The organism is Nocardioides sp. (assembly GCF_036405735.1).
Lineage (GTDB): Bacteria > Actinomycetota > Actinomycetes > Propionibacteriales > Nocardioidaceae > Nocardioides.
This window is the reverse complement of record NZ_DASWXC010000046.1, coordinates 1-50,191: the sequence shown is the minus strand read 5'-3', so window position 1 is coordinate 50,191 and position 50,191 is coordinate 1. Positions and strand designations below refer to the sequence as shown.

At 70.8% G+C, this 50,191-nt stretch carries 73 protein-coding genes; 7 read left to right on the top strand and 66 right to left on the bottom strand.

Features of this window, described 5'->3' with window-relative positions:
* Positions 1-271: 271 nt before the first annotated feature.
* The 24 genes from VGE38_RS07220 to VGE38_RS07105 all read right to left on the bottom strand — a co-directional run bounded on the left by VGE38_RS07220 (position 272) and on the right by VGE38_RS07105 (position 21,914).
* Positions 272-748, bottom strand: a complete 477-nt coding sequence (locus VGE38_RS07220) for a hypothetical protein (RefSeq protein ID WP_331141857.1) — start codon at positions 746-748, stop codon at positions 272-274.
* On the bottom strand, positions 741-1,190 hold the full coding sequence (locus VGE38_RS07215) for a hypothetical protein (protein WP_331141856.1): 450 nt from the start codon (positions 1,188-1,190) through the stop codon (positions 741-743). The genes VGE38_RS07220 and VGE38_RS07215 overlap by 8 nt, the downstream gene beginning before the upstream one ends.
* A 106-nt stretch (positions 1,191-1,296) precedes the next feature.
* Positions 1,297-2,334, bottom strand: a complete 1,038-nt coding sequence (locus tag VGE38_RS07210; RefSeq protein ID WP_331141855.1) for a hypothetical protein — start codon at positions 2,332-2,334, stop codon at positions 1,297-1,299.
* Positions 2,335-2,346: 12 nt separating this feature from the next.
* Positions 2,347-3,174, bottom strand: coding sequence for a hypothetical protein (locus VGE38_RS07205; RefSeq protein WP_331141854.1), 828 nt, complete (start codon positions 3,172-3,174; stop codon positions 2,347-2,349).
* Positions 3,174-4,283 carry a hypothetical protein gene (locus VGE38_RS07200; protein ID WP_331141853.1) on the bottom strand — a complete coding sequence of 370 codons (1,110 nt, stop codon included), beginning with the start codon at positions 4,281-4,283 and terminating at the stop codon, positions 3,174-3,176. The genes VGE38_RS07205 and VGE38_RS07200 overlap by 1 nt, the downstream gene beginning before the upstream one ends.
* 9 nt (positions 4,284-4,292) lie before the next feature.
* A complete protein-coding gene (locus VGE38_RS07195) occupies positions 4,293-5,147 on the bottom strand; it encodes a phage tail family protein (protein ID WP_331141852.1) in 855 nt (284 codons plus the stop codon).
* Positions 5,147-8,671, bottom strand: a complete 3,525-nt coding sequence (locus VGE38_RS07190; protein WP_331141851.1) for a phage tail tape measure protein — start codon at positions 8,669-8,671, stop codon at positions 5,147-5,149. The genes VGE38_RS07195 and VGE38_RS07190 overlap by 1 nt, the downstream gene beginning before the upstream one ends.
* A 12-nt stretch (positions 8,672-8,683) precedes the next feature.
* Entirely contained in the window at positions 8,684-9,166 is a 483-nt protein-coding gene (locus VGE38_RS07185) for a hypothetical protein (protein ID WP_331141850.1), read from the bottom strand.
* Positions 9,100-9,723, bottom strand: coding sequence for a hypothetical protein (locus VGE38_RS07180; protein ID WP_331141849.1), 624 nt, complete (start codon positions 9,721-9,723; stop codon positions 9,100-9,102). Before VGE38_RS07180 ends, VGE38_RS07185 begins: the two co-directional genes overlap by 67 nt.
* 107 nt (positions 9,724-9,830) lie before the next feature.
* Positions 9,831-10,337: a phage tail tube protein gene (locus VGE38_RS07175; RefSeq protein WP_331141848.1), complete on the bottom strand. Its 507-nt coding sequence runs from the start codon at positions 10,335-10,337 to the stop codon at positions 9,831-9,833.
* 1 nt (position 10,338) lies between these two features.
* Complete coding sequence (locus tag VGE38_RS07170) at positions 10,339-10,803, bottom strand: hypothetical protein (RefSeq protein ID WP_331141847.1); 465 nt, start codon at positions 10,801-10,803, stop codon at positions 10,339-10,341.
* Positions 10,803-11,129: a hypothetical protein gene (locus tag VGE38_RS07165; RefSeq protein ID WP_331141846.1), complete on the bottom strand. Its 327-nt coding sequence runs from the start codon at positions 11,127-11,129 to the stop codon at positions 10,803-10,805. Before VGE38_RS07165 ends, VGE38_RS07170 begins: the two co-directional genes overlap by 1 nt.
* 21 nt (positions 11,130-11,150) lie before the next feature.
* Positions 11,151-11,645 (bottom strand): hypothetical protein, encoded by a 495-nt coding sequence (locus VGE38_RS07160; protein WP_331141845.1) that lies wholly within the window; start codon positions 11,643-11,645, stop codon positions 11,151-11,153.
* A complete protein-coding gene (locus VGE38_RS07155; protein ID WP_331141844.1) occupies positions 11,645-12,025 on the bottom strand; it encodes an HK97-gp10 family putative phage morphogenesis protein in 381 nt (126 codons plus the stop codon). The genes VGE38_RS07160 and VGE38_RS07155 overlap by 1 nt, the downstream gene beginning before the upstream one ends.
* An 11-nt stretch (positions 12,026-12,036) precedes the next feature.
* Positions 12,037-12,477 carry a DUF6093 family protein gene (locus VGE38_RS07150; protein WP_331141843.1) on the bottom strand — a complete coding sequence of 147 codons (441 nt, stop codon included), beginning with the start codon at positions 12,475-12,477 and terminating at the stop codon, positions 12,037-12,039.
* Entirely contained in the window at positions 12,477-12,866 is a 390-nt protein-coding gene (locus tag VGE38_RS07145; RefSeq protein WP_331141842.1) for a hypothetical protein, read from the bottom strand. Before VGE38_RS07145 ends, VGE38_RS07150 begins: the two co-directional genes overlap by 1 nt.
* A gap of 97 nt (positions 12,867-12,963) precedes the next feature.
* Positions 12,964-14,124 (bottom strand): phage major capsid protein, encoded by a 1,161-nt coding sequence (locus VGE38_RS07140; protein ID WP_331141841.1) that lies wholly within the window; start codon positions 14,122-14,124, stop codon positions 12,964-12,966.
* A gap of 13 nt (positions 14,125-14,137) precedes the next feature.
* Positions 14,138-14,533 (bottom strand): DUF2190 family protein, encoded by a 396-nt coding sequence (locus tag VGE38_RS07135; protein WP_331141840.1) that lies wholly within the window; start codon positions 14,531-14,533, stop codon positions 14,138-14,140.
* 1 nt (position 14,534) lies between these two features.
* Positions 14,535-15,791, bottom strand: coding sequence for a hypothetical protein (locus tag VGE38_RS07130; protein ID WP_331141839.1), 1,257 nt, complete (start codon positions 15,789-15,791; stop codon positions 14,535-14,537).
* 163 nt (positions 15,792-15,954) lie between these two features.
* Positions 15,955-17,025, bottom strand: coding sequence for a phage minor head protein (locus VGE38_RS07125; RefSeq protein ID WP_331141838.1), 1,071 nt, complete (start codon positions 17,023-17,025; stop codon positions 15,955-15,957).
* Complete coding sequence (locus tag VGE38_RS07120) at positions 17,025-17,219, bottom strand: hypothetical protein (protein ID WP_331141837.1); 195 nt, start codon at positions 17,217-17,219, stop codon at positions 17,025-17,027. The genes VGE38_RS07125 and VGE38_RS07120 overlap by 1 nt, the downstream gene beginning before the upstream one ends.
* Complete coding sequence (locus VGE38_RS07115; RefSeq protein WP_331141836.1) at positions 17,219-18,832, bottom strand: hypothetical protein; 1,614 nt, start codon at positions 18,830-18,832, stop codon at positions 17,219-17,221. Before VGE38_RS07115 ends, VGE38_RS07120 begins: the two co-directional genes overlap by 1 nt.
* Before the next feature lie 49 nt (positions 18,833-18,881).
* Positions 18,882-20,405 carry a phage terminase large subunit gene (terL, locus tag VGE38_RS07110; RefSeq protein WP_331141835.1) on the bottom strand — a complete coding sequence of 508 codons (1,524 nt, stop codon included), beginning with the start codon at positions 20,403-20,405 and terminating at the stop codon, positions 18,882-18,884.
* A 120-nt stretch (positions 20,406-20,525) separates the two neighbouring features.
* Positions 20,526-21,914: a hypothetical protein gene (locus tag VGE38_RS07105; RefSeq protein ID WP_331141834.1), complete on the bottom strand. Its 1,389-nt coding sequence runs from the start codon at positions 21,912-21,914 to the stop codon at positions 20,526-20,528.
* 86 nt (positions 21,915-22,000) lie between these two features.
* On the opposite strand from VGE38_RS07105, the gene VGE38_RS07100 reads away from it, so the two are divergent.
* Positions 22,001-22,174 carry a hypothetical protein gene (locus VGE38_RS07100; RefSeq protein WP_331141833.1) on the top strand — a complete coding sequence of 58 codons (174 nt, stop codon included), beginning with the start codon at positions 22,001-22,003 and terminating at the stop codon, positions 22,172-22,174.
* A 50-nt stretch (positions 22,175-22,224) separates the two neighbouring features.
* Complete coding sequence (locus VGE38_RS07095) at positions 22,225-22,353, top strand: hypothetical protein (RefSeq protein WP_331141832.1); 129 nt, start codon at positions 22,225-22,227, stop codon at positions 22,351-22,353.
* Here VGE38_RS07095 and VGE38_RS07090 read toward each other — a convergent pair whose 3' ends face one another.
* From VGE38_RS07090 to VGE38_RS06955, 28 genes are all read right to left on the bottom strand, one after another.
* Positions 22,354-22,815 (bottom strand): ASCH domain-containing protein, encoded by a 462-nt coding sequence (locus VGE38_RS07090; protein ID WP_524538543.1) that lies wholly within the window; start codon positions 22,813-22,815, stop codon positions 22,354-22,356.
* An 11-nt stretch (positions 22,816-22,826) separates the two neighbouring features.
* Entirely contained in the window at positions 22,827-23,234 is a 408-nt protein-coding gene (locus tag VGE38_RS07085) for a hypothetical protein (protein ID WP_331141830.1), read from the bottom strand.
* A complete protein-coding gene (locus VGE38_RS07080; RefSeq protein WP_331141829.1) occupies positions 23,231-23,848 on the bottom strand; it encodes a hypothetical protein in 618 nt (205 codons plus the stop codon). The genes VGE38_RS07085 and VGE38_RS07080 overlap by 4 nt, the downstream gene beginning before the upstream one ends.
* The gene (locus tag VGE38_RS07075; RefSeq protein ID WP_331141828.1) at positions 23,845-24,054 is read right to left on the bottom strand and encodes a hypothetical protein; all 210 of its coding nucleotides are present in this window, start codon (positions 24,052-24,054) and stop codon (positions 23,845-23,847) included. The genes VGE38_RS07080 and VGE38_RS07075 overlap by 4 nt, the downstream gene beginning before the upstream one ends.
* Entirely contained in the window at positions 24,051-24,371 is a 321-nt protein-coding gene (locus tag VGE38_RS07070) for a hypothetical protein (RefSeq protein WP_331141827.1), read from the bottom strand. Before VGE38_RS07070 ends, VGE38_RS07075 begins: the two co-directional genes overlap by 4 nt.
* Positions 24,368-24,982, bottom strand: a complete 615-nt coding sequence (locus VGE38_RS07065) for an HGGxSTG domain-containing protein (protein ID WP_331141858.1) — start codon at positions 24,980-24,982, stop codon at positions 24,368-24,370. The genes VGE38_RS07070 and VGE38_RS07065 overlap by 4 nt, the downstream gene beginning before the upstream one ends.
* A 330-nt stretch (positions 24,983-25,312) precedes the next feature.
* Positions 25,313-26,893 (bottom strand): DnaB-like helicase N-terminal domain-containing protein, encoded by a 1,581-nt coding sequence (locus tag VGE38_RS07060; protein WP_331141826.1) that lies wholly within the window; start codon positions 26,891-26,893, stop codon positions 25,313-25,315.
* A gap of 163 nt (positions 26,894-27,056) precedes the next feature.
* Entirely contained in the window at positions 27,057-27,785 is a 729-nt protein-coding gene (locus VGE38_RS07055) for a hypothetical protein (RefSeq protein WP_331141825.1), read from the bottom strand.
* Positions 27,782-28,420, bottom strand: a complete 639-nt coding sequence (locus VGE38_RS07050; RefSeq protein WP_331141824.1) for a hypothetical protein — start codon at positions 28,418-28,420, stop codon at positions 27,782-27,784. Before VGE38_RS07050 ends, VGE38_RS07055 begins: the two co-directional genes overlap by 4 nt.
* Positions 28,417-29,484, bottom strand: coding sequence for a DUF6551 family protein (locus VGE38_RS07045; RefSeq protein ID WP_331141823.1), 1,068 nt, complete (start codon positions 29,482-29,484; stop codon positions 28,417-28,419). Before VGE38_RS07045 ends, VGE38_RS07050 begins: the two co-directional genes overlap by 4 nt.
* The gene (locus VGE38_RS07040) at positions 29,481-29,726 is read right to left on the bottom strand and encodes a WhiB family transcriptional regulator (RefSeq protein WP_331141822.1); all 246 of its coding nucleotides are present in this window, start codon (positions 29,724-29,726) and stop codon (positions 29,481-29,483) included. Before VGE38_RS07040 ends, VGE38_RS07045 begins: the two co-directional genes overlap by 4 nt.
* Positions 29,726-29,863: a hypothetical protein gene (locus VGE38_RS07035; protein WP_331141821.1), complete on the bottom strand. Its 138-nt coding sequence runs from the start codon at positions 29,861-29,863 to the stop codon at positions 29,726-29,728. Before VGE38_RS07035 ends, VGE38_RS07040 begins: the two co-directional genes overlap by 1 nt.
* Positions 29,860-30,387, bottom strand: a complete 528-nt coding sequence (locus VGE38_RS07030; RefSeq protein WP_331141820.1) for a RusA family crossover junction endodeoxyribonuclease — start codon at positions 30,385-30,387, stop codon at positions 29,860-29,862. The genes VGE38_RS07035 and VGE38_RS07030 overlap by 4 nt, the downstream gene beginning before the upstream one ends.
* Before the next feature lie 85 nt (positions 30,388-30,472).
* Positions 30,473-31,300 carry a hypothetical protein gene (locus tag VGE38_RS07025; protein ID WP_331141819.1) on the bottom strand — a complete coding sequence of 276 codons (828 nt, stop codon included), beginning with the start codon at positions 31,298-31,300 and terminating at the stop codon, positions 30,473-30,475.
* Positions 31,297-31,566 carry a hypothetical protein gene (locus VGE38_RS07020; protein ID WP_331141818.1) on the bottom strand — a complete coding sequence of 90 codons (270 nt, stop codon included), beginning with the start codon at positions 31,564-31,566 and terminating at the stop codon, positions 31,297-31,299. Before VGE38_RS07020 ends, VGE38_RS07025 begins: the two co-directional genes overlap by 4 nt.
* Positions 31,563-32,237, bottom strand: a complete 675-nt coding sequence (locus tag VGE38_RS07015) for a hypothetical protein (protein WP_331141817.1) — start codon at positions 32,235-32,237, stop codon at positions 31,563-31,565. The genes VGE38_RS07020 and VGE38_RS07015 overlap by 4 nt, the downstream gene beginning before the upstream one ends.
* On the bottom strand, positions 32,234-32,998 hold the full coding sequence (locus VGE38_RS07010; RefSeq protein WP_331141816.1) for an exonuclease domain-containing protein: 765 nt from the start codon (positions 32,996-32,998) through the stop codon (positions 32,234-32,236). The genes VGE38_RS07015 and VGE38_RS07010 overlap by 4 nt, the downstream gene beginning before the upstream one ends.
* Positions 32,995-33,576 carry a hypothetical protein gene (locus tag VGE38_RS07005; protein WP_331141815.1) on the bottom strand — a complete coding sequence of 194 codons (582 nt, stop codon included), beginning with the start codon at positions 33,574-33,576 and terminating at the stop codon, positions 32,995-32,997. Before VGE38_RS07005 ends, VGE38_RS07010 begins: the two co-directional genes overlap by 4 nt.
* A complete protein-coding gene (locus VGE38_RS07000) occupies positions 33,573-34,718 on the bottom strand; it encodes a recombination directionality factor (protein ID WP_331141814.1) in 1,146 nt (381 codons plus the stop codon). Before VGE38_RS07000 ends, VGE38_RS07005 begins: the two co-directional genes overlap by 4 nt.
* A 1-nt stretch (position 34,719) precedes the next feature.
* The gene (locus VGE38_RS06995; protein WP_331141813.1) at positions 34,720-34,983 is read right to left on the bottom strand and encodes a hypothetical protein; all 264 of its coding nucleotides are present in this window, start codon (positions 34,981-34,983) and stop codon (positions 34,720-34,722) included.
* Positions 34,980-35,921 (bottom strand): hypothetical protein, encoded by a 942-nt coding sequence (locus VGE38_RS06990; protein WP_331141812.1) that lies wholly within the window; start codon positions 35,919-35,921, stop codon positions 34,980-34,982. Before VGE38_RS06990 ends, VGE38_RS06995 begins: the two co-directional genes overlap by 4 nt.
* Positions 35,918-36,178, bottom strand: a complete 261-nt coding sequence (locus VGE38_RS06985) for a hypothetical protein (protein ID WP_331141811.1) — start codon at positions 36,176-36,178, stop codon at positions 35,918-35,920. The genes VGE38_RS06990 and VGE38_RS06985 overlap by 4 nt, the downstream gene beginning before the upstream one ends.
* The gene (locus tag VGE38_RS06980) at positions 36,175-36,375 is read right to left on the bottom strand and encodes a hypothetical protein (protein ID WP_331141810.1); all 201 of its coding nucleotides are present in this window, start codon (positions 36,373-36,375) and stop codon (positions 36,175-36,177) included. Before VGE38_RS06980 ends, VGE38_RS06985 begins: the two co-directional genes overlap by 4 nt.
* Positions 36,372-36,572: a hypothetical protein gene (locus VGE38_RS06975; protein WP_331141809.1), complete on the bottom strand. Its 201-nt coding sequence runs from the start codon at positions 36,570-36,572 to the stop codon at positions 36,372-36,374. Before VGE38_RS06975 ends, VGE38_RS06980 begins: the two co-directional genes overlap by 4 nt.
* Positions 36,569-36,892, bottom strand: coding sequence for a hypothetical protein (locus VGE38_RS06970; protein ID WP_331141808.1), 324 nt, complete (start codon positions 36,890-36,892; stop codon positions 36,569-36,571). Before VGE38_RS06970 ends, VGE38_RS06975 begins: the two co-directional genes overlap by 4 nt.
* Positions 36,889-37,347, bottom strand: coding sequence for an HNH endonuclease signature motif containing protein (locus tag VGE38_RS06965; RefSeq protein ID WP_331141807.1), 459 nt, complete (start codon positions 37,345-37,347; stop codon positions 36,889-36,891). The genes VGE38_RS06970 and VGE38_RS06965 overlap by 4 nt, the downstream gene beginning before the upstream one ends.
* A gap of 73 nt (positions 37,348-37,420) precedes the next feature.
* Positions 37,421-37,615 (bottom strand): hypothetical protein, encoded by a 195-nt coding sequence (locus VGE38_RS06960; protein WP_331141806.1) that lies wholly within the window; start codon positions 37,613-37,615, stop codon positions 37,421-37,423.
* Positions 37,615-37,884, bottom strand: a complete 270-nt coding sequence (locus VGE38_RS06955) for a helix-turn-helix domain-containing protein (RefSeq protein WP_331141805.1) — start codon at positions 37,882-37,884, stop codon at positions 37,615-37,617. Before VGE38_RS06955 ends, VGE38_RS06960 begins: the two co-directional genes overlap by 1 nt.
* Before the next feature lie 181 nt (positions 37,885-38,065).
* Here VGE38_RS06955 and VGE38_RS06950 point away from each other — a divergent pair, with 181 nt between their 5' ends.
* The 4 genes from VGE38_RS06950 to VGE38_RS06935 all read left to right on the top strand — a co-directional run bounded on the left by VGE38_RS06950 (position 38,066) and on the right by VGE38_RS06935 (position 40,776).
* On the top strand, positions 38,066-38,509 hold the full coding sequence (locus VGE38_RS06950) for a helix-turn-helix domain-containing protein (protein WP_331141804.1): 444 nt from the start codon (positions 38,066-38,068) through the stop codon (positions 38,507-38,509).
* Between the two features lie 103 nt (positions 38,510-38,612).
* A complete protein-coding gene (locus VGE38_RS06945) occupies positions 38,613-38,963 on the top strand; it encodes a hypothetical protein (protein ID WP_331141803.1) in 351 nt (116 codons plus the stop codon).
* Positions 38,960-39,280, top strand: a complete 321-nt coding sequence (locus VGE38_RS06940; RefSeq protein WP_331141802.1) for a hypothetical protein — start codon at positions 38,960-38,962, stop codon at positions 39,278-39,280. Before VGE38_RS06945 ends, VGE38_RS06940 begins: the two co-directional genes overlap by 4 nt.
* A complete protein-coding gene (locus tag VGE38_RS06935; protein WP_331141801.1) occupies positions 39,277-40,776 on the top strand; it encodes a recombinase family protein in 1,500 nt (499 codons plus the stop codon). Before VGE38_RS06940 ends, VGE38_RS06935 begins: the two co-directional genes overlap by 4 nt.
* A 68-nt stretch (positions 40,777-40,844) precedes the next feature.
* On the opposite strand, the gene VGE38_RS06930 is transcribed toward VGE38_RS06935, so the two are convergent.
* Both VGE38_RS06930 and VGE38_RS06925 read right to left on the bottom strand, forming a co-directional pair.
* The gene (locus VGE38_RS06930; protein WP_331141800.1) at positions 40,845-41,102 is read right to left on the bottom strand and encodes a DUF3263 domain-containing protein; all 258 of its coding nucleotides are present in this window, start codon (positions 41,100-41,102) and stop codon (positions 40,845-40,847) included.
* A gap of 30 nt (positions 41,103-41,132) precedes the next feature.
* Complete coding sequence (locus tag VGE38_RS06925; RefSeq protein WP_331141799.1) at positions 41,133-41,285, bottom strand: hypothetical protein; 153 nt, start codon at positions 41,283-41,285, stop codon at positions 41,133-41,135.
* 102 nt (positions 41,286-41,387) lie between these two features.
* Between VGE38_RS06925 and VGE38_RS06920 the strand changes: the two genes are divergently transcribed.
* Positions 41,388-42,467 (top strand): GDSL-type esterase/lipase family protein, encoded by a 1,080-nt coding sequence (locus VGE38_RS06920; protein ID WP_331141798.1) that lies wholly within the window; start codon positions 41,388-41,390, stop codon positions 42,465-42,467.
* An 82-nt stretch (positions 42,468-42,549) separates the two neighbouring features.
* Here the strand turns inward: VGE38_RS06920 and VGE38_RS06915 are convergent, their stop codons facing one another.
* From VGE38_RS06915 to VGE38_RS06860, 12 genes are all read right to left on the bottom strand, one after another.
* Complete coding sequence (locus VGE38_RS06915) at positions 42,550-43,458, bottom strand: tyrosine-type recombinase/integrase (protein ID WP_331141797.1); 909 nt, start codon at positions 43,456-43,458, stop codon at positions 42,550-42,552.
* A gap of 151 nt (positions 43,459-43,609) precedes the next feature.
* Positions 43,610-45,079, bottom strand: coding sequence for an SGNH/GDSL hydrolase family protein (locus VGE38_RS06910; RefSeq protein ID WP_331141796.1), 1,470 nt, complete (start codon positions 45,077-45,079; stop codon positions 43,610-43,612).
* Between the two features lie 42 nt (positions 45,080-45,121).
* Positions 45,122-45,409 carry a hypothetical protein gene (locus VGE38_RS06905; protein ID WP_331141795.1) on the bottom strand — a complete coding sequence of 96 codons (288 nt, stop codon included), beginning with the start codon at positions 45,407-45,409 and terminating at the stop codon, positions 45,122-45,124.
* Positions 45,406-47,295, bottom strand: a complete 1,890-nt coding sequence (locus VGE38_RS06900) for a hypothetical protein (RefSeq protein ID WP_331141794.1) — start codon at positions 47,293-47,295, stop codon at positions 45,406-45,408. The genes VGE38_RS06905 and VGE38_RS06900 overlap by 4 nt, the downstream gene beginning before the upstream one ends.
* 9 nt (positions 47,296-47,304) lie before the next feature.
* Entirely contained in the window at positions 47,305-47,757 is a 453-nt protein-coding gene (locus VGE38_RS06895) for a hypothetical protein (protein ID WP_331141793.1), read from the bottom strand.
* Positions 47,758-47,761: 4 nt separating this feature from the next.
* Positions 47,762-48,157 carry a hypothetical protein gene (locus tag VGE38_RS06890; RefSeq protein ID WP_331141792.1) on the bottom strand — a complete coding sequence of 132 codons (396 nt, stop codon included), beginning with the start codon at positions 48,155-48,157 and terminating at the stop codon, positions 47,762-47,764.
* 2 nt (positions 48,158-48,159) lie between these two features.
* Positions 48,160-48,456, bottom strand: coding sequence for a hypothetical protein (locus VGE38_RS06885; protein WP_331141791.1), 297 nt, complete (start codon positions 48,454-48,456; stop codon positions 48,160-48,162).
* A gap of 1 nt (position 48,457) precedes the next feature.
* Positions 48,458-48,766, bottom strand: coding sequence for a hypothetical protein (locus VGE38_RS06880; RefSeq protein ID WP_331141790.1), 309 nt, complete (start codon positions 48,764-48,766; stop codon positions 48,458-48,460).
* Between the two features lie 3 nt (positions 48,767-48,769).
* Positions 48,770-48,895, bottom strand: coding sequence for a hypothetical protein (locus VGE38_RS06875; protein ID WP_331141789.1), 126 nt, complete (start codon positions 48,893-48,895; stop codon positions 48,770-48,772).
* A 3-nt stretch (positions 48,896-48,898) separates the two neighbouring features.
* On the bottom strand, positions 48,899-49,570 hold the full coding sequence (locus VGE38_RS06870) for a hypothetical protein (RefSeq protein WP_331141788.1): 672 nt from the start codon (positions 49,568-49,570) through the stop codon (positions 48,899-48,901).
* Positions 49,567-49,902 (bottom strand): ubiquitination-like system serine protease family protein, encoded by a 336-nt coding sequence (locus tag VGE38_RS06865; protein ID WP_331141787.1) that lies wholly within the window; start codon positions 49,900-49,902, stop codon positions 49,567-49,569. Before VGE38_RS06865 ends, VGE38_RS06870 begins: the two co-directional genes overlap by 4 nt.
* Positions 49,899-50,191 (bottom strand): hypothetical protein (locus tag VGE38_RS06860; protein ID WP_331141786.1); only part of this gene is annotated, 293 nt, incomplete at its 5' end. The genes VGE38_RS06860 and VGE38_RS06865, both read right to left, overlap by 4 nt.

Below are 50,191 nucleotides of genomic sequence, written 5' to 3'. Positions count from 1 at the left end.
TGGGTGCCACCGGACGCCTTGACGCCGCCGGGGTTGTAGGAGCCCTGGACGACGGTGAGCTCGTAGCCGAGGCGATTCTCAACGCGCTTGAGCGCGGCGTCGGTGAGGGCGTCGACCTTCTGGCCGTCGCGCATGACGATGTCGAGTGGCTTGACCACGGGGGACCTCCGGGCATGAGGAGATGGCTTCACTCCGGACGGGTGAAGCGGAGGGATTCAGCGGCCCGAGAGCCGGGTGATGACACGAGCGAGGAAGCAGCGGCAGCGCAGGATCAAGTCGGCCGGTGCGGGTTGCCGCGGTCCTCGATCGCGTGGAGCGTGAGCAGCTCTTCGGGCGTCATCGGGACCGTCCCGCCGAGCCGGAGGACCTCGTCGCGCAACGCGGTGCCCCACTTCGCCAGGACACGCGCGACACGACGCCACTCGTCGAGCTCGCGGGTGAGGTTGCGGACCGTCTCGGCGTGCCGGTCGAGCTCGCGGCGGTGCTGCTCGCCGGCGGCCTCGCGTGCTGCGCGCTCGGCGTTGAGGTCTGTCTGCAGTTCGGTGATGCGCTGCTGCATCGGGTTGAGCATGGTCTCGACCATCGAGCGCCAGGCCTCGACGGCCTTGTCTTGCTGGGTGGTGTCGTTCTCCGCCGTGGCGACCTTGGATGCGTCGCGGCTGGTGCCGATCGCGCCCCTGTAGGCGAAGTACGCGACCACGATCGTGGGGATGGCCCCGAGGAGGACGAGCACGACCTTCTCAACCACGGCCGCTCCCATCGCCGAGATCGGGCAGTGGCGGCAGATCAGGGACGGGGATCGTTGGCGTCGACGGGTTGGCCCAGCTCGAGACGAGCCGGATCATCGCGACGATGATCGCGTAGAGCAGGGCGCTATACCAGCCGCGGTCGTAGCCCTCACGCGGGACGTCGAAGCCGAGCCAGCCGACGATACCGGTGACGTACCAGACGAGCACGGACGCGGCGAAGGAGGCGGTCCAGGCGGCGGGGACGAGGTAGAGCGCGACGTGGCCGCTGCTGTCGTCGCGGCCGGGTCCGCGGAGGCCGTGGCCGATGGCGTAGATGCCGGTGAGGGTCCACGCGGCGGCCTGCACCGGGTCGGGGAGCATCTGGTGGATAACGAAGGGACGGTCTTCGCTGGCGCCGCCGAGCATGATGCCGATCCCGAAGACACACCAGATGGAGCCCATGACGATGAGCCATAGACCCCGGTGTCCGTAGTGTCCTGCGAGTCGCAAGATCAAGGCGCGTTCTCCCCGGTGGCTGCTATTGGCGGTCATGGCTTCATCGATCGCATCAGGCGGCTTCGTACTCGACGTGTCCGCGGGTGAAGTCGTTGACGGCGAAGGTGAACGGGGCCGTCGCGCCGACGATGGTGGAAAGCGCTCCGACGGTGGTGACCGAGTGGAAGACGAGCTCGAACGTCGTTGAGGTGACCAGGCGGGGAAAGGCCATGTAGCCGATCCCGCCCACGTCTTCGACGTAGAACCACCCGCCGAGGGCAGCCGGCGCGGTGTACGAGGCGGCGGCAGGGACAGGGAGGCTCCAGCGGTAGCTGCCAGTTCCGAACGTGCTGGTAGAGCCGCCGCGGAAGTCGACGTAGGCAGTGATCTTCTTGTTGTCGTCGATGTAGCGGCCGGTCAGGGTGCCGTTGCCCAGAGATGGAGCGGTGCCGGTGGATGTCCAGGCGGGGGTGTAGGCGCCCCACTGGCCGTCGGCAACCCAGGTAGTCCCGTTCCAGGTGTGACCGCGGGCGGTGTCGAGCGCGACAGCGCGCTGGCCCTTCTGGTTGCCGGACCCGGGGAGTCGGGCGGAGGTCTCGACGAGCAGCGTGCCGCCGAGTCCCGTGGCGTACGCACGCCAACTGGAGTCGACGGTGACGGCACCTCCCCCGACCTGCGGGACGGTGACGCGGGCGAGCTCGATGTGCTGCGCTGGCAGCGCCGGGGCGGATGGGGACGAGCCTGGTGTGCCGTCGATGGTCTTCACGGTGGCGTTGGTGCCGGTGACCTGGATGACGACCAGGTCGATGCGCGGGTTCGTACCGTTCCGGGCCGTCAGCGCTACAGCCGAGGTGGCGGCCGACAGCGCGCCGCGGTAGACCCCGAGACCGGTCGCGGCCGGAATCGCGAACGCTCCGGGCTGGACGGTGACCTGGTCGGAGCCGTTGACGCTGACCGCGAGGGACGTGTCGCCGTGCCGCACGATCCCCCCGCGGACACCGTTGGCCGCGCCGTCGCCGAGGAACATCGCGGTGTCGGCGCGCCGGAGCTCGGCGGCGTCCATGGTGACGCCGGTGTCCCAGGTGGCGTCGACGGTAGTGATGGTGGGCATCGGCTCTCCTTGCTAGTAGGCGGCGCCGCTGGAGCCGGACGCGAAAGGAACGGCGGCGGTGAGGGTTCCGCTGCCGGCGGTGCGACGGACCTGCACCTCGAGGGAGATCAGGTCCCCGAAGGCACCCGGTGCGACGAGCGGGACCCCGCTGCCGGCCTGCAGGATCGTGTAGGCGGTGCTGCCGGCGGCCCGGACCCCGAGCCACTCGGCGGCGAGGAAAGGCCGCAGGGCGAGCCCGGTGGCGGTGTTGATGACCTGCACCTCGGCCGCAGTTGTGGTGTCGGAGGCCGCGACGGCGATGCGCATCCGCAGGTACTGGTTCTGGCGGAAGAACTGGGCGAGATGGGTCGTGACGAAGCTGCCGCTCGTGGTGGACACCTCGAGGCCGTGTGGTCCGGCGTTCACGGCGCCCGAGGTCGCGAGCCGCGGCTGGACGGGGATGGGGAACGCGGGGGCCGCGAAGCCGTCGCCGAGCTCTTCCTCGACGAGCATCTGCTTGCCGTTGCGGTCGTACACGCCGATGGACTGATCGGTCGACCCGGCGAACCGCTTGCGGACTGCGAGGGCTTCGGTGCCATCGATGCGCAGGAGCGACACGCCGCGGTCGCCGTGGATCTGCGGGCCGAGGCGGAACACGGTGGAGGAGTCCGTGTCGAGGAGGAGGAAGTCGCCGCCGTCGACGATGAGCGACCCACCGCCGGAGACTCGTAGGTCGCCGTCGGTGATCGTGGTCGCCGCCGCGCGGCGCTCGGACCGCAGTGCTTCGATCTGCCGCTGGAGCTGCTCGAGCTTGCGGTTGACCCAGCCGAGGTCTGTGTCGATGCCGCGGTTGTCGACCATCAGGCGGCCTCCTTGATGCGAGGCACGATCGTGCGGGCGTCGAGGTCGAGCTCCCACCCGACGGTGCGTAGCCGCCGGCTGTAGCCGGGGACCCAGAACCCGTCCGTGCCGACCTGGCGGGGGAAGCGGGGGCTGGTGATGTGGACGTCGATGTCGTCGCCGAGCCACCAGTCGCGGTTGACCTGCGGGGCCGCGTCGAGGTTCGCGGTGATCGTGAGCTGCGACAGCCCGAGGCGGGTGGCCGCGAGCTCGGCCTCCGCGTACTGGTCGAGCGTCGACGTGGATGTGATCGAGGTGGCCGGGGTGAACCGGCGCTCGAACCGGGCGTACGACGCGAGGAGCAGGGTGTCCTCGTAGCGGGTGGACCGCGGCTTCGACTCGCCCTCCCCGGACGACAGCGCGATGATGTCGTTTGCGCCGGTCTCGGTGCCGAAGTCCTCGATGAACGTGCCGCCGGTGACACAGCCGGGCATCGTCCACTGGGTGGCTGCCACCCCGCCGGGTGTGCCGAGCCGAGGTGAGATGCGTACGACGTACCGCATCTGAGTGTGGGCGGCGTCGGTCCACTCGAGGTCGACCGTCCACTCGATGCCCGTGGACAGGCCGGCGAGGTCGTCGAGGACGTCACCGACCCGCTTGTTGTCGGTGATGTCGTAGAAGCCGCGCACGATGGGGTGGCCGACCATCTTGGCGTCGACGACCAGCGGGGCGAGTCCGGTGACCTGGCCGAGTACGTCGACGGCAACCTGGGTGGGGTCGACGTCGTTCCACGTGAGCGGGGTGTTGATGTAGCGCCGCTGCAGGTATCGCTCGAGGGTGTCGGCCGAGCAGTCGACCCAGGCGTCGTTGACGTCGCTCGTGCGGCGGCGGACGAGGCCGCCCCAGATGATCTGGTCGCCGTCGGCGTCGACCGCGACCAGCATCATCCGGCCGGGCGTAGTCGCCTCGTCCCAGCCCGGGACCACGACGCCGTCGTGGGAGCAGCGCACGGAGACGGTGGTGTCGGTGGGCAGACCGATGATCCGCGCGAGTTTCCCGGAGGACTTCACGTTGACCTGGCTGATGCGGACGCCGGTCTTGAAGTCGACCGCCCACCACGAGATCTCCACGCCCAGCCTCTACTTCCACGCCGAGCGGTAGGAGATCGACAGGCTGGCCGCAGCGTCGTAGCCGTCGGCGGAGAACGCGATCTCGTTGGCGCCCGGGACGAGACCAACCGGGGTGCCGAGCAGCCGACGCGCCTGTCCACCGGTGGTCGCGGTGCCGTTGAGCTCGTCGATGACCAGCGTCTGCCCAGCGGGAACGGCGTCGAGGACGCGGCGGGCTTCGCCGGTGGTGAGGTTCGCGATCGTCGCCGGCGGGCACGGCCCGACGACCAGCATCACCGGGTAGGTCGTGGTCGTCCCGTCGTTGAGGAGCGTGGCCTGCGACATCGTCGTTGACCCGGTGACCGTGAACGGAGGCGTCAGCGGCGGCGCGATGCCACCGGAGAGCAGCGGCAGCACCAGCGACACCATCCGCGACGACGAGGCGTACCGGCGCGGATCCGGTGCGAGCAGCGACAGGGAGAAGTTCCCGTGGCCACCGATACGGGTCAGCACAGGCTTCTCGTGCTGGCGGACCAGCGCCGTGAGCTCGGGCTCGGTTCCCTCGCCGGTGGACACGCGGAGGGTGCCGAGCTGCCGGAACGGGACCTGGGCGAGGAGCCGGTTCCATGCGCGGGTGACGTCGTCCCACGAGGCGGCGTCGAGCGACCCGCCGAGGTGCACGATCCGCGGGCCGGCGTACTGAGGGGCGACCCACGCGCCGTCGGCCTGGGGGCGCTGATCGACGCTCGGGTTGTTGCCCTCCCAGCCGTCGTCCCAACCGTCGAGCTTGGTGAGCTTCCACCGCACGCCGTACGCGTCCGGGACGACGTTGGCGGTGTGGGCGGCCAGGAAGATGTCGCCGAGGGTGAGGCCGGTGGCGGGCATCAGAAGCCTCCCGTCGCTGCCTGCAGGCGGGCCATCTCAGCGGCCAGGGCGGCGGCGCTGACGGTCTCGGTGACGTTGATCGGGCGGGCTCCGGCGATGAGGGTGTTGAGCAGGTCGAGCTTCTGGTTCATCGCGGTGAACTGGGCGTTGGCGGCCGCCCACTCGCCGCCGTAGCCGGCCACGCCTGCCTGACCGCGAACCGCTCCGGTGAGGCGGGCGCGCTCGGCGAACAACGCCGCGTAGTCGTCGACCTCCCCGGCAGCGAGCATCTCCTGGATCTGCTGGTTGGACGCCTGCCCGAGGAGCGCCTCGAGTGCCTGCGGGGAGAGGCCGAGGGACGGGTTGGACAGGCTGGTGATGATCGAGGACCGCTCGCGCAGGCCGCTGATGTCGTTGGTCAGCGCGGCACGCCAGCCGCCGCCAGCCATCCCGCCGCCGGTCCACAGCCCAGACTGGCTCTTCGAGAACAGGGGGCTGTCGAACCCGGCCACCGCAGCGTCACCGAGGCGCTCCATGTTGGCCTTGACCGTGTCGACCATCTGCTGAGCGGCGTCGACCTGCGCCTTCGCGGCGTCCTTGGCCATGTCCCAGGCACGGGTCTGGCCCTCGAGCACCGCGTCGTCGTGCTCCTTCTGGCGCCGGGCCTCTTCGTCCGCAGCCTCCTGAGCGACCCGCGCAGCCATGTCGTCGCGATCCGCCTTCTCCTGCTGGAGCGCGAGCTGAGCCTCACGAATCTCAGACATCGGACGGCCCGCCTTGCGAGCAGACCGCAGACGGCGCCGTGCATCGAGGAGCTCGAGGCGCTGCTGCTCTTCCTCGTCGCGGAGGTCGGAAGCCAGGAGGTCCTTGGCACGCTGGGCGTCGAGACGACGCTGACGCTGCTCCTCCTCGCGACGCTCACGCTCTTCGCGGGCGCGACGGGCCGCGGCGTCACGCTGCTGTGCCTTGTCGACAGAGCCGCCGCCAGCGAGGCGCATCGCGTTGGCGTCGTCGAAGAACCCCACCCCGTAGTGGTCGACCGCGGCCGCCTTGATGACGTACTCCTTGTTGGAGAGCCATACCGGGATCGAGTCGGACGTCGTGGTGCCGGGGCCCAGGATCTGCCCGCCACCAGCCTTCCGCGGTGTGCGGTCGGGCAGTGCGTCCGAGGCCGAGCGGACCGTCTTGTACACCGTGGTGATGGAGAAGATCCGGTCCTTGGTGGCCTCGTCGAGCCGGTTCCGGAACGCGATCAGGTCCGCGATCGCGTCCATCGCCTTGAGGTTCAGCGTGGTCGACTTCTCGCCCGGCACCTTCACGACCGCGTCGACGTAGTCGTCGATCGCCTTCTGCCCGCGCGCCCACGCCTTGTTCGCGCGGGCGATCTCCTCGTCCGTGGCGTTGGCCAGCTGCTTCATCCGCAGCGCACCGGCCGTGCCGGCGTTCTCGAGCTCCTGGATCAGGCCCTCACGGAGCCCGTTCTTCGCGGCCTTTTTGGCGTTGGCCGTGAAGTTCTCGAGCGCGGCCGCGTTCTCGGCCATCTCGCTGATCCAGTCGCCCAGCGAGACCTTGGCGTCGTCGAGGGAGTCGCCGAGCCCCACGAAGTCCCGGGCCGTGTCGGAGGCTTGGTCGCGGGCATCCTTGAGGGCCTCAGCCTGGGCCTTCGTCATCGGCGCGGCGGCGCGCATCGCGGACCCGACTGCCGAGGTGGCGTCGGCCACGTCGTGCTGGGCGTTGGCGGCAAGCTCAGCGTCGTTGGCGACGCCCGCCATGGCCTCGTCGTACTGGGGCAGCAGCCCGAGCAGCGCGTCTGCCTGCGGATCGGAGAGAGTCGACAGCACCCGCTCGAGGGACGCCGCCGCGACCTCACTGTTGCCGCTGGACGCCAGCGACGCGAGCGCCGCGTCAAGCGCCTCGACCTCTTGCAGGGCCTCGCGGGAGCTCGAGTCGGCGTACTGCTTCCCGGGGAACAGCGCGTCGTTGACGGAGTTGGTCCAGTCGCTGAGCTTCTGCACGCGAGACGGGTCCGCGAGCCGGTCCAGCGAGGCCCCGAGGGAGTCGAACTCCGGTCCGAGACTGATCGAGAAGCCCTCGCCGGCGTTGGCGATGCCGATCAGGCGGCCCTCGAGTGCCTCCATGCCAGGCAGTGACTCGGCCGCGCTGTTGCTGAGCTCGGTCAGAGCGCCCGCGAGGATGAGCACCCCGCTGGCTACAGCTGATGCGGTGCCGATGCCCTTGATGACCTTGCCGGCCCGGCTGCCGCTGGTCTCCAGGCTGTCGAAGGCCTCACGGGTGCTCGCGATGCCCTGGACGAGCTTCGACCCAACCCAGATCGACCCGCCGACCGCGGCCGCGCCGGCCATGATCGCGCTGGTCGCGGACTGCGCGCTGGGCGGGAGCTCGGAGTACTTGTCGATGACGCTGGTCAGGCCCTGGGTGACCTGACGGAGGAAGCCCTGAGAACCCTCACCAGACCCGATGAGCGCGGTCTCGAAGGCGCCGCCGAGCTTCTCCAGGTCGCCCCGGAGGTTGTCCTGCTTGATCGAGGCGGTCTCGGCGGCGAACCCGGCGTCGTTGACCTTCGCGGTCCAGTTCGCGATGCCCTCGGCGCCGTTGTCGTAGATGATCGACGCGGCCCGGACGGCGTCGGAACCGAAGATCGTCTCGAGCGCCATCGCCCGCTGCTCGTCGGTCAGCCCGGACAGGCCGTCGCGCAGCTGGCCGGCGAGGGCCGTCATCCCGACGAAGTTGCCCTGGGCGTCGAACGCGTGGATGTTGTACTGGGCCATCGCGTCGGCGGCCGCTTCGCTGTTCGGGGTCAGCGAGGCGAGCATCGTCTTGAACGACGTACCGGCATCCGAGCCGAGCAGCGACTGCTCCGCCATCGCCGACAGCGCGCCGACGGTCTCCTCGAGCGACAGCCCGGTCTGGGCGGACACGGTGCCGGCCTGCTTGAGGGCCAGCACCATGTCGGAGACGTCGCCCTGAGCCTTCCCGGCACCGGCGGCGAGGAGGTCGGCCACGTGGGCGGCCTGGTCCCCGTCGAGCTTGAACTGGGCCAGCGCGCCGGCGGCAGCCTCGGCGGCATCCGCGACCTGCATCTCGCCAGCGGCCGCGAGGTCCAGGGCTCCCGTGAGGCCGCCGTCGAGGATCTCCTGCGTCTCCAGGCCGGCCTTGGCCAGCGCCTCGATCCCGCCGGCGGCTTCCGAGGCGGAGAACGCCGTGTCGGCGCCGGCGTCGAGGGCAGCCTGCCGGAGGTTCTGCATCCCCGACGTGGTCTCGTGGGTGGCGGCCTGGACCTTCGACATGGCCTGGTCGAAGTTCGCGGTCGCCGTGACCACGGCCCCGACCCCGACGGCGGCCGCGATCCCGACCTTGCCCGCCCCGTCCGCGAGTTTGTCCTGGGCCTGCGATGCCGACATGGTCGACTTCTCGACCTTCGACATCGCGTCCGCGGTGACCGTGCCAACCTTCTGGGCGTCACGGATGTACTGCGCGGCCTCCATCGAGAGACGGACGACAACGGACCGGGACTCTGCTGTCATCCGCCGTTCACCTCACGATCCGGTTGGCCCCTTGTCCGGGGTGGTGATGGTTCGGCCGGGCACGTACTCCGGCATGGGCAGGTCGGGGTTCCTGCTGCTGCGGAGCCGGGTCGTGTAGGCCACCTGCCGACCGGCGCGGGCCGAGCACGCATGGCAGACGACCTCGTCGACGTCGAAGAACCCGTCCATCTCCGAGTGCCAGGCCACCGAGATCGGGATCCCGCACCTGCACAGGGATCCCTCGTAGAACTCGAGGGCGAGCAGGAGCGCGCGGTCGTCTCGCGTGTAGGGCGGGGAGTGGATCTCGCCGGTGCGCCGCTCCGGGTGCTGCGGGTCGTCGTACAGGTACGTGACGCCAGGGAGGCGGATCTCGAGGTACAGCGTGGGCGCGACCTGCAGCGAGCGCGCGGTGGCGATCTGCTGGCGCGCTACTTCTGCGCCAGGTTGGCCCAGGAGCTGGGCGATTTTGGGACGTCGACCCCGCCCTGCTCGCACGCCTGGAACGCGGTGTCAGACAGCTTGTCGATCTGCCCCGACCCGAACTTCTTGCGGAGCGCGCGCACCTGGTCCTCGGTGATGGGCGGCTCGATCGCGCAGTCGGCGATGAGCTTGGTGCGGAAGTCCTTCAGGTCGACGTCCTTGCCCTTGGGCATGTGCTTCTTCTTGTACTCCGGCCACTCGTCGGAGTCGATGGCGCGGAAACGCACACGCCACAGGTTGGCCCGCATCTCGTCGAGTACCCGACGGTCCCGGTCGGCCAGCTCGCGGGCCCGAGCGGCGTTCGACTGGTCGCTGACGGCTGCCTCGTCGTCATCGGCGAGCAGCTCGCCGCCTGGCGTCACCAGCGTGGCCATCTCGGCCATGATCGCGTCGTGCTCGGCCGTGAGGTCGGCTCGGACGCAGATGGTGGCGGTGCGCTCGGGCAGACGCGCAGCAGCGAGCACGTCCTCGACGGACAGCAGCCCGCTGGAGAGGGGCCGGTGTGCGCCGGGGTCGTGCTCGCCGTGGTCGTGATCGTGGCCGTCGGGGTTGCCGAAGGGGTTGTCGCTCATGGTGGTGCTCCTGTCGAGGTTGTCGAGGTGTCGAGGTGCGTCGAGGAGGGGTGCTGCAGGTGCGGGTGGTGGGCGGCCTCGACGTCCACCCACCACCCGGTCTGGGGTCAGGCCACCGCGATGTTGGGGTACATCTGCTGCGGCTCGAGCGGGATCCGCTTCTTGATGTAGCCGCCGGCGTCGGTCTCCTGCGGCAGGTCGGTGATGACCAGGCCGCCGAGGGAGATCTCGTCGGCCGACGCCCAGGGCGCGGTCTCGAGCTTCCCGGTCTTGCGCTGGTAGATCCACAGCGAGGAGCCCTTGACCTTGGTGGCCGTGAAGAGCGAGTCCTCGACGGGGTCCGCGACACCGGTGCCGGCGTTGAAGTAGCGCCAGATCGTCATGCCGGCGGAGTAGTTCGACCCACCCAGCGCGTTGACGTTGTTGGCGTCCGAGACGGCCCGCTCGCTGATCTTGTCGGAGTCCGTCGGCGTCCAGAGCCAGTCGGAGAGCAGGATCCGGCTCGCGGCCTGGATGCCGTTGTTGAGCTCGAGCACGGTCGGGGCGGCCGGGTTCGACGGAGCCGTCGTGCAGATCGCGATCTTGATGTGGGCGTCGGCCAGCGACTTGGGCATGTCAGTTCTCCTCGTCCCCGGTCGGGGTCTCGTCGGCCGGCTGGTTGCCGTCCGGGTCCTGGTTGGTCAGCTCGACGGGGGCGTCGAGGACCTCGTTGATGCGCGTGACCATGTCGGCCTTCGAGCCCTTGGCGCCGGTCAGGTCGATGTCGGCGCCGTCGGCGAACGCCTCGATGCGCTTGGCGGTCCACTCCTCGTCGGGCCGCTCGGACTCGACGGGCGTCTCGACGGCGACGGAGTCGGCGGGCACGGTGGTCTCCGCCATCTCGGCGGCCGCCGCGGCTGCCTCAGCGGCCTCGTCGGCCGCGAGCTGCTCGGCCGCGGCGCGGGCGCCGTCGAGCTCGCGCTGCTCGGCGGTGAGGACGATGTTGCGGCCGAGGACCGGGTCGCCGATCCAGTGGCGGGGCACGCGGTTCGGGCGGCCGGAGGTGGTGTCGTAGACGTCGACAAACTCGCTCGCGGTCATCAGAACGCCACCACCCGGAGCTCGACCGACGCGGTGGCCGAGCAGATGATCTTGACGAGGCCGGTGATGGGGTCGGCCAGGTCGGGAGCGAAGGGCCCGAACTTCGCGACCGCGCCGGCGGCGACGGCGGTCACGATGTCCGGGCGGGCCTGCCCGTAGGTGTCGTTGCCGGGGGTCTCGATCGTGACGTTGATCGAGGCACCGGAGCCGTTGCGCACGATCACGTGGGAGCCGACGGGGACGAGGTCGCCGCCGGCACCGGCCGGGGTGGCCGGGGTGAGGGTCGTGCCCGTGACCTGACTGGTCTGGGCGGTGAGAGTTGCCATCTTGGGGCCTCCTAGGACCGGTCAGGTGGTGGCGGTGAGTTGGAGCGGGAGACGGATGTAGAGCCGGGCGGGCTTGAACTGGTCGTCGGTCAGGTACTGGCCGGGGACGTAGCCGAGGGGGAAACGGACGCGGTCGAACGCGACGCCGTCGATGGCGGGCCGCCAGGTGTCGAAGACGCCGAGGATCCGGTCGCACAGGGCGAGGAGGTCCTCGATGTCGCCGGCGGCCGCGGTTATGGGCAGCGGCATGACCAGGTCGGTGATCGTGTCGGCGACGGCGAGCTCGTCGCTGGGGCTGCCGGCGCCGGGGTAGAGGATGAAGTAGGGCTTGACGCGCATATCACCGTTCAGCGGGTCCTTCGGCTGCGGGTCGTCCGGGACCGTGCCGCCGTCGCTCACGAGCGCCTGGCCGGGCAGCGGGCGGCCGATCTGGCCGTAGTAGCCGGTCGCCTTGGCGACGCTGACGAGTCGGGTCGCGACGGAGTTGGCGATCGCGCGCCGGGACGGGGCGGTCATCAGAGGGTCTCGGACTCGGCGATCTTCGCTAGGGCCTGCGTGTAGGGCGGGACGCGGCGGTCCCAGGCGTCGCCGAGGAAGGGCCGGCCGGGCATCACGCTGGTGCCCTCGTGGACGTACAGGCCGTAGTCGACGGTGGGGCCGACCTCGCCGGTCATCGTGCCGGTGCGGCCGTCGCCGGTGATCGTGGAGGAGACGCTGTTCATCATGTCGCCGGTGTCGACGGCGTCGTACGCCTCGATGAGCATCTTGGCGTCGGCCTCGATGTCGAGGATGGTCTTGCGGAACGCCGCGGAGGCCTTGGCGCCGACTCGGCCGCCGGCGCCGGCGAGACGGGATCCGAGGGCGGCGACCTGGGAGACGTCGATGTTGATGCCCATCGTGGTCCTCCTCAGTCGGAGTGGGTGCAGTAGAGGTCGCGCTCGAAGCGCTCGGTGCCGCGGCCGACGTGGTCGACGCGGAGGGTGGTGCCGGTGAGGAGCGGGTCGGTCGAGGTCGTGACGGTGACCAGGTGGCCGGTGGCGACGTCGTCGCGGCCGGCGGGCACGGTGACGAGGAAGTCGACGACGATCTCGGTGTCCTCGCCGGTGCGGATGACCTTGGCCTCGCCGTTGAGTTCGAGGACCCGGGCGGGCACGTCGACGGCGTACGGCGCCCGCGGGACGGTCCGCATCTCCTGGTCCTCCTCGGACCAGACCTGCGTCGTACCGGGGATGCGGAGGCTAACGCGGCCGCGCATGGCTCGCTCGACGACGACGCGGTGGGCGGTCTCCCAGTCGGCCGGGATGACCGGCGTGCCCGGGCGGCCGGTGGCCTGCGTGGGGCGAGGCATCAGAGCCACCAGCGCGAGGGGCGCTCGGTGAGCTCGGGGTACGTGGTGGGGCCGACCATGTCGACCAGGCCGAAGTAGGAGCCCTCGTCGGAGGCGGCGTCGTCCTCGCCGGCCTCGGTGCGCAGCAGCGCGGCGTGCTTCCGCAGCGCGTCAGCGGCCTTCGCGCCGTCGGTGGCGAGGTCCTGGCTGCGAAGCACCTTCGAGGCGAGGACCTCGTTGGAGGCGTTGGCGTCGATCGCTAGGGCGGCGGCGCGCTTGGGGTTGGCGCCGCGGGCCATCTCGAGGAACGCGGCGATCTCGGCGTCGGAGAACACCCACGGCTCGCCGACGTCGTTGAGGAGGAGCCGCACGCGGCCGATGGGCCGGGTGACGTCGTATGAGTACGTCATGGCGTCCTCCTCCTCTGTGGGCTTGCGGGTGGTGCTGGTCCGGTGGGGCGAGGGGCTCAGACCGTCCTCGCCCCACCGGGGGTCACGCAGCTGTAGGTCAGGCGCCGCGGCTGACGTAGGTGAACAGCGGGTCGCCCTGCTGGTTGCCCACGATGTGGCGGCCGCGGTACTGGATGTCGTCGATCTCGAACGACCCCTCCAGCGCGGAGATCTGGCCGCCGCCGATGCGGTTGCCGGTGTCGGCCTTGACCCGCAGGTCGGGCTGCTCGTGCCCGGCGAGCTTCGCGACCCACATGGCGGGACGCGTCGAGCGCGGCTTGGGCAGGACGAACCAGGTGGTGGCCGCCGCGGCGTGGGTGTTGACGAAGTCGAGCATGGGCTCGACGACGTAGGAGAGGTTGGCGAACTCGTTGCTCTCCTCGGTCTGCACGACCGGGTTGGTGCCGGTCTGCTTGCGCACGATCGTGGGCTTGATGATCGCGAGCATGGTGGCCTCGAGCGCCTTCGGGATCACCACGACCATCTCCGGGCGGGCGATGACCCGCTTGGAGTTGGGGTCCTTCTTCGTGGCCATGCCGTCCAGGACCGCCTTGAGGTTGTCCCGGGTCAGCGGCAGCGCGGTCGGCGCGTTGTTGTTGCCGGCCTTGAAGAACGCCGTGTTGACGTCGGAGGCCGTGTTGGTGGCCGGGTCGACGAGCAGCAGGTTGGACACCGCGGCGATCATCTCGGTCTCGCGGGCCTGGCGGGCCAGCTCGGCCGGGAGGTCCTCGAGCTCGCCGATGGCCTCGTTGTTGAGCCAGGCCTCCCACGAGATCGCGAACCGGCGACCGTACTTGGCCACCTGGATCGCGTACTCCGTGGCACCGCGGCGGTCGTCCGCCGGGTACTCGGTGAGCTCCGGCACGCGGGCCATGCCGATCGTGGAGCGCCACCGCGACTGCAGCCGCTTGGGGCGGAAGTCGCGCACCGTGGTGGTGTCGGTGTACTGGTCCCACGTCGAGGGCAGCTCGTCGTACTGCGCGAGCATCTCGGCGTCGAGCTCCTTAGCGGCCGCCAGCTTGAAGTCGCTGGTGGAGAAGGCCTCCGCGAGCTTGACGTCCGCGCCCCACTGGTTGCTGAACGCGGCGGAGAGCTTGGACGTGGCCTCGAGGGCCAGGGCCTCGGTCACGCCGTAGAACCGCGGGTTGACGGTCCCGGAGAAGTCCGAGTCCGATGCGGCCTCGACCGCGGCGGATCCGGAGAGCAGCTCGATGGTCATCTGGTGTCTCCGATCAGTTCGCGATGCGAACGGTCAGGGGCCCGCTGGGCGCGCCCTTCGTGGTCAGGGCGTGGCCGAACAGGTTGTTGCCCGAGGCCGTGCCGGTCAGCGCGGAGCCGTCGGCGAGGATGTAGACCGGGTCGCCGACGTTGGCCACGGCGAAGGCGACGGTGAACTCGTGGGCGCCGTCGAGCCACACCGAGGCGTTGCCCGTGACGTTGCCGCCGCCGTAGTTGTACGACGTGTTGACCGTGCCGTCGGCGTTGGTCGGCGCGACGTCGACCTTCGCGCGGTCGGTGGCGCAGACGCCGTTCAGCGAGCCGACGCGGACGGGGTCGCCGGACTTCTTGCCGGCGATGACCGGGAGGGAGACCTTGTCGCCGGGGCGGAACTTCTCGTTGGTCGCCATCTCAGGCTCCCTTCTCGCTCAGGGACCGGCCCCAGGCGGACTTGGCCGGCGCGGCCGCCGACTCGGTGGTGGTCTTGGTGGTGTCGGTGGTCTGGCCGAAGCCGGTGACCGTGCCGGCGCCCTTGGCCTGGGCGGCCGCGGCGGCGTGCTCGGCGAGCTGCGTGCCGAACGCCTCCTCGTCGAGCACGCCCTCCTTGACGGGCAGCTCGGCGACGAGGCCCTTCGCCTCGAGCGGGGTGAAGGCGTGCTCGTGCTCGCGGATGAGGTCCATCGCGCGCGCCCGGCGCTGGTCCGCGGCGCGGCCCTCCTCGAGCGCTGCCTTCTCGGCCTTGAGGGTGGCGTTCTCGGACTCGAGAGCGTCCACCCGACCGGCCTTCTCGGTGAGCCGGGTGTGCTCCGACTCCTCGATCTGGATCTTGCCCATGGTGTCCTCCTGGGACTCCTCGGTGGTGGGGGTGTTGCTGTCCGGTCGGGTGACCGGGACGTAGGTGGTCTGCACGCGCACCTCGGTGCGGTCGCCAGACAGCTCGGTGCCGTCGGCCGAGTAGGCCTGGGCGTAGATGCCGTTGTCGTCGCCCTCGCCTTCGACCTCGAACCAGACGGTGGAGTCGTCGAAGTCGCGGACCCACACGTAGGTCTTGTCGCCGGCGTAGGCGTCGCGGAGGGTGGTCTGCAGGGCCTCGCGGGTGTCGTTGACGGTGGCCTCCTCGAGGCCGTGGCCGACCGCGCGGTGGTTGACCCGCGACGGGCGCGCCGACTCGAGGAGCGAGAACGCGCCGCCACGGCCAGCGCGCGTCACGAAGTCGACGGAGTCGATCGCGTGGAGGCCCTCGACGATGCGGCCGCGGCTCCCGTCCGGGCGTTCGCCCTCGACGATGTCGGTCGCGGATCCGCGGAGGGAGACCCCGATGGCGCCCTGGATGACCTCCATGGTCTCGACCCACGCGGGCACGACCTGCGCCTCGGCGACCAGAGAGCCGGCCTCACCGCGGTCAGGGTCCCAGCGGGCCGGCTCGGTGAATACCGCGGCGATGTCCTTGACCGACCGGATGGGGCGCTCCATCTCCTCGGCGTCGGTCGGGTGGTCGATGAACATCTGGGTGCCGACCGTGACCAGGCCGGCGGCGGCCTCGCAGACCTCGGGGGAGTAGTAGCCGGAGGACCCGACGCCGGGGGTGACGATGTCGACGAGGATGCGGCCGGTCTTCTTGTCGACCGACTCGACGAGCGTGGCCTGCTCGGCGATGCGCTTGGGCATGGTCAGACCTCCGTGGGTCGGGGTAGCGTTCGCGGGTGGGAATGGACGACGACGCCGACTGCGTCGAGCACGTCTGGGTGCTGGCCGAGCTACGTCCCAGCAGCCGCGGCATGGACCGCGTGATGCGCTGCGAGCGATGCCCAGCAGTCGCACCAGTCCCGGGTCAGGCGGCCTTGCGGGACCGGCGGCCGCCCCTCGAGGCGCCAGGCGCCGGCGCGACCCCGTAGGAGTCACGCCACCCGTCGGTCGTACGACGCACCGACCAGGCGTTCATCAGGAACTCGCCGCGCACCCACGCGGCGTACCGGGCCGGCCCGAGGATCTGCTTCTGCTCGGCCGGGGAGAGGGTCGCGAACTGGTGCGCCGCATCGGGGAGCAGCGACGGCGGCTCCTCGATGTCGATGCCGAGGTCCTTCCACGACTTCGTGGTCGGCACCGCGGTGCACCGGCCCTGCTGGTGGTCCTGCGGACCGAGCTCGTCGACGTCGTGCAGCGACCCGTGCTGCGCCCAGCACGACGGGCAGGTGCGCGCGTCGAGCTTCGCCAGCCAGGTCCAACCGCCGAGGACGTCCGCGTGCGCGAGGCGGCCGAGGCGGGCGGCCGCACGGTGGGCGTCGAGAGTCTCGGTGCGGGAGATCACCAGCGCGCGGGTGAGGCCGCCGTTGAACCGGCCCTCGGTGCGGCGCATGATCCGGGCGGCGGTGGCGCGTGGGTTGGATCCGGCCGCCATCCCGCGGATGAGCTCGCGGCGCAGGATCGCGTACTGCTCGGCCGGGATCGGGCGGGCCAGCGAGGTGATCTGCTCGGTCGTGCGGGTGACGATCGCGGCGACCTGGTCGGCGTCGACGCGGGACCAGGCGTCGAGGTCGACGAGCTGGTCGGCGTTCGGGGGCAGCTGGGAGTCGATGACGGAGGCCTGTGCGGCGCCGGCGGTGTCGATGACGTCCTGCAGGTCGGCGACGATGCGCACGCCGGCGTCGGTGGCGAGGGTCTCGAGCTGGGCCTTGATGACCTGCAGGGCCTTGCGGAGGCGGGTGGAGCGGAGCAGCTGGGCGCGGGTGATGGTTTCGCCGGCGACGAGCTGCTCGAGGAGGGCTGCGGTGAGGTCGGGGGAGACCTCGTCCCAGGCGTCGGCCCAGGCGGCGACGAGGTCGCGGGTCTGGTTGTCGACGATGCGGTCGAGGTTGGCGCGGATCTCGGCCTGCAGGCGGAGGGTCTCGGTGGTGACGGCCATCAGGACTCCACGACGACGCCGCGGGAGCCCTCGTGCTCGTAGCACCAGAGGCGGTCTTGGAGGTGCATCCCGGAGCGGCTGATGACGGCGACGGTGAACCGCATCCCGGTGGAGAGCATGCAGGTGTTGCACCACAGGCCGTGCTCGTGCTCGAGGTGCTCGATCCGCACGGACACGACGCGGGCGTGGTCCATCACAGCACCTCGGCCGGGTCTTCGCCGCGGCGGAACCGTTGCACCGCCGCGTCGCCGGCGGACGCTTCGGGGTCGAGCCAGTTGCCCTCTTCGTCGGTGACGTCGTCGAGGACCTCGTCGACGTCCTTCACACCCAGGGCGTTCAGCAGGAGCCGCAGCAACACCAGCGGCACTGCGCCGCCGATCTTGGTGTCGGACGCGGACACGATCGCGTTGACCAGCTGCACGGGGTCGACGTCGACGAGCGGCGGCCAGTCCCAGTCCAGCGTCTTCTCGACGTCCCCGGTCAGCGTCACCTGCAGCTGGCCCCACTCGTCGCGGGCGAGGGTGCCGCGCAGCGGGCCGCGCGGTGCGAGGACGGCCTGGTCGATGACGTACTCGATGATCTCGGTGAACGCGGCCTGCCACAGCAGCCGCCGCATCCCCATCTCGAGGATGGTCGGCAGGTCGAGGGTCTCGGCCACCGCGCGGGCGCCGGTGACACCGGGGTCGGCGAGGAGCATCGTGACCGGGAGGCCGAGGCCGGCGGCCGCCATGCCGGCGAGCGGCTTGCCGGAGTTCGCGTCGATGGTCGCGCCGGACTTCGACACGGCCTCGAGCTTCACGTCCGGGGTGCCGACTGCAGCCTGGCCGGCGGGGCCCGACCCGAGGGGCGGGATGCCGCCCACGCCGGGGCCGTTGCCGCCGTTGGCCTTCTTGACCTCCTGGGCGATCTTCTGCGCCTTTGACGCCGTGCCGCCGGTGGCCTGCCAGGCGATCAGGGACAGCGAGTGGGTGAGCTGCGCCCAGTCGACGAGGAAGTCCTTGTACGCCCGCGCCCAGGCGAGGGATGCGTAGATGTCGGGCACGCCGTACCGCCAGCCGGCGACGGGGTTGACCTTCACGTGCTTGATCGGGGCGTCCCAGCGGATCGGGATCCCGTCGATCGACTTGGGCCGCTGCTGCGGTCGGTAGCCGAGCGCGGGATGGGCGATGCGGGCGACCTGGTTGCGGGTGCGGGTCTGGCCGGGCTGGTAGGCCTTCTCGACGATCTTCTGCGGTACCTCGAGGATGTAGAACCACGGCTCGTCGCGGTCCTCAGGGTTGCAGATGATGTCGACGATCTCGTCGGCCAGCGCGGTGCGGACGCGGACGTCGCCGGTCATGGGGCTGGTGAAGCACGCGATGTAGACGTTGCCCTCGGTCGCGACGCCGCGCTCGAGCTTGTCGTGGGCCTCGTCGCCGGACAGGGCGGTCGAATTGGCGTCCCAGAAGCTCTGCACCACGGTGTTGACGTCTTGGGCCTGCTCTTCGCCGGCGGCCCGGGCGCGGACCTGGACGCCCTGGCCCCAGATGTAGCCGATCCGGACGAGCATGCCGCGCTTGAGGAGCGGGTTGGCGATCGCCATGGTGCGGCACAGGCTGCTCAGGGCTTTGCGGGCCTCGGGGGAGAAGTCGCGCTGCACCGACGAGGCGATGTCGACCCAGCCCTTGTCCTCGAGGGCGAGGGTGAGGTCGGCCATGGACTCGCGGAGGAGGAGGTTCGTTTCCTGCTCGGCGCGGAGCTCGGACTGGAGCTGCTCGACGACGGGGGCGGCGGCGACGCTGGGGCTGTCGGGGATGAGTCCGGCCATCAGTCGCTCACCTCCTCATTCGTGATCGAGAAATGCGCAACGGCGCAGGTCAGGGGATGTAGGAGCCGAAGCCGGCGAGCTGCGCGTACACGTCTTCCGCGTGCACGACGCCGCTGCCGTCGCCGAGGTCCTGCCCAGCGAGGAGCGGCATCACGATGAGCCGCTTCAACGCCTGGGAGAGAGCGTCGACGTCGTCGTCGTGGGCCGCGGTGGGGAACCCGGCGCACTCGTCGATGACCTCACCGACCCACGGGCACAGCTCGGGGGCCGGCAGCCACACGTTCTTGGCCTCCACCAGCGGCGACACGGCGGCCGCGCGGGCGGTCTTCCCGCCGTCCGGTTCGTCCGGGACCAGGCCGGGGACCTGGTGGCGCAGCATCGAGATGACCGCGGGACCGTTGGCCTTGTCCTCGACGACGTGGAGCAGAGCCTGGGGCCACTTCGCGGCGAGCTGGCGTACGGCGCGGCAGGTCGCCACGAAGTCCATGCGGCCGTGGACCCGGTCGAGGAGGTAGACGTTGACGCCGATGCGGCCCCACACCTGCCCGGACACGTAGTCGGTGCCGGCGGTGTCCTTGAACGTCATGTCCCACGACACGAGGAGGTCGTCGAACCCGGTGACGATCCGGGTGCCGTCCTCGCGCTCAAGCCACAGCGGCCGCTCGTACTCCTGCCACCACTCGCGCTTGAAGAACGTGCCCTGCTCCGGCGACGGCGACCCCTGGTACTGAGCCGACCAGGCGCGGGAGCCGACCTCACGCCGGCGCTGCTCCCAGTCGGCGGCCGAGCGGCCTCGAGCAGAGATCAGCCACTCGCCCGGCTGGCGGCCGAGGGGGTCGGCCTCGCCCTTCTCCGGGTCGTGGTCGGCCTGCGCGGGGATCCGGACGGTGCGCCACAGGTCGGGCTGGTCCTTGGCGAGCCAGCCGGCCAGGTCGTCGTCGCGCCACCGGGTCTGCACCAGCACGACCGGTGCGCCGGGGGCGAGGCGGGCGAGCGCGGTCTCGGTCCAGAACTCCCGGACCGTCTTCGCCCAGGCCTTAGAGTCCGCGTCGCCGGCGTTCTTGTACGGGTCGTCGATGATCAGCAGGTCGATCGGGCGGGACGTGAGGTCGCCGTCGATGCCGACACAGACCACGCCGCCGTCGTACCCGAGGAGCTCGAACTCGTCCTGGCGCTGCGAGGACTGGGAGAGCGTGAGGCCGAGCTCGGGGTGGGCGCGGAGGTCGTCGCGGATGCGGCGGCCGAACCGGCGGGCGACGTTCTTGCCGAACGACACGATGCCGATGCGCAGGTTGGGGTTGCGTTGCAGCACCCACAGCGGGAAGCGGCGGCTGATGCGCTCGCTCTTGCCCTCTTGCGGGCCGATGTTCACGATCAGGCGCTGGGTGCGGCCTTCGGCGACGTCGACGAGCTCACGGTCGATGACGTCGAGCGCCGGGGTCTGGACGGTGCGGCGGTCGAAGTCCTTGGCCATCTCGCCCGGGGTGGCCCACCGCTTCGTGCGGACCTCGGGTGCGAGCCGGGTCGCGACCATGTCCTTCCAGAGGTCCGGGTCGGCCAGCATGGTGCTCATCGGCCGCACCTCCTCGGGACATGCGACGACCCCGCGGCCGTGTTTCGGGTACGCGAGGTCTGGGACGAAAGATGACACAGATCCGAGTGGAAGGCAACACCGGGCCCCACGACGGCGCGGTCAGTTCGCGTGCCGCAGCCGCTCACCACGCGCCTCCTGACGGGCCTCGGCCTCCCACTCGTCGAGGAACTTCGCGACCCGCGCCGGGTGGATCCCGAGACGCTTCCCGGCCTCGGCCGGCTCCTCGCCCTGGTCGATCGCTGTCCGCAGCTGCTGGCGCTGCGCGTCGACGTGGCGGCGCTCCAGCTCGAGCTCCTTCGCACGCCGGATCGACTCGTCCGCGCGATCGCGGACGTCGGTCCACTGCACCAGCCGCAGCCCGTTCTGCACGCTCACCAGCACCCCACCGCGGCGCTCGGCACGCCACCGGCACACCGCCGCGACCTGCATCCGGTCCATCCACCGGCGGACCCGGTCGGGCCCGAACGTCACCCCGGTCATCATGGTCACCGCCTCCGCGGCCATCGCGATGTGCGTCCACCCGTCGTGGTCCGGCCCGCCGGTGAGGAGGTCACGTCGTACGGCGGTGGCGTACTCGCCCGGGTCGTAGTCCTTCCGGCAGCCGGGGCACTCCCACGACTGGCCGGCGGACGGGTCCTCGATGCCGCCCTGGTCGCAGAGGCCGCACGGCTGGTAGGCGGCACGGATGTCGGCGGCGGTGAGGGCTTCGGGGTAGCCGAGGCTGGCCCACCGGTGGAGCTCGGCCCGGGCGGGCGTCGGGTGGGTGCAGGGCGCGGCGCGGCGCCACCGTCGCACGAGGGTCTCACCGCACTCGAAGCACTCGACGCCCCGCTCGGGGTCGCGGCCGTCGTGGAGGGCGTGCTCCAGCTGGGCGCGCAGGGTCCGGATCTGTGCGGTGAAGGCCTGCCAGTCGGGGCCGTCGGTCCGCTGGGCGAGGTACGGCAACTGGCGGCGCAGGTAGGCGACCGCGCCCGACACGGTGGCGGTAGAGGCGGGGGAGTGGCCGAGCCAGGTGCGGTAGGCGTCCTCCAGCACGGCGAGCACCGCGAGGGGCGGGATCGGGTCGGTGGGCTGGCCGGTGCGGTCGGAGATCGGGTGGTCGCGGTGGTAACTCTCGGGTGTCCAGCCGCGGTAGGTGCGGATCCCGATCGCCGTAGGGCCGCGGAGGACCTGCGCGTCGCCGCCAGGGATCGGTGCGGCGGCGACGAGCCGGCCGTCGCCGCCGCCGTCGATCGCCTCGAGGGCGAGGGCGTCGTAGGCCTGCTCGAGCTCGACGAGGTCCTGGTCGACCTTGCCCTGGCAGGACGGGCAGGTGACAGGGTGGTCGTTGGTGGCGTGGGTGCTGCCGCACACGACGCAGTGGGGTGCGGTGCAGGGCTTGCAGCCGCGGTGCCCGATCGGCTCGGTGCAGTCGTCGCGGTGTTCGGTGGTGACCCGCTCCCCGAGGCGACGGTCGTAGTGGCAGGCGGGTGGGCGGTGCTCGGTCACGCGTTCTCCAGGCGATGTGGGTGGGAGTGCGTACGGTCTGGGTGAGCCGGGGGCGCAGGGCACCCGGGTACGAAGGGAGACCAGTCATGGCCAGTCAGAGCGAGGCCCGCGAGGCCATCTACGACGCCGTCGCGACGATGACGAAGAAGGCGGTCGAGCACGGGGGCCCGAGTGGAGCCGCGATGCTGCGAGACGCGGCGATCGCGTGGCGTGCTGCGGCGGGCGGGCAGCAGCCTGGTTCCTCGGTCGTGCAGAAGTAGCAGTCCCCAGGCCCGTTGCGTCCGGATCGTCATGGCCGCACCATGGTTGGGTGAGCCAGCCGCAGCCCGAGCGCGAGCCGACGACGGTCGAGGACGTCGAGGCGTGGCGGGATCTGCAGGACGTGCTCGAGGAGCGGGATCGCGAGTGGTGGGCCGGCGACCCGGACAACGAGTACTGATCACGCCGGCACCTGCTCTCGGATCTGGGCGAGCAGCGCGTCCTCAGGCGTCCACAGCCCGAGCCGGCCGCGCGCGGGGATCGGCTCGGCGAGCGGCCGCGGGTTCTCGAGCACCAGGTGGACGACGTCTCGGCGGGTGCGGCCGCCGTGCTCGACGTACTCCACCTCGCCCCACGGCTTGCAGCAGCCGACGTCTTCGGGGTCGCCGTAGCACCAGTGCGCGTCGACCATGTCGACCACGCCGATGATCGCGCCAAGCGCCTCGCAACCGCGGATGTCGGAGAGCGGCACCTCGTGCGGGCGGCGGTGGAACGCGGCGTCGATGAGCGGGCTCTCGACGCCGCGCTGGCTGATGCGCGAACCCGCGTGGATGGCGAGCGGGCCGCGGTACGACCACGCCTGGGTGCGGTTCTCGACGTCCTTCCCGCCGTGCACGATGGCCCACGCCCACGGCTGCTGCACCGTCAACGCCCTCACAGTGCGGCCTCGCTGGTGCCGCTGCGCTTCTCGAGGTCGTAGAGCACCGACCACACGCGGTTGTTGCCAATCGCTCGGACGTCGTGGTCGAGGTCGGAGTACTGCAGGCTGGCCAAGTCGCGCAGGTCCTTCGGTGTCGTGTGCGTGGTGTAGAGCGCGAGGTCGAGCACGGTGAGGCGGTCCTCGGCCTTGCGTCGCCAGGTCACGTTCGACAGGCAGGGGCCGTGGTAGTGCTTGCCGTCGCGGTTGCCGTTCGCGTGGCGGGGATCCATGGACCAGCGGAACCGGTGGCCGCACTCGGCGCAGCGGTCGACGCGGTAGCCGTTGGCCTTGAACCGACGCCACCACGGCGCGATCCGGCCGAGGCGCAGCAGCCGACGGACCCGCGCACGCAGGCGCCTCATCGTGCACGCTCCCAGCCGGCGTCGGTCAGCAGCCGCGCCATCACGGCCTCGCTCACGGTCACGAGCCCGTCCGCGGTCACCTCGACGTGCGTCTCGCCGGCGTGCGGGTCACCCGGGTTGATCCACGTCTCCGAGGTCTGGTGGTAGTGCTCGCCCTCGTTCTGGCAGTCGACCCACGAGCAGGGACCCTGGCGGCACCGGTCGCCGTGCCGGTTCTTCACGCAGCGGCCCGCGACGTGGATGTGCTGGAGGTACGCATACGCGATCGCGCTCGGCTCCTCGGCGAACTCGACGGGTGAGGTGTCGGCCTCGGATCCGGCCCAGACGGTCATCGAGTGCATGACCATCCGCGGCGTGTACTGGATGAGCTCGATGAACCCGCCGGCGGCGAGGACCTCGAGCTGGTCGAGGGTGGGGCGCCAGTAGTCAGCGAAGAGAGGGTAGCCGTCCTGGAAGCCGGCAAGTGCCTCGACGGTGCCGCAGTCTTGGTCGGAGATACCGGGAGGCGGGCCGATGCGCAGAGCCTGGAGGTGCGGCCGGGTGGCCGCGGCTTCGGGTGGGACCGGGACGGGGCTCATCGCGTGGGTGCTGGTGGTTGGGGTCTGGTCGGTCATCGGTTCTCCTGGGTGTCGAGGTGGGTCAGCAGGTCGTCGGTGTCGTCGGGCTGGGCGGTGTCGTCGGGGCGCTCGAGGTAGCGGTCGACCTCCCGGGCCAGCGCCCGGAACACGGCGCGGTCCTCGCGCGAGAGGTGGATGTTGCGCTGGGTGATCGGGCCACCCATGCGTTTGCAGTGGTCGCGGAACTGGGTCAGGTCGCTCACGAGCGCCTCCCTCGCGGGTACCAGCGCAGCCAGATCACGTGCACGTCCGCCGGCGGGACCGCGTGCTTCGGCAGCCGCAGGACCTGCATCTGGTAGCGATTCACCTGGGCGTGGCGGCGGGACCTGACCAGACGCACGTCGTCGACGAGGTAGCGCGAGCCGGCCTCGGTCGCCACCCAGTCGCCCCGCATCGGGGCGGAGTCCTCGGGCTGCAGGTCGATGTAGAGCCCGCAGTGCCCGCCGACCTCGAGGACCTGGTCGTCAGCGTCGACGACGTGTGACGGCGTGGGGTTGCGAACGTGAGGCGGAGGCTTCATGCCGCACCGCCGGCCTCGAGCTGCTCCGGCCCACGACCCAACCCCGACAGGAACGCCCGGATCGCGACCTCACGAGCAGCCGGCGACAGACCACCAGGCACCTCGCCGTGCAGCGCGTCCAGCATCAGCCGCACCGCCGCGACCACGATCTCCGCCTGCGCCGCCTGGATCTCCACCTGCCGCTCAGCGATGCCCAGGCTGGCGAGCCGGTCCGAGGACTTGATGACCTTGTCCAGCAGCCGGTCGAGCAGCACGACCTCAGCACGCAGCTGCGACATGGACTCCCCGGTCGCGACCTTCCCGTTGAGGTCGTTCACCCGAGCACCCACCGTGTCGGCCATGTGCTCGAGCGCAGCCGCCGACCGGGCCAGCAGGTCGATCGGGTCCTTCACCGGTTCGATGTCCGCCAGGCCTGGCCACAGCTCACGGACCGCCGCGTCTGCCTTCGCCTCGGCTTGGCGCTGCTCGGCGTTCTCTTGGGCGCCCTTCGACTTCCCGCCGTGCATCTTGCAGACCCGCTGCCCGGTCATCCGAGGCTGACCGCACGGCTGCCCGTCGCGACGGTGCGCCAGACACCTGGCATGGGGTAGGCCGCACCGCTCGCAGGGCATGGGCTCGTTGCCGACGGGGGTGGTCATGAGCAGGCCTCGGCGTGGGGTCGGCACTCGGAGCAGAGGTCGGGTTCGATCCAGTAGCAGGGCTGGTTGAAGGCGTTGAGGCAGGCTGCCCAGTCGGTGCAGCCGCAGACCCTGCAGGTGCGCGTGTCGGTGGAGGTGTCCGACGCACCCGACGCACTGGTTGCCGACGCACCGGCGGAGGGCTCGCTCGGTGCGTCGGTCCCGTAAGGGTGGGGACCGACCGACGCACCGGACTCGCGCATGCCCTGGGAGGGCTGATCCGACGCACCGCCGACGCACCGCCGACGCACCGGGTGGGGGGTGTCAGAGCTGGGGCTGAGCAAGGTCATCTTCGGCCTCTCGGTAGGGGATGGCGAGGGTGTGCTGCCAGGACCGGTTGAGGCCCTTGGTGCGGACGATGTGGCCCTCGGTGATGAGGATGGTGAGGGCGTCGCGGATGTACTTCGCGGTGCCGGGGATGGCGGCTTCGATGTCGCGGCCGGTGCACTGGGGGTGCTCGGCGACGTAGGCGGCGACCTTCTCCATGTTGGTGGTGGGTCGGAAGGTGCCGTCGGCGTTCTTGGGGGCTTCCATGCGGCCGATGGACCAGGTGGTGACGTGGGAGAGGGTGGAGTCGAGGACGAAGTCGCCGGCGTATCCGCCGCCGCTGCTCTTGCGGAGCTCGCCGGTGCGGTCCTTCTCGATCCGGAGGGTCATGCGGCCGATGCCGCCGGGGACGGGCTGGGTGCGTGCTTCGACGCGGATGTATGCGCCGTCGGTGGCGCGCTTCTTGGCGGTGCCGCCGATGGCGTAGCCGGTAGAGCGGGCGTCGGCAGACTTGGGGAGGTGGTCGACGTGGATGACGCAGGAGCCGACCTTGGCGGGTGGCATGACGATCTCGCGGAGGGCGGCGGTGATCTCGTCGTTGTCGACGGACTTCACGCCGAGCATGGGGAGGACTTCGCCGATGGAGTCGAGGAGGAAGACGTCGGGGGCGAGGGTGGTGACGTCGCGGACGGCGGCGCGGAGCTCGTCGGCGTCGTCGGGTTCGTAGTAGCGGAACCGGTCGGGGTCGGCGAGGTGTTCGATGCGGGCGCCGAGGAGCATGAGGCGGGCGACGGTGTGGTCCTGGCCGTTGTGGTCGACGTCGACCATGGCGAAGAGGCCGCCTTCGTGCATGGCTTCGACGCCGGCGACGAGGCCGAGCCAGGTCTTGCCGCTCTCGGGGTCGCCGAAGACGCCGTTGACGCGGCCCTTGTAGAACAGGGCGGTGCCGTCTAGGCGTCGGGCGTAGACGGGTGGTGGGTTGGTGGGTGCGACGCCGGAGAGGACCCAGGTGAGGTCGGCGAGGCCGGTGGTGTTGGTGCGGGTGCCGCCGGCGTAGGTAGCGGCGCGTTCGAGGGCGTCGGCGGCGTCGCAGAGGAGTGCGTCGAGCTGGTCGGGGTCGGGGTTGGTGAGGGCGCGGCCGAGGTCGGAGTAGGCCTTGACGGCGGCGCGGATGCGGGTGTGGTCGCGGACGATGCGGACGTACTGGTCGACGAGCGCGGGGGTGGAGGGGGTGGCGAGGACGTCGACAAGCGCGCGGACGGCGTCGGGCTGCTTGGCCTTGACGAGGGCGGCGTTGAGGACGACGGGGTCGGGGTGTGCGCCGTCGTGCTCGAGGAGCTGGTGCCAGGTGTTCCAGATGGTCTCGTGGGCGGTGAGGTGGAAGTCGGTGCTGGTGATGTCGCCGGCGAGCTGGCCGGCTGCGTCTGGGTCGACGATGACGGCGTTGAGGAGCGCGCGTTCGGCGAGTGGGTCGTGTGAGGAGACGCGGCCGGGGTGGTCGTACTCAGGGTCGTAGGGCGGCTCGTCGGTGACGGGCCGCAGGTGTGGGGGACGGGTTGGTGGTCCGTCGTGGGTCACTGGCGCCTCGATCGTCGTTGTCTGGCGTGTGGGCGTGGGGTTGGGCTCGGGGAGCAGGTGCACCGGGGCTGACGAAGGCGACCGCCCCTTGTTGGGTGTCCTTCGGTCCACGGCGTCGTGTAGGTCCGGCGGCGTGGTGGCGTTGACTCCCCGAGCCCAGGTCTCAGGTGGTGGCGGGCACGGTGAAGGGGTCGCTGGTGACGCTGAGACCGGTCTCGCCGACGAAGCGGTGGATCTCGTCCTCGAAGGGGGCTCCGCAGAGGCAGACGTCGTCGGGGCCGGCGTCGTAGGCGTGCGGGCCGTCGAAGAGCGGGTCGCCATCTGCGTACGCCTCGTCGATGGCCTCGGCCGCCTCCTCCGCGCGCTCGTCGTCGAGCTGGTTCTGCTCGTCGAAGCCGGACACGTCGAGCGCGGGCTCCGCGGGGTTCTCCGGGTCGTCGGGCTGGTCGAGGACGTCCTGCTGGGAGTGCTGGGCGGAGGCCTCGACGCTGCCGCAGACGTCGCAGATGGGGTTGTCCTGGCTGGCGTCGACGGGCAGGAACGGGTGTGGTCGGAAGTGCTGTCCGGAGGCCATGACGTCGGCGACGGTGCGCTCCTGGCCTTCGGTGGTGGTGCCGGTGTGTCCGTCGAGGCCGCGGTTGTAGTAGAGGGTCTGGGTGAGCTCGCGGAGGTGGTCCTCGAGGTCGATGTTGTCGGCGACCTCGAGCTGGGTGATGACGAGCTCGATGCCGCGCTTGCCGTCGAGGTTGGGGCCGTGCTTGTCGACGACCTGGAGCTCGATGATGGCCTTGAGGTTGGCGCCGACGTTGTTGAAGAGCCGGGCGGCGAGGTCTTCGGTGAAGCCGGTGCCGTCGAGGCCCTTGGCGCGGATCTTGGCGGTGGTGTCGGTCATGCGGCCGTGTCTCCTTGGTTGTTGTCGAGGTAGCGGTGAGCGCGCCATCCGGTGAGGCGCTCGAGGTCTTGTAGGGAGCGGCCGCGGTCGAGCCAGGCCGCAACGACCGCACGGCGCTCGGCGGGGTTGGCGGACCGGGCTGGGGACGCGTCGCCGGCGAGGATGCGGACGACGACGACCTCGTCGACGTCATGCCGCGCGCCGGTCGGCAGGCACGGCGCTGGGTCGTTGTCGATGTCGTTCCACGCGAGGGGCGGCGCCCAGCCGTTGGCGGCCGCGCGGCGCACGGCGCGGATGGACGGGCCTGGGGTCATGCTGAGGCGGTCGTAGACCTCGGCGATGCGCTCGGCGGTGTCGCGGCGGATGGTGTCGCGTCGGGTGAGCTGCCAGACCTGACCGCAGGGCATGAGGTCGAGTGCGGGCCAGGGCCAGCCGATGGCCGCGAGCGCGCGGAGGCGGCGGATGGATCCGGTGGAGTCGACGAGTCGGGGGCCGCGGCCGCTGAGGAGGTCGAGCTGCCGCTCCTGCTCGTACTTGGCGACGGCGCGCTTGCACGCCGCGCACGGCTGCTCGCCGTCCTCGCGGTGCACTGAGTAGCCGCGCGGGGTGCCGTGGCGCGGGTCGTCGGGGGTCACTCGAGCCCCTCCGGCTTGGTGGGGGCTCCGGGCTCGCCGGCCGCGACGAACGCGGCGACGAGCGCCTTGCCCGCGCGGGCGTGGTAGGTCGAACCGTTGAAGCGGGTCTCGCTGGCCCAGGCCTTGGCGGCGGCCCGGTACTCCTCTTCGTACTTCGCCTTCGTGGTCTTGGCCTTGGAGACGGGCTTCACGCGGGAGAAGAACGCCTCGAGCTTGGGGCCCTTGGAGACGTTGTACCGCTCGACGATGACGTGGCCGACGAGCCGGTCGACCGTGCCCTTGTGGAGCTCGCGGACGGCAGCCGCTCGTGCGGCGAGCTGGCGGGGAAGGATGCCTGCGAGCTCGGTGATGAGCCGCTCGACGTCCAGCTCGTCGCGCGTGTAGGCGTTCAGCACGTGACCGAGCCCGTGGAGGATGTGGCCGTCCATGCCGTTCTGGTCGTCGGGCCATGCGGCGCGGGTGATGCCGATGACCTCCTCGAGCAGCGGGAGGCCGTTGAGCTCGACGAGCTTCTCGGCGGTGCGGGTGGCGCGGAAGACGTTGCCGCCTCCGCGGAGGGAGACGACGAGCCCGTGGCGGTCGAGGAGGGCCTCGATGTCGCGGACGATGGGGTCGCCGGCGCCGCGGCGGGCGAGCCAGCGGTCCCAGCCGGTCAGCTGCTTCCTGGTGGTGTTGAGCTCGTGGTAGAGCTTGGCCTCTTGGTCGATCGTGAGGCCGGTGTGCACGCGGCAGGGGAGGTGCGGGGCGACCTGTCCGAAGGAGCGGTCGCGGACGGTGGCCCAGCGGTGCTGGCCGTCGAGGATCGCGTATCGCGGGGCGGTGTCAGGCCCGCGGTCGGCGACTTCGACGATGCCGACGAGCGCGAGTCGGAACTCTCGGGCCATCTTGACGACGCGCTTCTCGTCGAGCTCGCGTTGGTAGGTGTGGTCGGCGAAGAGGTCCTCGATGGGCAGGGCGGTGACGTACGGCTCCTGGACCTCGGGGAGGCGTGTTCCGTCGGGCTGGTCGTACTCGTGCTCGAGGACGTCGTCGAGGGCGGCGTCGAGGTCGATGCTGGTGGTCATGCTGGCTCCTTGCTGGCGTGGCGGCGCACCAGGGCGTCGCGCTGTTCTGGTGTGGTGCCGGCCCAGATGCCGTGCTCGCGGTGGGTGAGGGCCCAGGCGAGGCAGTCGCGGATGGCGGGGCAGCGTCGGCAGATGTTGCGGGCCTGCTCGGTCTCCCACTCCTCGAAGGAGAAGAAGGCGTCGGGGTTGCTGGTGTCGGCGCAGGCAGCGCCGTCCAGCTCGGGGACTTCGGTGAGGAACATCAGCAGGTCACCTCGTCGAGGCGGGTTCCGCAGACACGGCAGTGGCGGCCGTCGATGTCCGGTTGGTGTGGTCCGGAGGCCATGCAGCCGGCGGGGGTGAGCCAGTAGCGGATGTCCTGCTCGTCGCGGGTGGTCACGGGAACAGCACCTCCTCGGCGGGGGTCTCCCCGGCCGCGGTGACGGGGGAGGCACCGTCGGCCGGGGAAACGTTGAGGGGGCGCACGGTGATGCGTGCGCCGGTGGCGGCGTTGGCGTAGTACTTGCGCCCGGTCACGATGGCGACCTGGGCGTCGTCGCGGTAGATGCCGGCCTCCTTGAGGCCGTCGAGGGTGGAGCGGAGGAGCTTGTCGGCGTCGGGCTTCTTGTCGACGTGGGTGGGGGCGTTGGCCTTGAGGACGCCGGCGTTGCGGCCGGTGCCGAAGTGGTAGCCGGGCCGGGGGAGGTAGAAGTCGATGACGACCTCGAGGGGGCCGGTGAAGGGCAGCTGGTCGAGTGCGGGGACCACCTCGTGGAGGTCCTCGACGGCGGACTTCACGTCCTGGCGCCAGGGCTTGACCTTCTTCGAGGACTCGGCCATGACGGCGCGGCCGTTGACGACGAAGGCGCGCTTGGAGCCCTGTGGTGCCGGCGCGCCGACGACGTTGATGGTGAGCTCGTTCATGGTCGGCTCCGTGGGTCGCCGCGGAAGAGGGCGAGGTAGGTGATGGCGATCGCCGCGATGACGACGAGGGCGAGGACGGCGCGGGTCATGCGTCCTCCCAGGGGGTGACCTGGCGGCGGACCTTGGTGACGCGTGTGCCGGGGCGGTCGGCTGCGATGTTGCGGTCGGCGTGGGCCTCGGAGGGGACGGGGCTGGTGAAGCCGTCGAGGTGTGGGGCGTTCGGGTAGTCGACCCGGATGCCCCACTCGGTCATCTGCTCCCCGGCCTCGGCGCGTGCCTTGGCCAGCGACCACTCGACGAGGTCGAACACGCCCATGCCAGTGTCGGGCGGGTTGAGGTGTGCGACGGCCTCGTGGATCTGACGAATGATGCCGCGCTGCCCCTCGGCCTCACCGTCGTTCCACCCCCTGCGCCACTCGGTCTTCCGATCGGCGAGCAGGTCGGCGACATGTGCACCAAAGTCGGCACCTGCCCAGCCGCAGGCGCACGCCCATTGCTCGCCGTCGGTGCCTTCGTCGAAGACGGCTCCCGGTCGGTGTTCCACGTCTCCGGTGCCTGGATCACCGGGGGCAGGGATGTTCAGAATCTCTGCCAGCGCACCCACGGCTCCATCGAAGTCACCCTTGATTGCGTCCCCGGCGTCCGGGGTGGTGGGGCAGTCGCACACGATGTAGCCGCAGCCGGAGCGGCCATGATCCTCGACGTCGTGCCCGCACGCACATCGCTCGCCTGCCGTGGGGTCAGCCTCGGGGACTGGGCGAGAGGCGAGGAGTGCGCGAAGCTCATCGGCGGCCTCGCTCAGGCTTCCCTCGCGCAGCGGGTTGCCGTGTTCGTCGCAGACATCCCACCCGTCAGCCAGCGCCTCCAGGGCCACCCGCAGCCCGCCCGCCTCACTCATGCCGTGCGCGCTCACCGGGCAGCGCCTGCCATGTCGCCGCCTGCCAGGTCGCCGCCGTCGAGCACGTGCTGCGCCCGGAGGCGGGCGGCCTCCAGCTGGAAGCGGGCGAACCCGGGCCGGTCGGCGCGGATGGACGCGATCGCGTCGTCGACGCCAGCGGCGAGGATGAGGTCAGCCTGAACGTCGCGCGCCAAGGCAAGGTCGACGTCGACGGCTCCGAGGAGCATGTCGATCGTGTCGAGCACGGCCTCGGCCGCGGTGACAGCGGCGGTCGTGGTCATCGGTCACCCCCAGTGGTCGTACGCGGACGCTGGTTCGCGCGCTGCTCAGCGGCGGTCGCCCACCGGCAGTTCTCCGGCGAGTACGGACCGTCGTTGTCGACGCGGTCGATCGACAGCCCCTCCGGCCGCGGACCCATGTCCTCGTAGAAGGCGGCGAACGAGTCACGCCACCGCTGACACACGGTGATCCCGCGGCCGCCGTACTTGTGGAAGCCGGTGTCGTTGGGGTTGTGGCAGCGGCTGACCATGCCCCGCCAGATGGCCCACTCGGGGGTGTACCGCATGCCGTGGGTGGTCATCCGCTCAGCGGCGAGCTCGCGCTGCAGGCACCCACACGAGAGGGTGATGCCCTGGCGTGCATTCGTCCCGATCACGACAGTGGAGGCGCCGCAGTCGCAGTCGGAGCGCCAGCGGGAGTGCCCGTCAGGAGAGGACTCCACCTGCTCGACGAGGACCAGGCGCCCGAATCGCATGCCTGCGCTGATGACGTGGTGGGTTGTCCCGCGGCAGTCCGTGCACGCGTCGCGCTTCGACCACTGGCTCAGCCGCCAGCGGACGACGTTCCCGCAGTCGCACCGCGCGACTACCGGCCCCGCGGAGACACGGTCCTCGATGACGACCATGCTGCCCTTGCGGGTGCCTGCCGTGATGACCTTGATCGGGCTGCTCATGCCGGCACCCCCACTCGCGGGCCGCAGCATCGGTCGGTGTGCAGGGGCCAGGAGCCGCAGCACCCATCGTGCTCGGTGCCCTTCTTGTCGAAGTACTCCCGCAGGCCGTCCATCTGCTGCCGCTTCCAGCCGACCTGCGCCTGGTGCAGCGCCGCGAGGGTCATGCCGGGGAACTTCCGGGCGTGCTTGGTCATGATCGCCGGCCACAGCAGGCACGCCGCGAGGGCGTCGGCGCCGGAGTCGTGGGCGTCGTCGAGCCGTACGCCGTAGGTCGTGCACAGCTGCTCGAGCTTCCGGCCTCCCTTGCGGTAGGGGTCGGCGTGCTTGTCGAGGACCATCACGTCGACGACCGGCTGGATCTTCGAGTGGCCACTCATCCGGTCGACGAGGGTGGGGACCTCGAGGCGCCGGTTCTCCGTCTCGAGGAGCGTCAGGTCGTAGGAGAGGTTCGCCCCGACGATCGGGATGCCGCGGCCCATCGCGGTGGCCAGCCGCCCGGAGATCTCGAAGAGAGCCTGCGAGGGGTCGGTGTGGGTGGCTTCGGCGATCGCGCGCTGGCGGGTGTAGCCGTGCACCGCGGCGGCGCCCTCGGGGATGTCGATGCCGGGGTCGACGACGTAGGAGGTGAGGTGCCGCTTGGTGCCGTCGGCCCAGATCGCGACGAGGGCGGCGGTGACGATGCGGTCGCCGAAGACGTCGACGCCGGTGGTCTCCAGGTCGAAGCCGAGCATGTCCCAGCCGGCCCACTTCGAGGCGGTCATGCCGCACCCCCGAGTCGAGCAGGGAGCGCCGAGCACTTCCGCCAGTCGTTGGCCGGAGCGCACGAAGGGCAGTCCGCCTTGACGCACCACGCGGGGCGACAGACGCAGTCGTCTGGCGCCGCGACCAGCGCGGCGAGGTCCTCCTGCGCCAGGAGCAACATCCTCTGCGCGTGGGCGGCGTCGGCCTCGGCCTCCGCGACCTTCGCGCGGGCGTTCTCGATCATGACCTCGCGCGCCGGCTTCGCGCCCTTCCGGACGTACAACCGCTGCTCCAGTCGGTGCTGGCTGGTCACGCGGCCGCGGTCGTCCGGCGCGTAACTCATCCACTTCTCGATGTCAGGGCGCCACCGGTCGAGCTCGTCGAACTCCGCGAGGTTGAACACGAACTTCGCGGTGGCGCGCTCGGTCTCCGTGAGGAGGTGCCGTTCGGTGCCGCTGCCCCAGAAGGTGTCGAAGGCACGTCCCTCGTCGTCGACGACAGCCAGTCCTTCGAGGCACCAGTAGGCGTCACGCTCGCCGCGCGCGGCACGGTCGGAGGTGTAGGTGATGACGTCGCTAGGACGCAGGCCGCCGGTCATGCGGCACGCTCCACGAGGATGTTGAGGTACGCCTGCAGCTCCTCGCCGGACGCCTCGCTGACCTTGTTCGGGCCGTCGACGTCGCCGCCGTTGAGGAACCCGGCGACGTCCTGCTCGATGTCCGGGAGCGTCATGCCGCGCTGACCGCCGGCCTTGAGGATGTCGTCCCACACCTGGTCGGCGTCCGGACCCACGGTCTCGGTCGCGACGCTCTCGGCCTCGGCGGCGTCCCAGTCCTTCTTCACCGAGTCGGCCTCGAGGGCCACGATCCGGTCGAGCGCGGCCTTCTTCGCGGGGTGCTCGTCGAGGTCGTGCTGGTGGAGGTACGCCACCATCTGGCGCAACGCAGTGAGGTCGGCGGCGGCGATCTGCTCGGGCGTCGGGATGACAACCTGCGGCGCCTCGGCGGGCTGCTCCTGCTTCGGCGCCTCGATCGCAGCCGGGCCGGTGCTGGCGCCCTCGAGCGCCGGCGCGCCGTCCTTGCCGCCGACGATCTCGACGAGCCGCTGCTTGGTGACGTGCAGGTCGAGGAACGGCACGACGTAGCGCGAGGTCTGCGGGCCCTTGTCGGTCTGGATGATCGACGACCTCTCGGCGAGACCGAGGGTGGCCGGGACCAGGTCGCCGACGTGCATCGCGAGCTCGGCCATCGAGGGGAGCTCGGCGGCGGCGTTCCAGCCCTTCGACTCCATCCGCCACACGCCGAGGGACTCGATCTCCGACAGCATCACCGAGAGGCGGGTGGTGGGCTTGTCGATCGCGGCGAGGTGGTTGGGGTCCTGCGGGTCGCAGTAGTTCCCGGCAACGTCCTTCTCGCCGTCGCAGCGGTGCTGGCAGCCGCCCTTGGTCCAGAACTCGTGCCACTGGGAGAAGCCGCCCTTGACGACGATGACGGGGATGGCGGCGGCCTCGGAGAGGACCTCGAACTCGGCCTTGCCGTCGTTGTCCCACGGCCGCGCCTCGCCGCCGTACTGGGCGGCGATCTCGGTGATGAGGCGCTCGGAGGGGCTGGTGAAGCGGAACCGCTCGAGCTTGCCGGGGCGGGTGTAGGTGGAGCCGTCCTGGCGGGTGCCGGTGATCTTGGCGCCGAGGCGGATCCGGCCCTGCTCGGCCATGCGGCGCTGGGTGGTGATGATGGGCATGTCAGTCGTCCTTCGTGTCGATGGGAGCGAGGGAGAAGGCGATGCCGGGGCCGTCGTCGCCGAGCAGGCGGATGTAACCGCCCTCGTCGCCGATCTCGACCTCGAACCGCATGAGGTCGAGCTCGCGCGCGATCTCCCTGGCGATGTGCTCGAGGGGCTCAGTGCCTTCGGGCACGGCGATCTCGACGGAGGCGTCGCGACCGTGGCGCACGCTGAGCACGTTGCGTGTGCGACCGTGGAATGTGGCGAGGTAGGCGACCATCACGAGGCCTTCCGCGCCGGCTCGTCGACGACCGGAGCGTCGACCTGCTCCCACGCCTTCACGTCCTGGCTGTGGAACAGCCGCTGCAGCGTCACCGCCGCGACGAACGCCTTGTGCACGTCCCGGCCCGACGGCTGCGGGATGAACGCGTGCGCGGTCGGCCGCCAGTTGAGGATCGCGGCGCCCTCGAACTTCGGGACCTTGACCACTGTCTCGTCGGGGAGCACCGCCTCGTCGGCGAACCGCAACCCTGCGAGCTGCAGCGGCTGGTCGGCGTACACGACGTTCGCGGCCTTCTTGAGGCTGCTCTTCCCGTCGATCAGCCAGAGCTTGCGACGCGACCACGACGTGAAGGTCGTCTTGCCGGTGGCCTCGTCGTACGCCAGCGGCAGATGGAGCCACAGGTCACCGGTGCCGGCGTACTCGTGCTTCCACGACACGACCGTGGTCTCGGCGGCCTCGACGTGCTTGTCGAGGTCGATGCGCCACCGGTCGAGGAACAGCAGGTGCTGGTGTACGAACGGCTCGACGTCGGGGTCGTAGGGCAGCGGCTCGTTGAGCACGTGCGCGTGTGCGTGGCGGTGGACGCGGTCGCCGAGGTCGGCGGCCTTCTCCCACTCGTTCTTGTGCTCGGCCTTGATGGCGGCGGTCACGCAGAACCGGCAGTGGCCACACCGGTCGGCGACCCGTGCCCTGGCGCACGGGCCATCCGGGTCCTGGCGCGAGGTCGCGACCATGAGCGGTAGCCGGTCCCACGCCGCGGCCGCGGTGGCCTTCGCGGCCGCCGGCACGAGGGCGGGCTTGGCGATCACGGACTGCGCGTTGGTGACGGACATGAGGCCGTCACCGGTGGCGCGCTCGAGGGGGCAGCCCTCGCGGCCGCACGACCCGTAGTAGCGGCCCTTGCCGCGGATGTCGCGGGCGTGGAGCGGGGCGGTCATCGGAGGTCCTCCTGTGCCTGCGCGTCGCGCCAGGCGTCGTACGCGGCCTGCTCGGCCAGGTCGGCGGCGTGGTCGTGCCGCAGCCACTGGCAGGCGCTGCAGGGCGACGTCGCGAGGCAGGACGGGCAGAGCGTGTGGGTGCCGCAGTCGGTGAGCTCGACGACCTCGAGCAGGTCCAGGCAGCCGGTGCAGGCACCGACCTCAACCTCTTCGTCGTCGGGGTAGGACCGGGTGGCCGGGGCGATCGCGATCGTCATGACGCCACCTCGAGCTGCGCCTGGGCGGCGACGTCGGCACGGCGGGCCTTCGCGTCGGCGGCCGCGGCGTCGACGTAGCCCTGCCACACGTCGTCGAGCGGCGGTCCCTCGGTGTGCATGTCGGGGTCGTGCGGGTCGAAGCCGCGCGAGATCGCGGCGTCGAGGCGGGACTCCGTGTAGGTGTCGATCACGATCATCGCGAGCTCCTCGGGGCCTTGCGGTGCGACGGCACGGGCTGGGAGACGTAGAGCGCGTCGCCGTACTCGCGCTCCTCGGCGGTGCGTGCCAGCAGTGCGGCGCGACGTCGGGCGCGGGCCCGCTGGATCCGCGACGGCAGCCACGTCACCGCGGCGGTGACGCCGAGCAGGCCGCCAGCCAGGTCGTAGCCGTTCATGCCGACACCGCCTGCATCGCGGGCATCTCGGCGCGGCGGGTGTAGCGCAGCTCGACCTTCACCTGGCCCAACAGGCCGGGGAGCCGGCCGGAGGCGTGCACGCGCTCGAGGTCGGTGCCGACGATCGGGACGACGACCTCGTCGTCGACGTGGAGGGTGTCGAGCCACTCGTTCTTGCCGAAGATCAGCCAGACCCGCATGCCGCCGTCGCGGAGCTCGATGGACTCAGGTGCGGGGAGGCCGTGCTCAACGAAGTGGTCGACGACGGCCTTGTAGCCGACCGCGGCAGTCGCGCGCACCGGGGCGTCGAGGGCGGTCATGCCGACACCGCCTGACGGTCGCGACGCGTGAGCTGGCAGGTGCGGCAGAGGCGCCCACCGTCACGCTGTCGGTAGGTGTTCTCCGGGGTGTAAGGGTGGTTCCGGGGGCAGTGGGTCTTGGCCAGGTTGAGGGCGGCCGGCGCGATCGGAGAGCGCAGGACGTTCTCGCGGTGCGTGACGACGTCCAGGTGCTGGGGGCGGATGCAGTGCCGGACCCGGCAGGTGTGGTCGATGACCTTGCCGGTCGGGATGGCGTCGACGAGCACGGTGTAGGCGACTCGGTGGGCGCCGCGCTGGATGGTGCCGGTGTCGTCGAGCCAGGTCATGCGGCCGTAGCCGGCGTTGGTGAGCGGTCCGAGCCAGACGACGCAGCCGCTGGCGATGTAGGCGGACCGCTCGGCGAGGACTGCGACGACTTCGTCGTGCGTCCGTCGACGGTTGCCGATGGGGTTCACTAGAATCTCCTCAGTTCGTGGGGCCTGGTGACTCAGCGGTGGGGAGCCGGGCCCCCGGCTTGTGCGGGGTGTGTCAGGCGGCGGTGCCGCGGTGGAGCGGCGTGAGGCCGCGGTGCTCGCGGATCCGGTCTTCGAGCTCGTCGACGGACGGCCCGTCAGGTGTCCAGGCCGCCTGGGCCTGCTCGCGGGGCGTCATCTGCTCGCAGGTGGCGAGCGCGTTGGCCAGCGCCGCGGCGGCGAGGTCGACGCCCTGCTCCTCGGTGCGCATCACGCCGACACCAGGTCTGCGGACTGCTGCTGGACGACCAAGGTCGCGGGGTCACGGACGATCGCTTCGACCGGGACGTTGAGCGCGTTCGCGATGCGGTAGAGCGCCTCGAGCGAGGCCTCTTTGCGCTCGTTCTCGATGTTGTCGAGCGTCGAGTAGGACATCAGCGCCTTGGTGGCGAAGGGGCCCGGCTTGAGCCCGTCCTTGATCCGGAACGCCCGGATGGCCGCGCCGTTGTGGCGGGTCACCTTGCTCTTCTTCTCTGCCATGCGGAAGAGACTAGAAGAGGATTTCGGAACTAGCAAGAGGGGATCGGAAGAAAACAGAAAGTCGCAGGTCAGACGGCGTGTCGGCGGCTGCCTTACACGCGTGTTCTTCCGGCTTTCGGGCTTAGAGTCTCTTCAAAGTGCTTCTGGACTCTTCCGGTCTCTTCCTGAGAGGTTCCCCGCTGTGAACTACGACCTGGCAGCACGCCAGCGACTTGGACGTGCGATCCGGGCGGCGCGCATCAGCGCCGGCTTCTCCAACCGCGAGGTGTTCGCCGCGCAGATCGGACGCTCAGCACGTCAAGTGCAGGCGCTCGAGCGAGGCGAATCTGGAGTAGGGCCGGACACGATGGCAGCTGCTGCAGACCTCGTCGGCTGGGAACTCGAGCAGGTGTACGCCTTACTCGAGGGTCGCGAGGAGCCAGGTCCGACGTCACCGTCCCTCACCTCCGTGAGCGATGAGGACCTCGCAGCCGAAGTGCTGCGTCGGATGAAGGCAGGGGGTGAGCACGGTGGAGACACCGCCGCCACCAAGGATCCGGGCTCGGGCCCGGACAACGTGACGCCCTTCGACAAGGGCGAAGAGATACGGCGCTTCCCGGGCCGGGCAGCGCGCTCGACGGACTGACTGTCGTACGCCGTCTCTACGGTCCCGGCGCATGGGGGTACATCCGTGGCGACGATTCCGAGAGCACACCGCGTGGCAGCTAGTCCGCCACTCTGGAGGCGACATGGGCTTCACCGACTTCGACACCTTCGAGGTGTCGCTGCGTGACGACCTCGACTGGGCCGAACGACGATCGACGATCATGCATGAGTGCCTTCATGTTGAGCGGGGTCCCGTCCCGATGGGCCTAGCTCGCAAGGAAGAAATCAAGGTTCGGAAGCTGTCAGCTGCCGAGTTGCTGCCGTCGATCGTCGAGGTCGGCGACGCCCTCATCTGGGCGCAGGGTCATGTCGAGCCGGCGGCGGCCGAGCTGCATGTGGACCTGGCGACGCTGACTGATCGACTCAGGTTCTGCACGACGGGGGAGCGGGAGTACCTGCTCCGACGACTACACGAGGAGGCACCACCCGCATGAGGATCACGTTCATCACCGTCGCGGCCACCGTCGCGCTGCTCGGCGCGTGCTCGGCTCAACCCAGCGAGCCTGACAAGTACGGGGCGCAGGACGTCTGCAAGCAGTTCGTCGAGAAGCGCCTCAAGGCACCGTCGACGGCCGACTACCAGAACACCACGACCACACAGGACGCCAACCAGTGGACAGTGGAGGGAGACGTCGACGCCGAGAACAGTTTCGGTGCGAAGATCCGCAACCACTACGTGTGCGTGGTGAAGCCACGAGACTCCGAGGGCACTAACTGGGAGTTGGTGGACATCCAGATGGGCGAAGGGTGACCCGCCGACCGCTGTCGTCGGTACCCGACCAGCCGCGTCGCGTGCTCGGGGTGATCCGGGTGTCGAAGGAACGCACCGGGATGGTGTCCCCGGAGATTCAGGAGACCGCGATCCGGGACTACTGCGCTGCGCGCGGGTACGTCCTTGCTGACGTCATCGAGGGCCTCGACGAGTCCGGCTCGCAGAAGCGGTCGTCGTGGTGGCGCCGCCTCGACGACGCCGTGGCCGCGGTCGAGGACGGCACGTACGACGGCATCGTGGTGTGGAAATTCTCCCGCGCCGCCCGGCACCGGCTGCGGTGGGCGGTCGCGCTCGACCGCGTCGACGTCGCCGGCGGGGTGCTCGAGTCGGCCACCGAGCAGTTCGACACCACCACCTCGGCGGGCCGGTTCGCGCGCGGCATGGTCGCAGAAATGAACGCCTTCGAGGCCGAGCGCATCGGCGAGGTCTGGAAGGAAGCCCACGGCTCCCGGATTCGGGCGGGGCGACCGCACTCGGGCAAGGCCCGCTTCGGGTACGTCTACGACTCCGCTGACAAGCTGCACAAGCCGCACCCCGAGCAGGGGCCGCTCCTGGCCGACCTCTACCGCCGCTACGTCGCCGGCGAATCCATCGGCCAGCTTGTGCAGTGGCTCAACGTCCGTGGCTGGAGGTCGATGGCCGGCAACCCGTGGTCTGACGCGACGCTGCGCAGGCTCCTGGACAACGGCTTCGCCGCCGGCATGTTCCGCTACCACGACCAGCTGCACCGCGGCGCCCACGAGGCGCTCATCGACGCGAACCTCTGGCAGGCCTACCAGGACGCCCGGGTCGCACGCCGCAAGGTCCCGCCGCGTGCCGAGCACTCCGGCTACCTGCTCTCCGGGTTGGTGCGGTGCGCGCGGTGCGGGTTCGTCATGGTCGCCTACCGCGAGGAGGGGCGCACGAAGTTCGACCGCCGGCGCGGGAAGAAGTACTCCACGAAGGGCGTGCGGCTGTCGTGGCGGTGCAAGCGCTGCCCCGAGGTCGGGAAAGGCCCCGCCGGGTACGTCGCGTCCTGGCGGGTCGAGGCCGAGGTGATGGCCCACGTGCGGGACCTGGTCGACCGGCACGAGCAGCGCATCGACGCCAAGGCCGTCGTCGACTCGCGTCGCACCCTCACTGAGGTCGAGCTCGCGCGGCTGACCCGCGAGGGTGTCCGCCTCGAGGAGGCGCTCGTCCGGCTCGCGGTGTCGCACTCGGAGAACCCGCTGCCCGAGCACGTGTACGCGCGATCGCGTGCTGAGCTCGAGGAGCGGGCGGCGACCGTGAAGCACTCGATCGAGGCGCTCTCGGCACAGCAACGCCGCGGCGCGATCGATGCGATCGCCGCGGCGGAGGTGCTGCTCGAGCGCTGGGAGGAGCTGCCGGTCCAGGCACGGCGTGAGGTCCTCAAGGGGCTGCTCGACTGCGTGCTGGTGCGGACCGGCAAGGAGCCGTGGATGGAGGTCGTGCCGTGGGTCAGCGCCCGCGGCTGAGCGTCAGCCCGCCAACGACTTTAGGCGCTCCTTGACCTGCGTGAACGTCCGCGTAGATCGACGGCGCCTCATGGCTGCATGCTGAGACGCCGAAGGCTGCGCTGGTGGGCCCGCTGGTCACGCAAACGGACCAGTCGGCGCACCAGGAGCGGGTCGTGCTCGAGCGCGGCCGGCTTGTCGATGAGCGCGTTAAGGACCTGGAAGTAGCGGGTGGCCGACCAGTCGAACCGCTCGCGGATGGCCTGCTCCTTCGCGCCGGCGTGCTTCCACCAGCCGCCGCCCTCGAAGTCGAGGATGGCCTTCTCGTCGTCGGTGAGCTTTTGCATGACGAGGACCGTAGGGGAGCGGACTGACAGTCACTCTTTGTCGTCGCCAGAGACCCAGTCAGAGAGCAACTCCCGCACGACGTCGGACACATTCAGGTCCTGCGCCTCTGCCTTCGCCTTCGCGGCGTCCCACAACTTCTCGGGCACGCGCAGCGAGCGCATGACCATCTTCGGCTTCGCCACAGGCGTGACGCTAGCGGACGTATTGACATCAGTGAGGGAGGCCATGGCACCAGTCTCGCAAGCGTATTGACGTCTGTAAAGACAGATGTACATACTAACGTCATGACGTTCTACTCGGGTCCTCGCCGCCGCTTCGCTCTCGCTGTGCTCTTCGTGCTCGGCTTCACTGCCTGCTCCGCTCACCCGTCGCCGGCGCACGCCGCCGAGCCGACCCGCGTGCTGATCGTGGGGGACTCGGTCACCCAGGGCTCCAACGGCGACTTCACGTGGCGCTACTTCGCCTGGCAGGAGCTCGCGGGCGCCGGCCGTGGGGTGGACTTCGTCGGCCCGTACACCGGCACCCACTCCGGGGACCAGCCCGGCCAGGTGTGGGGTGGGTCGTACGCCGACGCCGGGTTCGACCAGGACCACGCCGCGCGGTGGGGGAAGGCCATGTGGGAGCAGGCCTGGTGGCCGTCGGAGCAGGCGCCGTCGATTGCGGAGCTCATGACCGGGGGTGCCGACGTCGTCGTGCTCGCGTTGGGGGTGAACGACCTGCGGTTCAGCGGTGGTGACGTCGCCAGCCTGCGCGCGGACACGGTCGAGGTCGTCAGGCAGATCCGTGCCGTGGATCCGTCGGCCGGCGTCGTGCTGGGGGCGGTGCCGCAGTCCTGGGTGGCCGGGGTGAACGCCTGGAACGCGGCCCTGCCCGGCCTGGCGGCGGAGTTGGCCACCGGTGAGAGCACCGTCGTGGCCACGAACCCGGCCGGCTGGACGCAGGCGGACACCACCGACAACCTGCACCCGAACACCGTGGGGCAGCAGAAGCTCGCCACCACCTTCGTTCAGGCGCTCACCGCGCTCACCGAGCCGACGGCACAAGAGCCCACCCCCGAGCCCACCGCGGTTCCTGTGCCGTCTCTCCAGCAGACGGCCCCGTCGCCTGCCGCGAAGCCTGTCCCGTCGCCGATGGCAAAGCCGGCTGCGCCGCGGGGGATCCGGGCGGTGCAGCGCGGCGCGCGGATCCGGGTGGCGTGGCGGGCGGCCGCGGGCGCGGAGTCGTACGCGGTGCGTTGTGGCAGGTCGGTGAAGACGGTCGGTGGCACGCGCGCGGTCCTCCGCGTCCGGTCGGCGTCGTGCAAGGTGCGTGCTACGAACGCGGCAGGCTCGAGTGTGTGGGAACGGACGCGCGTTCGGGCCTGAAGGCCCTTCAGTTCCACAAGGCCCCGGTGACATCACGAAGCGCCCCACCCTCCAGCGCGAGGGTGGGGCGCTGTCGCAACTGTCAGGCGCCGCCGGCGATGAATGCGGCGACGGTGTGGTTGGCGTGCCGGTCGAGCTGCCCGCGCGCACGGTCGTAGCGGGTGGTGGTGCGCGGGTCGGAGTGCCGGGCTGCGATCTGTACGTCGCGGAGGGGCACGCCGGCGTCGAGGGCCGCGGTGACGTAGGAGTGGCGGAGCAGGTGGGGCCAGACGTGGCGGGTGATGCCGGCCGCGTTGGCGATCACCTGGACGCGGCGCGCGGCGGCCTTGCGGTGCATCGGGGTGATGCCGTCGGTCATGCGGAGCAGGTGGCCGGTGCGGCCCTCAGCGGCGCGGTCGAGCTCGCGGAACACGGCGGGCGGGATGGGGATGGTGGCGGGCTTGCCGCCCTTCCCGACCAGGCGGAGGACGCGGTGGCCGCGCTCGTAGTCGGAGAAGTCGCCGACCTGCACGCCGCACGCTTCAGAGACGCGGAGGCCGCACAGCCCGAGGAGGGTCGCGAGGGCGGAGTGGTCCGGGGTGAGGCCGCGGGCGGCGAGCACGAACGCGGCGAGCTCGTTGCGGGTGAGCCCCGCGATGCGGGTGTCGTCGACGTACACCTTCGGCATCCGGACGTACTCGGCCGGGCTGACGGGGATGACCTGGTCGACGGCGAGGAGGCGGTAGAACATCTTCAGGGTGGTGAGCCATCCGGCGACGGAGCCGGGGCCGTTGTGGCGGTCGTCCTCGAGGTGGCGTGCGAAGAGCTCGAGGTGCGAGCGGGTGATGCCGGTGATGGGGTCGAGGTCGTGCTGCTCGCACCACTGGAGGTAGAGCCGCATCCGGATGCCGTAGAGCTCCCGGGTGGGTCCGGCGTAGCGGGCGAGGAACATCGCGGCGTAGAGGTGTGCCTGCTTGGTCGGCAGAGGGGTCGCGAGGGTAGCGTCGTGCATGGTCACTGCTCCTGGTGCTTCAGGTGTGGTGGCAAGGCCCCGTCCGCGATTGCCGTCGCTGGCGGGGCCGCTGTGTGCCCGGACCAACGAAAGTACGCCCCGGCCCCTCACCGAAGCAAGGGGCCGGGGCGGGGCCTTCCGGGCTGATAGGTCAGCGGCGCATGGTGGCGTTGTCGAACCTCACGGCCGCGTTGGTGCCGTGACGGAGGCCAGCGCGTGTGCCCGACAGGGAGGTGGAGTCCCAGGTCGAGAGGTACGGCACGCCGTCGAGCCACGCCATGACCGCATCCGAGGTGCAGTTGAGCTGGATCTGACAGGCGTTTCCGGTGATCGGGACTGAGGCGGCCGACTTGAGCAGGGTGAGCGAGCCACCGGAGCCGAGGCGGTAGAGCCGGAAGTCGGTGTTGCCGCCGTTGGGGTAGACCCCGGCGACGTAGCCTGCGTTCGCGGTGCCGTCGTTGCGGCACACGATCGCGCCGTCAGCGACACCGGAGGCCCACGTCAGGTCGACGGTGAGGCTCTGGCCGGTGCCGCCCGAGTCCACGACCAGCATGGAGTTGGCGGTGTCGGTGGACGAGTACGCCGTCCCGTCTGCGGTCCACGTGCCGCCGCCGATGGTGCTCCACTCGCCGCCGATGACACCGAAGGTGTAGGCGAAGATCAGCGTTCCCGCGGGCGGCAGAGGGTCGACGCCCATGATGCGGTTGGCGATTGCCGAGGCCACGTCTGCGGCGGCTCCGGTGGTGTAGTGCAGGCCGTCCGAGGGCAGCCATGACTTGTAGCGGAGCACCTCGTAGGTGTCGGCCACGCGGATGCCGAGGGTTGCGGCGCGGGTCTTCACGGCTCGGATCGCGGCGACGAAGTTGCGGTGCGTGGCGTCGGTGAAGTCGGTGCTCAGGCCGGGGAAGAGGGTGGCGAAGCCGGGGTGGAACAGGGCTCCGGTGACAATGACGGGCTCGGCTCCGGCGAGGCGCGCCAGGGCGGCCATGCGGAAGATGTTGGTAACCGTCTGGTCCGTGGTCAGGGCTGCGGTGGCCTTGACGTCGTTGACCGAGACCTCGATCAGCACGACGTTCGGGCGGTGTGTGGCGAGCAGCGCAGGGAGGGCGGCGAGCATCTGGGCGGTGTTGTCGCCGGACACGCCGCCGTTGGTGAGCCCGACCGTGACGGAGAGGGTGCCGCCGAGCGCGCCGGCCGTGACGGTGGGGTAGTTGTCTGTCGATGGCGTGGTGGTGCCGACGCCTGCCGCCTGTGACGAGCCGGACGCCAGCAGGGAGTAGCGCGGCCCGAGCTCGGCGTCAACGATGTCGGGGACCGCTGCGGCAATCGTGGCCGAAAGGGCCGCCTGCGTGAGGGGGCCGACCCCGCCCGTGTTCTTGACGAGCGCCTCGACGGTCGCGTCAACTGGGCCGGCGATCGCGACCGCACCGTCGCGCGCCGCCTGAGCATCCGCGACCGCCTGGGCGAGGTCGCCGAGCAGGTCGGATGGCTCCGCACCCTCGACGAGCACGTCGAGCAGCAGCCGCGCGTTCGGCGGCAGTTCGACGGCAGGTCCGCCCTCGACGGCACGACCGTCGACCATCAGGAGAGCCGAGAGGAGCTGGGCGGTGGTGTAGGCCATGGGGATCCGTTCTGTGAGGCGGAACGTGGTCGAGATGGTGGGCTACTGGAGGACCTCGTTGAAGAGGAAGACGTCCTCCCCGCCGTCAACTACCAGGCGGAAGCCCCAGAGGCCGCGCGGCACGCTCACGAGGGGGACGTCGATGTCCCGGAACGTCGCCCCGTCCTCCCGGTCTGGGATCGGCGCGACCGGGGTCGCCCACGAAGCAGTGATCTCGACTTCGTCGCCATCGCTGTTCCGTGCCATGACGATCGACGGGAGAGCGAGGGTGCCGCCCTCGTTGTCGATGACGGGAACAGTGCGGGTGCTGTCGTCGCCGGCGTTCGTCACAAGGGGCCTCCGATGGTGTAGCGGCCGGCGCGGGCCGGGCCGGCGGTGGGGTTGGGCGCTGCTGGGGCGCCTGGGCTGATGCCGGCTGCAGGGGTGGCCGCTGCTGTGACGTAGCGAGCCGGCCGGGGCTGGCCGACGACCAGGGCCATCGGTGTCGGTGGTGCGCCCGGGGTGGCGACCGCGACGTCGACGGTGGCCAGCTGCTCGAGTTGCAGGCGGGCGGTGGTGAGTGCCCGGATCGCGAGGTCTGCGGTGGCGATCGCCTCGAGCTGCACCCGGCCAGCGGTTGCGCGCCGGGCACTGGTGTCCGCGGACGTGGTTGTCTCGGCGGCCGTGCGTGGCCGGCTGGTGCGTCTGGCCGCCTGGTCGCTCGTCGACGTCGTCTCGCTGGTGCCGCGGATCTGCTGTCCGGTCGTCGAGGGGGTCGTCGAGTCGGTGGTCGTGGTGGTCTCGGACGTGGAGCGGATCCGCGCGGCGCCGGTGCGTACGCCGGCGGCCGCGTCGGAGGTCGCGGTGGTCTCCGTCGCAGCCCGGGCGCGAGCCACTGTCCGGGTGCTGGCGTCTGCCGACGACGTGCTCTCGGCGGCCGCGCGGGCTGCGGCGGTGGTCCTGGTGACGGCGTCCGCCGTGGTGGTGGACTCGGTGGTGCCGCGCACGATCTGCCCGGTGGTGGCCGGTGTTGTGGAGTCCGACGTCGACGTGGTCTCGGCGGCCGCCCTGGTGCGCGCCACAGTCCGGCCGCTCGTGTCGCCCGTCGACGTCGTCTCCGTTGCTGTGCGGGACCGGGACGTGGTCCTGGCGGTCTGATCGGCGGTCGTGGTCGACTCTGCTGCAGCCCGAGCCTGTGTGTGCGTGCGGGCGGTCGCGTCCGACGTTGACGTCGACTCGCTTGTGGAGCGGTTGATGATCCGAGTGACGGCGGCCGCCGTGGCGTCGACGGTCGTGGTCGTCTCGACGGTCGCGCGGGGCCGGCTGCTGGTCCTCGCGATGGCATCCGCAGTTGTGGTGGACTCGCTCGCGCTCCTGGCGCGTGCCACGACGCTGCCGCTGGTGTCGACCGTGCCGGTGCTCTCCGCGGCTGCACGGGGCAGCGAGAGGGTCCTGGCGGTCGAATCGGCCGTGGTCGTCGACTCGCTCGTGCCGCGCGGGTACGACGTGCCGCTCGAGACGTTGCCGCCTGGGACCTCGAGGGCGACCAGCGACCAGGTCTGGCCGGCGGCGCCGGTGCGCTCGCCGAGCCGCTGCGGGCCAGCAAGAGGAGCGACCTGGCGGAGGTAGTGTGCAACGTAGTTGCCGGTCGATCGGTCGTGGTCGAGCTGCACGGTGGCGCCGGCGTAGTAGGTGGTGGTGCCGGGAGTGACGGCGGCCCAGTCGCCGATGGCCCATGTGAGGCCCGCCTGGTCGAGGCTTGTGCTGAGGAGATGGAAGTCGGGCAGCCCGGAGCCGACGAGCTCGAGGACGCGCTGGGTGCCGTCGAAGGTGTCGGCGCCGCGGTGGGCTTCTACGACCGCGCTCTTGTGCTGCGTGACGGTGGTGCTGCCGGTGTCGACGGTGATCGCGCCGGCGACGGTGACCCGCGAGCTTGTCCAGATCTCCGCCTGGGTGCGGCTGGCGGTGAAGACTTGCGCTCGGCGCGACCAGACGAGGCCGCCGCCGGATGGGTCTGCCCAGGTGCCGGAGGCGGTTCCGCCCTCTCGGACGCGCTTGAGGACGATCTGGTCGTCGACCGCGAGCGCGACCGTGGTGATGCTGAGCGCCGCAGTCTGTGCGGTGGTGGTGCTCGCGGTCTTCTCGTCGACGAGGGTGGCGGCGGCTCGGGTCGCCGAGGGGGTGCGCGGTGGCTTCCCCTGGTGCTTGCGGGCGTGGAGCAGCATCGTGTCGCTCATGCCACTGGCCTAAAGGTCGTGGATGGCGAAGATGAACGCCCCGAAGGCGTCGTTGGCGGTGGCGTTGTTCGGGCCGCCGTACTTCAGGCCGGTCGACGCGACGAGGGTCTCCACGCCGTACGCCGCGTCGAGGGTGATGCTGTTGCCAGGGGTGAGGCCGGTGATCGGGATCATGGCCACCACAGTCAGCATCGACGTCGCAGCCGCGTTGCCCTGCAGGAGGCCTGCCGCGCTCGCTCGAGCTCGCACCGTGCTGCCCTCGAGCGCGCCCAGCAGAATCTGGGGGAACGTCGCCGCGCCATGCAGTGTGCCCTGCAGCTCGACCCAAACCCGCCCACTGGCCGGGATGGTGACGGTGAGCCGCAGGTTCGTGGTGTCGATCGCGGTCATCGCCAGCGCCGCCGTCGTCGCCTTGCTGACGGCGGTCGCCGGGTCGTACGCGATCGCGCCGAGGACGCTCATGCGCTCAGCTGATCGTGACGGTGTCGGTCAGCACGAGGCTGTCGCCACTCGCGGCCATGACAGCGGTCGGGCTGACCAGGGCCTCGTAGACCAGCGTGCCGCCGACCGCGAACTGGTCGAAGATCCCGCGCTTGGCGATCGTCACGGGGAGGCTGTCGGTGCCGTTGGCGGTGAACGTCGACGTCACGGTGAACGTCGCGGTGCCGGTGGTGTGGGCGTAGACGCCGGTCTGCCGCACGAGGCCACCGCCGGCGGTGGTGATCTCGCCGGTCAGCGAGGTGTCACCGGCCGCGGGAGCGGTGCTGTTCGCGGTGATCGCGACGAACTTGGCCACCGCGGTGGCGCTGGCGGCGCCGGCGATCTGCTTGGCCACGAAGTCGCGGCCGGCATTGGTCAGCATGGTCAGTTCTCCTCGAGGTCGCGGATCTCGATGCCGCCGTAGTGGCCGGCGATCAGGGTGGCCAGGGCCGGGTCGTCGGACGCCACCCACGCCGGCGGCGGGGTCTCGCCCTTGACCTGGTGGACGTGAGAGGCCCAGACGCCGCCGGCGTCGGTGATCGCGAGGAAGGCCTGCGCGAGGGTGTAGTCCTCGGGGATCTCGATCGTGGTGGCGCGCTTGCCCTTGGGGAGGGCCTCGAAGGTCTGGCCGTTGTCGAGGCTCTGGTGGGCGTGGCGGTTGCCCAGGACGACGAGGCTCATCTCAGTCCTCCTGGCCGTAGTGCTTGGGCAGCGGGGTGAGGGCCACGTTCACGGGCGTGCCAGTCGCGACGCTGGCTGCCGGGCCGGCGATCGGCATCTGCGTGTCCGGGGGCCGCTGGACGATGACCTCGGCTGCCGGGGTCACGAACCACCGGAGTGCGAAGAACACCGCACCGGCGAGGGTCGTGAGCGACCCCGTCTGCGCTGGCGTGAGCTCGAGGACGCCGAAGGCCACGAGCACGCCGTAGAGGGCAGTGCCGAGGCCGACGATAGCGACGGGATTGCGCGCGATGCGCTGCAGCAGGGTCATCGTCTACTCCTTGGGGTTGAGGGGCGAGTGCCCCAAGACGGCTTGGGTGAAGAACTCGATCGGTCGGCGGGTGAGGGCGAAGCCCAGGCAGCGGGCCGTGAACCAGGCGGCCTCGAGGTGGCGCCTCATGGATCAGGCCGCCTTCGGCCACACGACGCGGGCGCCGTGGGCGTTGTGGCCGTCGATGGTCAGGTTGAGCGTCCAGCGGTCGGTGACGATCACGCGCCGGCGTTCGGGGGCCCACGCCTTGGCCTTGTCGATCCCGGCGTCGGTGACCGTCTTCTCGCCGCGCACGATGGTCGGCCAGCCGCGGTGCGTGTTCGTGTCAGCCAGCCAGACGCCGGCGTGGTGCTCCTTCGCGCGCGTCCGGAGCGCCTGGCGTACGTCGCGGCGCCGCTCCTCGAGCTGCTCGCGGATCTCGTCGGTCACACCGACGGGGAGGCGCGGCAGATGGGTGTTCAGGACCGCCGGCGCGAAGTGCTTGCCCAGCTGGATCACGGCCTCGGTGACCACCCGGTTCGGGGTGAACTTCGCGAGGCCCTTGCAGGCCGGCTCAAGGTGGACGGAGAACAGGGCGAGGTGGTGCGGCACGAGGATCGGGACCGCGGTGTGGTCGCCGATGACGTGATGGGTGAGCCGGACCCGCTGCTGGATGAGGTCCATCTCTTCGGGGGCGTCGGCCTCGTCGATCTCCTGCAGCGCGTAGACGGCGCGCCTGCCGCCCCGCTCGAGCAGCGCGTCGAAGTTGCGGAGGAACTCGGCCTCGCTCACGTTGCGGCCCAGGTTGGCCTGCACGAGCCTCATGCCGACCACTCCGGCAGGTCGACGGTCTGCCCGGCGAGGACGTGCGTGCAGTCGCCGAGGAACTGGATCCGCCCGTCGGTCACGTACGAGTGGCAGACGATCGGCGCGCCAGGCGCGACGCCGGCGTGGCTCGGCTTGCGGAATCCGGAGCCCTCATCCCACTGCACGCCGCTCACGAGTACGGAGGGCGAGAAGGTCGGGCGCTCGAGGTCGCCGTTGAACGTCCACGTTCCGACGGAGATCCGGTGATTGTCGTCGCAGCCAGGGCATCGGAAGATCACCAGCTCGGCGCCGCCGGCACTGTCGCGGGCAAGCGTGGCGCGCGCGGTCACTGGCCCAGACCCTTCAGCCGGTCGCGCAGCTTCTTCAGCCGCCCGCGGATGCTCTTGGCCTGCCGCTGCGCCGCCTCGAGCTCGGCCCGCTGCTCGGCGATGCGCGCCTCGAGCGCCGCCCGGTGCTGGTCGTTGCGGAGCGCCTGCTCGGTGTAGCGGACGTCGCCGACCCAGCCCGGGTCGAGGTCGGGGCCGTTGCCCTTCAGCCCGTCGCGGTGGTTGAGGTAGGCGGTCACCTGCGCGGCGGCCGCCGGCGCGAGGTCGGGGTGCCCGATCAGCACGGCGTGGA

Excerpts from the sequence above, each read along its gene's own strand:
- VGE38_RS07215 (WP_331141856.1), bottom strand. The coding sequence starts at position 1,190 with ATGGGCTCCATCTGGTGTGTCTTCGGGATCGGCATCATGCTCGGCGGC.
- VGE38_RS07210 (WP_331141855.1), bottom strand. The coding sequence starts at position 2,334 with ATGCCCACCATCACTACCGTCGACGCCACCTGGGACACCGGCGTCACC.
- VGE38_RS07205 (WP_331141854.1), bottom strand. The coding sequence starts at position 3,174 with ATGGTCGACAACCGCGGCATCGACACAGACCTCGGCTGGGTCAACCGC.
- VGE38_RS07195 (WP_331141852.1), bottom strand. The coding sequence starts at position 5,147 with ATGCCCGCCACCGGCCTCACCCTCGGCGACATCTTCCTGGCCGCCCAC.
- VGE38_RS07190 (WP_331141851.1), bottom strand. The coding sequence starts at position 8,671 with ATGACAGCAGAGTCCCGGTCCGTTGTCGTCCGTCTCTCGATGGAGGCC.
- VGE38_RS07180 (WP_331141849.1), bottom strand. The coding sequence starts at position 9,723 with ATGAGCGACAACCCCTTCGGCAACCCCGACGGCCACGATCACGACCAC.
- VGE38_RS07175 (WP_331141848.1), bottom strand. The coding sequence starts at position 10,337 with ATGCCCAAGTCGCTGGCCGACGCCCACATCAAGATCGCGATCTGCACG.
- VGE38_RS07170 (WP_331141847.1), bottom strand. The coding sequence starts at position 10,803 with ATGACCGCGAGCGAGTTTGTCGACGTCTACGACACCACCTCCGGCCGC.
- VGE38_RS07165 (WP_331141846.1), bottom strand. The coding sequence starts at position 11,129 with ATGGCAACTCTCACCGCCCAGACCAGTCAGGTCACGGGCACGACCCTC.
- VGE38_RS07160 (WP_331141845.1), bottom strand. The coding sequence starts at position 11,645 with ATGACCGCCCCGTCCCGGCGCGCGATCGCCAACTCCGTCGCGACCCGA.
- VGE38_RS07155 (WP_331141844.1), bottom strand. The coding sequence starts at position 12,025 with ATGGGCATCAACATCGACGTCTCCCAGGTCGCCGCCCTCGGATCCCGT.
- VGE38_RS07150 (WP_331141843.1), bottom strand. The coding sequence starts at position 12,477 with ATGCCTCGCCCCACGCAGGCCACCGGCCGCCCGGGCACGCCGGTCATC.
- VGE38_RS07145 (WP_331141842.1), bottom strand. The coding sequence starts at position 12,866 with ATGACGTACTCATACGACGTCACCCGGCCCATCGGCCGCGTGCGGCTC.
- VGE38_RS07140 (WP_331141841.1), bottom strand. The coding sequence starts at position 14,124 with ATGACCATCGAGCTGCTCTCCGGATCCGCCGCGGTCGAGGCCGCATCG.
- VGE38_RS07135 (WP_331141840.1), bottom strand. The coding sequence starts at position 14,533 with ATGGCGACCAACGAGAAGTTCCGCCCCGGCGACAAGGTCTCCCTCCCG.
- VGE38_RS07130 (WP_331141839.1), bottom strand. The coding sequence starts at position 15,791 with ATGCCCAAGCGCATCGCCGAGCAGGCCACGCTCGTCGAGTCGGTCGAC.
- VGE38_RS07125 (WP_331141838.1), bottom strand. The coding sequence starts at position 17,025 with ATGGCCGTCACCACCGAGACCCTCCGCCTGCAGGCCGAGATCCGCGCC.
- VGE38_RS07120 (WP_331141837.1), bottom strand. The coding sequence starts at position 17,219 with ATGGACCACGCCCGCGTCGTGTCCGTGCGGATCGAGCACCTCGAGCAC.
- VGE38_RS07115 (WP_331141836.1), bottom strand. The coding sequence starts at position 18,832 with ATGGCCGGACTCATCCCCGACAGCCCCAGCGTCGCCGCCGCCCCCGTC.
- terL (WP_331141835.1), bottom strand. The coding sequence starts at position 20,405 with ATGAGCACCATGCTGGCCGACCCGGACCTCTGGAAGGACATGGTCGCG.
- VGE38_RS07100 (WP_331141833.1), top strand. The coding sequence starts at position 22,001 with ATGGCCAGTCAGAGCGAGGCCCGCGAGGCCATCTACGACGCCGTCGCG.
- VGE38_RS07085 (WP_331141830.1), bottom strand. The coding sequence starts at position 23,234 with ATGAGGCGCCTGCGTGCGCGGGTCCGTCGGCTGCTGCGCCTCGGCCGG.
- VGE38_RS07080 (WP_331141829.1), bottom strand. The coding sequence starts at position 23,848 with ATGACCGACCAGACCCCAACCACCAGCACCCACGCGATGAGCCCCGTC.
- VGE38_RS07070 (WP_331141827.1), bottom strand. The coding sequence starts at position 24,371 with ATGAAGCCTCCGCCTCACGTTCGCAACCCCACGCCGTCACACGTCGTC.
- VGE38_RS07065 (WP_331141858.1), bottom strand. The coding sequence starts at position 24,982 with ATGCCCTGCGAGCGGTGCGGCCTACCCCATGCCAGGTGTCTGGCGCAC.
- VGE38_RS07055 (WP_331141825.1), bottom strand. The coding sequence starts at position 27,785 with ATGACCGACACCACCGCCAAGATCCGCGCCAAGGGCCTCGACGGCACC.
- VGE38_RS07045 (WP_331141823.1), bottom strand. The coding sequence starts at position 29,484 with ATGACCACCAGCATCGACCTCGACGCCGCCCTCGACGACGTCCTCGAG.
- VGE38_RS07040 (WP_331141822.1), bottom strand. The coding sequence starts at position 29,726 with ATGTTCCTCACCGAAGTCCCCGAGCTGGACGGCGCTGCCTGCGCCGAC.
- VGE38_RS07030 (WP_331141820.1), bottom strand. The coding sequence starts at position 30,387 with ATGAACGAGCTCACCATCAACGTCGTCGGCGCGCCGGCACCACAGGGC.
- VGE38_RS07020 (WP_331141818.1), bottom strand. The coding sequence starts at position 31,566 with ATGACCACGACCGCCGCTGTCACCGCGGCCGAGGCCGTGCTCGACACG.
- VGE38_RS07015 (WP_331141817.1), bottom strand. The coding sequence starts at position 32,237 with ATGAGCAGCCCGATCAAGGTCATCACGGCAGGCACCCGCAAGGGCAGC.
- VGE38_RS07010 (WP_331141816.1), bottom strand. The coding sequence starts at position 32,998 with ATGACCGCCTCGAAGTGGGCCGGCTGGGACATGCTCGGCTTCGACCTG.
- VGE38_RS07005 (WP_331141815.1), bottom strand. The coding sequence starts at position 33,576 with ATGACCGGCGGCCTGCGTCCTAGCGACGTCATCACCTACACCTCCGAC.
- VGE38_RS07000 (WP_331141814.1), bottom strand. The coding sequence starts at position 34,718 with ATGCCCATCATCACCACCCAGCGCCGCATGGCCGAGCAGGGCCGGATC.
- VGE38_RS06990 (WP_331141812.1), bottom strand. The coding sequence starts at position 35,921 with ATGACCGCCCCGCTCCACGCCCGCGACATCCGCGGCAAGGGCCGCTAC.
- VGE38_RS06985 (WP_331141811.1), bottom strand. The coding sequence starts at position 36,178 with ATGACGATCGCGATCGCCCCGGCCACCCGGTCCTACCCCGACGACGAA.
- VGE38_RS06980 (WP_331141810.1), bottom strand. The coding sequence starts at position 36,375 with ATGATCGTGATCGACACCTACACGGAGTCCCGCCTCGACGCCGCGATC.
- VGE38_RS06975 (WP_331141809.1), bottom strand. The coding sequence starts at position 36,572 with ATGAACGGCTACGACCTGGCTGGCGGCCTGCTCGGCGTCACCGCCGCG.
- VGE38_RS06970 (WP_331141808.1), bottom strand. The coding sequence starts at position 36,892 with ATGACCGCCCTCGACGCCCCGGTGCGCGCGACTGCCGCGGTCGGCTAC.
- VGE38_RS06960 (WP_331141806.1), bottom strand. The coding sequence starts at position 37,615 with ATGCGCACCGAGGAGCAGGGCGTCGACCTCGCCGCCGCGGCGCTGGCC.
- VGE38_RS06955 (WP_331141805.1), bottom strand. The coding sequence starts at position 37,884 with ATGGCAGAGAAGAAGAGCAAGGTGACCCGCCACAACGGCGCGGCCATC.
- VGE38_RS06945 (WP_331141803.1), top strand. The coding sequence starts at position 38,613 with ATGGGCTTCACCGACTTCGACACCTTCGAGGTGTCGCTGCGTGACGAC.
- VGE38_RS06940 (WP_331141802.1), top strand. The coding sequence starts at position 38,960 with ATGAGGATCACGTTCATCACCGTCGCGGCCACCGTCGCGCTGCTCGGC.
- VGE38_RS06930 (WP_331141800.1), bottom strand. The coding sequence starts at position 41,102 with ATGCAAAAGCTCACCGACGACGAGAAGGCCATCCTCGACTTCGAGGGC.
- VGE38_RS06920 (WP_331141798.1), top strand. The coding sequence starts at position 41,388 with ATGACGTTCTACTCGGGTCCTCGCCGCCGCTTCGCTCTCGCTGTGCTC.
- VGE38_RS06915 (WP_331141797.1), bottom strand. The coding sequence starts at position 43,458 with ATGCACGACGCTACCCTCGCGACCCCTCTGCCGACCAAGCAGGCACAC.
- VGE38_RS06910 (WP_331141796.1), bottom strand. The coding sequence starts at position 45,079 with ATGGCCTACACCACCGCCCAGCTCCTCTCGGCTCTCCTGATGGTCGAC.
- VGE38_RS06900 (WP_331141794.1), bottom strand. The coding sequence starts at position 47,295 with ATGAGCGACACGATGCTGCTCCACGCCCGCAAGCACCAGGGGAAGCCA.
- VGE38_RS06895 (WP_331141793.1), bottom strand. The coding sequence starts at position 47,757 with ATGAGCGTCCTCGGCGCGATCGCGTACGACCCGGCGACCGCCGTCAGC.
- VGE38_RS06890 (WP_331141792.1), bottom strand. The coding sequence starts at position 48,157 with ATGCTGACCAATGCCGGCCGCGACTTCGTGGCCAAGCAGATCGCCGGC.
- VGE38_RS06885 (WP_331141791.1), bottom strand. The coding sequence starts at position 48,456 with ATGAGCCTCGTCGTCCTGGGCAACCGCCACGCCCACCAGAGCCTCGAC.
- VGE38_RS06880 (WP_331141790.1), bottom strand. The coding sequence starts at position 48,766 with ATGACCCTGCTGCAGCGCATCGCGCGCAATCCCGTCGCTATCGTCGGC.
- VGE38_RS06875 (WP_331141789.1), bottom strand. The coding sequence starts at position 48,895 with ATGAGGCGCCACCTCGAGGCCGCCTGGTTCACGGCCCGCTGCCTGGGC.
- VGE38_RS06870 (WP_331141788.1), bottom strand. The coding sequence starts at position 49,570 with ATGAGGCTCGTGCAGGCCAACCTGGGCCGCAACGTGAGCGAGGCCGAG.